The organism is Rhodanobacter sp. C06, from assembly GCF_002001105.1.
GTDB lineage: Bacteria > Pseudomonadota > Gammaproteobacteria > Xanthomonadales > Rhodanobacteraceae > Rhodanobacter_A.
This window is the reverse complement of the sequence record NZ_MUNP01000021.1, coordinates 1-57,671: the sequence shown is the minus strand read 5'-3', so window position 1 is coordinate 57,671 and position 57,671 is coordinate 1. Positions and strand designations below refer to the sequence as shown.

At 69.1% G+C, this 57,671-nt stretch carries 43 protein-coding genes, 1 pseudogene and 1 riboswitch (1 of these 45 running past the window's edge); of the genes and pseudogenes, 30 read left to right on the top strand and 14 right to left on the bottom strand.

The genetic code is table 11. From position 1 onward, the window contains the following. From B0E52_RS01055 to B0E52_RS01020, 8 genes are all read left to right on the top strand, one after another. Positions 1–1,337 carry the end of a phosphoenolpyruvate carboxylase gene (locus B0E52_RS01055; protein ID WP_077480884.1) on the top strand. The gene continues 1,516 nt to the left of window position 1, outside the view, so 1,337 of the gene's 2,853 nt are visible here — the last part of the coding sequence; its start codon lies beyond the left edge, outside the window; the stop codon is at positions 1,335–1,337. A gap of 286 nt (positions 1,338–1,623) precedes the next feature. Further along, positions 1,624–2,877, top strand: coding sequence for an HlyD family efflux transporter periplasmic adaptor subunit (locus B0E52_RS01050; protein ID WP_077480882.1), 1,254 nt, complete (start codon positions 1,624–1,626; stop codon positions 2,875–2,877). A gap of 115 nt (positions 2,878–2,992) precedes the next feature. Next, the gene (locus B0E52_RS01045) at positions 2,993–3,757 is read left to right on the top strand and encodes an ABC transporter ATP-binding protein (protein WP_077480880.1); all 765 of its coding nucleotides are present in this window, start codon (positions 2,993–2,995) and stop codon (positions 3,755–3,757) included. Then, complete coding sequence (locus B0E52_RS01040; RefSeq protein WP_077480878.1) at positions 3,754–6,255, top strand: ADOP family duplicated permease; 2,502 nt, start codon at positions 3,754–3,756, stop codon at positions 6,253–6,255. The genes B0E52_RS01045 and B0E52_RS01040 overlap by 4 nt, the downstream gene beginning before the upstream one ends. 33 nt (positions 6,256–6,288) lie before the next feature. Then, positions 6,289–8,730, top strand: coding sequence for an ADOP family duplicated permease (locus B0E52_RS01035; RefSeq protein ID WP_077480876.1), 2,442 nt, complete (start codon positions 6,289–6,291; stop codon positions 8,728–8,730). Beyond that, positions 8,730–11,150 carry an ADOP family duplicated permease gene (locus B0E52_RS01030; protein WP_254426661.1) on the top strand — a complete coding sequence of 807 codons (2,421 nt, stop codon included), beginning with the start codon at positions 8,730–8,732 and terminating at the stop codon, positions 11,148–11,150. The genes B0E52_RS01035 and B0E52_RS01030 overlap by 1 nt, the downstream gene beginning before the upstream one ends. A 28-nt stretch (positions 11,151–11,178) precedes the next feature. Further along, a complete protein-coding gene (locus B0E52_RS01025) occupies positions 11,179–12,573 on the top strand; it encodes a sigma-54 dependent transcriptional regulator (protein ID WP_254426660.1) in 1,395 nt (464 codons plus the stop codon). After that, positions 12,563–13,945, top strand: coding sequence for an ATP-binding protein (locus tag B0E52_RS01020; protein ID WP_254426659.1), 1,383 nt, complete (start codon positions 12,563–12,565; stop codon positions 13,943–13,945). The genes B0E52_RS01025 and B0E52_RS01020 overlap by 11 nt, the downstream gene beginning before the upstream one ends. On the opposite strand, the gene B0E52_RS01015 is transcribed toward B0E52_RS01020, so the two are convergent. From B0E52_RS01015 to B0E52_RS01005, 3 genes are read right to left on the bottom strand one after another with little or no spacing between them, the layout of a single operon-like run. Beyond that, positions 13,916–14,197: a GIY-YIG nuclease family protein gene (locus tag B0E52_RS01015; RefSeq protein WP_077480870.1), complete on the bottom strand. Its 282-nt coding sequence runs from the start codon at positions 14,195–14,197 to the stop codon at positions 13,916–13,918. The genes B0E52_RS01020 and B0E52_RS01015 overlap by 30 nt on opposite strands. 4 nt (positions 14,198–14,201) lie before the next feature. Next, a complete protein-coding gene (locus B0E52_RS01010; protein WP_077480868.1) occupies positions 14,202–14,831 on the bottom strand; it encodes a glutathione S-transferase family protein in 630 nt (209 codons plus the stop codon). 42 nt (positions 14,832–14,873) lie between these two features. Continuing rightward, entirely contained in the window at positions 14,874–16,745 is a 1,872-nt protein-coding gene (locus tag B0E52_RS01005) for an ATP-binding cassette domain-containing protein (RefSeq protein WP_077480866.1), read from the bottom strand. A gap of 217 nt (positions 16,746–16,962) precedes the next feature. Between B0E52_RS01005 and B0E52_RS01000 the strand changes: the two genes are divergently transcribed. The 4 genes from B0E52_RS01000 (at position 16,963) to B0E52_RS00990 (ending at position 22,431) form a co-directional block, all read left to right on the top strand. Further along, positions 16,963–18,081: a D-alanyl-D-alanine carboxypeptidase family protein gene (locus tag B0E52_RS01000; RefSeq protein WP_077480864.1), complete on the top strand. Its 1,119-nt coding sequence runs from the start codon at positions 16,963–16,965 to the stop codon at positions 18,079–18,081. A 172-nt stretch (positions 18,082–18,253) separates the two neighbouring features. Further along, the gene (locus tag B0E52_RS00995) at positions 18,254–21,151 is read left to right on the top strand and encodes a protein kinase (protein ID WP_077480862.1); all 2,898 of its coding nucleotides are present in this window, start codon (positions 18,254–18,256) and stop codon (positions 21,149–21,151) included. Positions 21,152–21,198: 47 nt separating this feature from the next. Then, on the top strand, positions 21,199–21,351 hold the full coding sequence (locus B0E52_RS18490) for a hypothetical protein (protein ID WP_168174104.1): 153 nt from the start codon (positions 21,199–21,201) through the stop codon (positions 21,349–21,351). A gap of 39 nt (positions 21,352–21,390) precedes the next feature. Further along, positions 21,391–22,431, top strand: a complete 1,041-nt coding sequence (locus B0E52_RS00990; protein ID WP_217316648.1) for a nucleotidyltransferase domain-containing protein — start codon at positions 21,391–21,393, stop codon at positions 22,429–22,431. Between the two features lie 118 nt (positions 22,432–22,549). Here B0E52_RS00990 and metK read toward each other — a convergent pair whose 3' ends face one another. Further along, positions 22,550–23,749, bottom strand: coding sequence for a methionine adenosyltransferase (gene metK, locus B0E52_RS00985; protein ID WP_077480858.1), 1,200 nt, complete (start codon positions 23,747–23,749; stop codon positions 22,550–22,552). A gap of 166 nt (positions 23,750–23,915) precedes the next feature. Then, positions 23,916–26,222, bottom strand: a complete 2,307-nt coding sequence (gene metE, locus B0E52_RS00980) for a 5-methyltetrahydropteroyltriglutamate--homocysteine S-methyltransferase (protein ID WP_077480856.1) — start codon at positions 26,220–26,222, stop codon at positions 23,916–23,918. Positions 26,223–26,409: 187 nt separating this feature from the next. Continuing rightward, a riboswitch (cobalamin riboswitch) is annotated at positions 26,410–26,630 on the bottom strand. Between the two features lie 187 nt (positions 26,631–26,817). Here metE and B0E52_RS00975 point away from each other — a divergent pair. Together B0E52_RS00975 and B0E52_RS00970 are read left to right on the top strand one after the other, a co-directional pair. Beyond that, positions 26,818–28,521 (top strand): annotated as a pseudogene (locus tag B0E52_RS00975) (GNAT family N-acyltransferase). Beyond that, entirely contained in the window at positions 28,518–29,342 is an 825-nt protein-coding gene (locus B0E52_RS00970) for a UDP-2,3-diacylglucosamine diphosphatase (protein WP_077480854.1), read from the top strand. The pseudogene B0E52_RS00975 and the gene B0E52_RS00970 overlap by 4 nt, the downstream one beginning before the upstream one ends. Before the next feature lie 56 nt (positions 29,343–29,398). On the opposite strand, the gene dusB is transcribed toward B0E52_RS00970, so the two are convergent. Beyond that, a complete protein-coding gene (dusB, locus tag B0E52_RS00965; protein WP_077480852.1) occupies positions 29,399–30,385 on the bottom strand; it encodes a tRNA dihydrouridine synthase DusB in 987 nt (328 codons plus the stop codon). A gap of 300 nt (positions 30,386–30,685) precedes the next feature. Here dusB and B0E52_RS00960 point away from each other — a divergent pair, with 300 nt between their 5' ends. After that, the gene (locus tag B0E52_RS00960) at positions 30,686–32,464 is read left to right on the top strand and encodes a GGDEF domain-containing protein (RefSeq protein WP_077480850.1); all 1,779 of its coding nucleotides are present in this window, start codon (positions 30,686–30,688) and stop codon (positions 32,462–32,464) included. A gap of 11 nt (positions 32,465–32,475) precedes the next feature. Here the strand turns inward: B0E52_RS00960 and B0E52_RS00955 are convergent, their stop codons facing one another. Beyond that, the gene (locus tag B0E52_RS00955) at positions 32,476–33,762 is read right to left on the bottom strand and encodes a nucleoside permease (RefSeq protein WP_077480848.1); all 1,287 of its coding nucleotides are present in this window, start codon (positions 33,760–33,762) and stop codon (positions 32,476–32,478) included. Between the two features lie 155 nt (positions 33,763–33,917). Between B0E52_RS00955 and B0E52_RS00950 the strand changes: the two genes are divergently transcribed. After that, positions 33,918–34,547, top strand: a complete 630-nt coding sequence (locus B0E52_RS00950) for a homoserine/threonine efflux transporter (RefSeq protein WP_077480846.1) — start codon at positions 33,918–33,920, stop codon at positions 34,545–34,547. A 299-nt stretch (positions 34,548–34,846) separates the two neighbouring features. Here the strand turns inward: B0E52_RS00950 and B0E52_RS00945 are convergent, their stop codons facing one another. The 5 genes from B0E52_RS00945 to B0E52_RS00925 all read right to left on the bottom strand — a co-directional run bounded on the left by B0E52_RS00945 (position 34,847) and on the right by B0E52_RS00925 (position 39,106). Continuing rightward, complete coding sequence (locus tag B0E52_RS00945) at positions 34,847–36,127, bottom strand: HDOD domain-containing protein (RefSeq protein WP_077480844.1); 1,281 nt, start codon at positions 36,125–36,127, stop codon at positions 34,847–34,849. Between the two features lie 97 nt (positions 36,128–36,224). After that, on the bottom strand, positions 36,225–36,671 hold the full coding sequence (locus tag B0E52_RS00940; protein WP_077480842.1) for a flagellar protein FlgN: 447 nt from the start codon (positions 36,669–36,671) through the stop codon (positions 36,225–36,227). Further along, complete coding sequence (gene flgM / locus B0E52_RS00935) at positions 36,668–36,991, bottom strand: flagellar biosynthesis anti-sigma factor FlgM (protein ID WP_077480840.1); 324 nt, start codon at positions 36,989–36,991, stop codon at positions 36,668–36,670. Before flgM ends, B0E52_RS00940 begins: the two co-directional genes overlap by 4 nt. A gap of 100 nt (positions 36,992–37,091) precedes the next feature. Then, positions 37,092–37,805, bottom strand: coding sequence for a flagellar basal body P-ring formation chaperone FlgA (gene flgA / locus B0E52_RS00930; protein WP_077480838.1), 714 nt, complete (start codon positions 37,803–37,805; stop codon positions 37,092–37,094). After that, positions 37,802–39,106, bottom strand: coding sequence for a methyl-accepting chemotaxis protein (locus B0E52_RS00925; protein ID WP_077480836.1), 1,305 nt, complete (start codon positions 39,104–39,106; stop codon positions 37,802–37,804). Before B0E52_RS00925 ends, flgA begins: the two co-directional genes overlap by 4 nt. 194 nt (positions 39,107–39,300) lie before the next feature. On the opposite strand from B0E52_RS00925, the gene B0E52_RS00920 reads away from it, so the two are divergent. The 14 genes from B0E52_RS00920 (at position 39,301) to B0E52_RS00855 (ending at position 52,458) form a co-directional block, all read left to right on the top strand. Continuing rightward, entirely contained in the window at positions 39,301–40,233 is a 933-nt protein-coding gene (locus B0E52_RS00920) for a chemotaxis protein (protein WP_077480834.1), read from the top strand. A 154-nt stretch (positions 40,234–40,387) separates the two neighbouring features. After that, a complete protein-coding gene (gene flgB, locus B0E52_RS00915) occupies positions 40,388–40,795 on the top strand; it encodes a flagellar basal body rod protein FlgB (protein WP_077480832.1) in 408 nt (135 codons plus the stop codon). Next, positions 40,795–41,220, top strand: coding sequence for a flagellar basal body rod protein FlgC (gene flgC / locus B0E52_RS00910; RefSeq protein WP_077480830.1), 426 nt, complete (start codon positions 40,795–40,797; stop codon positions 41,218–41,220). Before flgB ends, flgC begins: the two co-directional genes overlap by 1 nt. A 10-nt stretch (positions 41,221–41,230) precedes the next feature. Continuing rightward, complete coding sequence (locus tag B0E52_RS00905) at positions 41,231–41,908, top strand: flagellar hook capping FlgD N-terminal domain-containing protein (protein ID WP_077480828.1); 678 nt, start codon at positions 41,231–41,233, stop codon at positions 41,906–41,908. 35 nt (positions 41,909–41,943) lie between these two features. Then, entirely contained in the window at positions 41,944–43,164 is a 1,221-nt protein-coding gene (gene flgE, locus B0E52_RS00900; protein WP_077480826.1) for a flagellar hook protein FlgE, read from the top strand. Positions 43,165–43,177: 13 nt separating this feature from the next. Beyond that, the gene (flgF, locus tag B0E52_RS00895) at positions 43,178–43,918 is read left to right on the top strand and encodes a flagellar basal-body rod protein FlgF (protein ID WP_077480824.1); all 741 of its coding nucleotides are present in this window, start codon (positions 43,178–43,180) and stop codon (positions 43,916–43,918) included. Between the two features lie 27 nt (positions 43,919–43,945). Continuing rightward, complete coding sequence (gene flgG / locus B0E52_RS00890; protein WP_077480822.1) at positions 43,946–44,731, top strand: flagellar basal-body rod protein FlgG; 786 nt, start codon at positions 43,946–43,948, stop codon at positions 44,729–44,731. A gap of 11 nt (positions 44,732–44,742) precedes the next feature. After that, positions 44,743–45,417 carry a flagellar basal body L-ring protein FlgH gene (gene flgH / locus B0E52_RS00885; protein WP_254426658.1) on the top strand — a complete coding sequence of 225 codons (675 nt, stop codon included), beginning with the start codon at positions 44,743–44,745 and terminating at the stop codon, positions 45,415–45,417. Between the two features lie 233 nt (positions 45,418–45,650). After that, on the top strand, positions 45,651–46,742 hold the full coding sequence (locus B0E52_RS00880) for a flagellar basal body P-ring protein FlgI (RefSeq protein ID WP_077480930.1): 1,092 nt from the start codon (positions 45,651–45,653) through the stop codon (positions 46,740–46,742). Positions 46,743–46,744: 2 nt separating this feature from the next. Then, a complete protein-coding gene (gene flgJ / locus B0E52_RS00875) occupies positions 46,745–47,776 on the top strand; it encodes a flagellar assembly peptidoglycan hydrolase FlgJ (protein ID WP_077480820.1) in 1,032 nt (343 codons plus the stop codon). A 22-nt stretch (positions 47,777–47,798) separates the two neighbouring features. Then, positions 47,799–49,691, top strand: a complete 1,893-nt coding sequence (gene flgK, locus B0E52_RS00870) for a flagellar hook-associated protein FlgK (RefSeq protein ID WP_077480818.1) — start codon at positions 47,799–47,801, stop codon at positions 49,689–49,691. Between the two features lie 14 nt (positions 49,692–49,705). Further along, positions 49,706–50,923: a flagellar hook-associated protein FlgL gene (gene flgL, locus B0E52_RS00865; protein ID WP_254426657.1), complete on the top strand. Its 1,218-nt coding sequence runs from the start codon at positions 49,706–49,708 to the stop codon at positions 50,921–50,923. Positions 50,924–50,987: 64 nt separating this feature from the next. Continuing rightward, the gene (locus B0E52_RS00860) at positions 50,988–51,671 is read left to right on the top strand and encodes an acetyltransferase (RefSeq protein ID WP_254426663.1); all 684 of its coding nucleotides are present in this window, start codon (positions 50,988–50,990) and stop codon (positions 51,669–51,671) included. A 100-nt stretch (positions 51,672–51,771) separates the two neighbouring features. Then, complete coding sequence (locus tag B0E52_RS00855) at positions 51,772–52,458, top strand: class I SAM-dependent methyltransferase (protein ID WP_077480814.1); 687 nt, start codon at positions 51,772–51,774, stop codon at positions 52,456–52,458. Positions 52,459–52,512: 54 nt separating this feature from the next. On the opposite strand, the gene B0E52_RS00850 is transcribed toward B0E52_RS00855, so the two are convergent. Both B0E52_RS00850 and B0E52_RS00845 read right to left on the bottom strand, forming a co-directional pair. Then, positions 52,513–56,052 (bottom strand): glycosyltransferase, encoded by a 3,540-nt coding sequence (locus tag B0E52_RS00850; protein ID WP_168174103.1) that lies wholly within the window; start codon positions 56,050–56,052, stop codon positions 52,513–52,515. After that, the gene (locus tag B0E52_RS00845) at positions 56,049–57,245 is read right to left on the bottom strand and encodes a DegT/DnrJ/EryC1/StrS family aminotransferase (protein WP_217316647.1); all 1,197 of its coding nucleotides are present in this window, start codon (positions 57,243–57,245) and stop codon (positions 56,049–56,051) included. The genes B0E52_RS00850 and B0E52_RS00845 overlap by 4 nt, the downstream gene beginning before the upstream one ends. Positions 57,246–57,671 lie beyond the last annotated feature (426 nt).

Below are 57,671 nucleotides of genomic sequence, written 5' to 3'. Positions count from 1 at the left end.
GGCATGGCGGCCTGCTGTCTCCCTCTCCCCTCCGGGGAGAGGGTCGGGGTGAGGGGACACCTTCGCCGCAATCTGTCGACGTTGCGGCCACCACCACCAGCGCTTCCGCAAGCACCCGCCCCTCATCTGACCCTTCGGGCCACCTTCTCCCCAACGGGGAGAAGGGAAATACAGTGGTTCCACTGGACGTCGCCCCGCTGTTCGAAACCATCGACGATCTCACGAATGCACCGGCCACGCTGCGCGCCTTGCTGGCCGATCCGTTGTATCGCGGCCACCTGGCCGCCCGCGGCGACCGCCAGTGGGTGATGCTGGGCTACTCCGACAGCGGCAAGGACGGCGGCACGCTGGCTTCGCGCTGGAGCCTGCAGCGCGCCCAGGTGGAACTGCTGGACGTGGCGCGCGAGCACGGCATCGCGCTGGCCTTCTTCCACGGCCGCGGCGGTTCGGCCAGTCGCGGCGGCGCGCGCATCACGCCGGCACTGTTGTCGTCGCCGCGCGGTTCGGTGGCGGGTGTGCTGCGCGTCACCGAGCAGGGCGAGGTGATCCATCGCAAGTACGGCATCCGCGCGTTGGCCCTGCGCAACCTGGAGCAGACCGTGGGCGCGGTGCTGCGCGCCAGCCTGCGCCCGCGCGAGGAGGATCAACGCGAAACGCAGTGGCGCGAACGCATGCACGCACTGTCCGCGCGCAGCCGGCAGGCCTACCGCGCGCTGGTCCAGCGCGAAGGTTTCGTGGACTACTTCCGCAGCGCCACGCCGATCGACGTGATCGAGCGCATGGCACTGGGCTCGCGCCCCTCGCGCCGGCGCAGTATGCGCGGCGTGGAAGACCTGCGCGCGATCCCCTGGGTGTTCGCCTGGACGCAGTGCCGCTCCATCATCACCGGCTGGTACGGCCTGGGCAGCGCGTTGGAATGGGGCGTGGCCGAGTACGGCGAAGAAGCCATGGCTGGGATGGCGCGCGACTGGCCGTTCTTCGCCAACGCGCTGGACGACGTGGAGATGCTGCTGGCCAAGTGCGACCTCGCCATCGCCGAGGCCTTCTCGCGGCTGGCCGGCGAACTGCACGAACCGTTCTTCGCGCTGATCCGCGCCGAGTTCGAGCGCAGCCGTACCTGGGTGCTCAAGCTCAAGGGCGCGGATGAACTGCTGCGGGGCGATCCGCGCCTCGCCGCCTCGATCCGCCTGCGCAATCCCTACATCGATCCGATGAGCCTGCTGCAGGTGGACCTGCTCGGCCGCTGGCGCGCCGGCGATCGGCAGGACGACGCCTTGCTGCAGGCGCTGGTGGCTTGCGTGAACGGTGTGGCGCAGGGCTTGCAGAATACGGGCTGACGACACCCCCGCAGGGCGTGCAATAGCCGGCGTGCGTAGGAGCGGCTTCAGCCGCGATGCCCTTCGGCTTTCCCGGAGGCGGAACAGGCGCCAGGAGCATCGCGGCTGAAGCCGCTCCTACCGCGCCCGAGTCCGTGCCAGGGAGCGGTGTCCGCAGGCGGATGATGCCGTCCGCATCCGGACAGATGGCCAGGCATGCGCCCAGCCGCGGGCGCGCCGAATTGGCGATGCCATGCGGTTTTGGGTGTTGGGCGCAGGGTGGCACGCGGCTTGCCATGCATGGCGCATGGATATCGCAAACCCGATCTATGGCATCCGCAAGCGCCGTCGACTGAAACTGGCGGTGAGCGGCGGCGTGCTGGCCGTGGCCGCGCTGGCGGTGCTGGTATGGCGGCTGGGCCCGGCCTTGCCTGTGGCGGATCGCTCCAGCCTGTGGATCGATGCCGTGCAGCAGGGCGACATGCTGCGCGAGGTGCGCGCCACCGGCACCCTGGTGCCGCGCGAGATCCGCTGGCTGGCCGCCGCCACGCCGGCCACCGTGGAAAAGGTCCTGGTGTGGCCCGGCACGAGCGTGCAGCCCGACACTGTGCTGATGCGCCTGTCCGATCCGGCGACCGAGGACGCGTTGCGCAACGCGCAGGCGCAGCTGGCCGCTGCGCAGGCGCAGGTGGCCGCCAAGCGCGCGGAGCTCGAATCGCAACTGCTCGACCAGCGCAGTGCGCTGGCGCAGGCGCAGTCCGACTACGCATCGGCCAAGGTCAAGGCCGACGCCGACGCCGTCGCCGCGAAGGAGCACCTGATTCCACGCGTGCAATTCGAGCAAGGCCAGATCGCACTGGCGCAATTGAAGGAACGCAGTGGCATCGAGCGGCAGCGCGTAACTGCGTTCGCTGCCAGCATGAAGGCGCAGATCGACGCGGTGCAGGCTGCGCTGATGCAGCAGCAGAGCAACCTGCAACTGCGCCAGCGCCAGGCCGACGCGCTCGAGGTGAAGGCCGGCATCGCCGGCGTGCTGCAGGAAGTGGCGGTGCAGGAAGGCGCCCAGGTCGCCGCCGGCGCCAACCTCGCGCGCGTGGCCAGGCCCGACGTGCTTATCGCACGGCTGCAGGTGCCCGAGGTGCAGGCCAAGGACGTGGCGCTGGGCATGCCGGTGAGCGTGGACACCCATAACGGACTGATCGACGGCAAGGTGGAGCGCATCGACCCGGCCGTGCGCAACGGCAGCGTGCAGGTGGACGTGAACCTCGCCGGCAAGCTGCCGGAGGGTGCGCGGCCCGACCTCTCCGTCGATGGCCGCATCCTGATCGCCCAGTTGCACGACGTGCTCTCGGTGGGCCGCCCCGCGCTGGCCAAGGCCGACGGCGACCTCAGCCTGTTCCGCCTCGATCCCGGCGGCGACACCGCGAGCCGCGTGCCGGTGCGCATCGGCGCCGCCTCGGTTGATCGCGTGGAGATCCTGCGTGGATTGAAAGCCGGCGACCGGGTGATCCTTTCCGACACCAGCCAATGGGACAAATACGATCGCATCAAGCTGCGATAACCCCGTAGGAGCGGCTTCAGCCGCGATTCGTCGCGCCAGTCGCGGCTGAAGCCGCTCCTGCGAAAGCAAAGCCATCGCGCACAGGGTGCGCTCCTACACATCTTCTGGAGCTTTTATGACCAACCCCGCCAACGTCATCACCCTCAAGGACCTGCGCAAGGTGTTCCAGACCGACGAGGTGGAAACCCACGCGCTCAGCGAGGTGCATCTCGGCATCGCGCGCGGCGAATACGTCTCCATCTCCGGCCCGTCCGGATGCGGCAAGACCACGCTGCTGTCCATCCTCGGCCTGCTCGACACCGCCAGCAGCGGCAGCTACGTGCTGAACGGCCACGACGTCGCTGCGCTCAACGCCGCGCAGCGCGCGCGCATCCGCAACGCCGAGATCGGCTTCATCTTCCAGGCCTTCAACCTGATCGGCGACCTCACCGTGCAGGAGAACGTGGAGCTGCCGCTCACCTATCGCGGCGGCATCGACGCCGCCGAGCGCCGCGCGCGCGTGCAGGAAGCGCTGGAACGCGTGGGCATGGCGCACCGCATGCGCCACTACCCCGCGCAGCTCTCCGGCGGCCAGCAGCAGCGCGTGGCGGTGGCGCGCGCGCTGGTGGGCAGGCCCGCGATCCTGCTCGCCGACGAACCCACCGGCAACCTCGACTCGCGCAACGGCGAGGCGGTGATGGCCCTGCTCGACGAACTGCACAAGGGCGGCGCCACCATCTGCATGGTCACCCACGACGCGCGCTACGCCGAACTCGCCCAGCGCAAGGTGCGCCTGTTCGACGGCCGCGTGGTGGACGAGGAGACCTACGACCGCCTGCGCCGCGAGGACGAGTCGCGCCTCGACGCGCTGATCGGCCAGCGCATCGAGGTGGGTGCGTGAACGCCGCGCCGGCCACAATCTGGCTCGCCGAGATCTGGCAGGCATGGCGCGCCAGCCTGCGCCGGCCCGGCTTCCTGCTGCTGGCGAGCGTGGTGCTGGCGCTGGGCATAGCCGCCAGCGCAGCGATATTCGTGCTGGTCGACCACGTGCTCCTGCGGCCCTTGCCATATGCCGCGCCGGAACGACTGATTGCGCTGGGCCCGGCGAGACAAGGGCAACTGCTCGACAGCGTATCGCCCCAGCAGTACCAGCACATGGCCTCGATCAAGGGAATCAGCTCGATGGGCCTCATCAAGGATGAGCCGACGGCGTTCAATGTGTCCGGCGACGGCACGCCGGAGCAGGTGTACGCCCTCCTGGCCGATCGGGGCCTGCTGCCCACGCTCGGCGTGAGGATGCAGCTGGGGCGCGACTTCTCGCAGCAGGAGGACAGTCCAAACGGCCCCAGGGCGGTGATCCTCACCGCCGGCTACTGGCTGCGGCGCTTTGGCGGCGCACCAACGGTGATCGGCCAGCGCTTGAGCGTCGAAGGCGTGCCGCACACCATCGTCGGCGTCCTGCCCGCCAGTTTCGACCAGTTCGGCGACGGCGACATCATGTTGCCGCTGGCGTTGCCCCCGCGCACCTACGACGACGGCACCAACTTCATCGCGATCGCGCGGCTGGCGCCCGACAATGGTGCCGCGGCGGTGGACGCGCAGGTGGATGCCGCGATGCATGCCATGTACGCGAGACTCGCCGATGACGAGGCTGAATACTGGAAGCACGTGCACTTCGGCAGCGTGCCGTTGCAGGCTGCGCTGCACCAGGACCAGCGTCCGGTCATGTTGCTGTTCCTGGCCAGCGCCCTGTGCGTGCTGGTGATCGCGCTGGTCAACCTTGGCAACCTGATGTTGCTGCGCAGCCTGTCGCGTGGCCACGATGCCGTCGTACGCCAGGCCCTTGGTGCTCCAGCATGGCGCCTTGCCTTGCCCGCCTGCGCCGAGGGTGCGCTGGTGGGCGCGGGCGGCGCCATCGCCGGCCTGGGGCTGGCCGCGGCGGGCTTGGCCGTGTTCGGCCATTACGCTCCGGCCAGTTGGACGCAGGGGGAGGCCCTGCGCATGCCGGCAGGCGTGGTCTGGCTGGCACTGGCCATCGCCATGTCGGGCGCGCTGCTGGCGGCGGCGTTCGGTGCATGGCGCGGACTGGCTGCGGTTTCCGTGCAGGAGGCCATGCATGAAGGGGGCCGCAGCCAGGGTCGCCACAGCGGCCGGCTGGGGCGGGGCCTGGTGGTGGCGCAAATGGGCTTGGCGACCTGCCTGATGTGCGGTGCCGGCCTGTTTCTGCATGCGCTCTATGCCGCGGCGCGCACGCCGCTGGGATTCGCCAGCGACCACATTCTCACCTTCGACCTGGCGCCGGTGCGGGCCGACAACCCGGACATCGCCTCCACGCAGACGCTGGTGCGGCGACTGGTGATGCGCCTGCATGCGCTACCTGGCGTCGATCAGGTGGCCGTCACCAATGGCTTGCCGGCGGGCGGGTTCGCCCAGCAGTTCAACATGGGTGGCGTCCATGCGCCGGGGCAGGGTTACTTCGATCCCAATCCGCAGATCCGCGGCGTCACGGCCGATTACTTCTCCACGTTCCGCATTCCCGTGGGTGCCGGGCGATCCTTCGACGCGAGCGATACGGCCGGCAGCGAGCCGGTGGCCATCGTGAACTGGACGCTGGCCGAGCGCGAGTACGGCGGCCATGCGCTGGGCAAGGAGGTCGTCGTCAACGACTACAGCGGCTACGCGGTGGGCAAGGTGATGGCCAGCGACCCGGCCTCGCGTCCGGTGACCGCACGCATCGTCGGCGTGGTCGGCGATACGCGGCAATACGGCCCGCTGGACGACCGGCAGCGTTCGTTCCTCTACCTGCCGTTTGCACAGATGCCGGAACACATCCTGCGGGTGTTCCGCTCGTTCCAGCCGCTGCGCTTCGCGCTGCGCGTGCAAGGCAATCCGGACAGCTATCGCCAGGCCGTCCATGCCGCCGTTGCCGAGGTGGCGCCGGAGCAACCGATCGCCAATCTGGCGACGATGGACCAGATCGTGCGCGCCACCACCGACGACACGCGCCGCATCCTGTTCCTGGTCGGGACATTCGCGCTGTTGGCGCTTGGCTTGGCAGCTGCCGGGATGTATGCCGTGATGACGGTGGCGGTAGCGACTCGGCAGCGCGAACTCGGCGTGCGCATGGCGCTCGGTGCGTCGCCGTCCGGGTTGGTGCGCCTGGTGCTGCAGGCTGGCGGTCGGCAGCTCGCGGTCGGCCTGCTGCTGGGCCTGGCCATCACGCTCGCGTTGTCGCGGATGCTGGGCGCCGTGCTGCAGGAGATTGGCCGCGGCGTCCTCGATCCGTTCGTATGGGTTGGCGTGTGCGTCGTGCTCGCCGCCGCCGGCCTGCTCGCCTGCCTGCTGCCGGCGCTGCGTGCGGCGCGGGTGGCGCCGATGCGCGCCCTGCGCGGGGAATAGGACGATGGAAGCGACGACTCACGAGGTTCGCGCATGAACATCTGGCTCACCGAGATCTGGCGCTCATGGCGCGCCAGCCTGCGCCGACCCGGTTTCCTGCTGCTGGCATCGGGCGTGCTGGCGCTGGGCATCGGCGCCAGCGTGGCGGTGGCCACGCTGATCCAGGACAGCTTGTGGCGGCCCTTGCCGGTGCCGCAGCCGTCGCAGTTGGTGGTGCTGGGCCAGATCCGCGACACCAGCCTAGTGGGCAGCATCTCACCGCACGAATACCAGTACCTGGACAAGCTCGACGGCGTGGCGTCGCTGGGGCTGTGGTGGCCGGGTTCGACGGTGAATGTCGCCGGCGCAGGCGTGCCGGTTCAGGTGCCGCTGATTCGCATGGACAGAGGGCTCCTGCCTACGCTGGGCTTGCAGCCGGTGCTGGGGCGCAACTTCGATGCGCAGGAGGATCGTCCACACGGGCCGCCCGCGGCCATCCTCGGCTACGGATTCTGGCAGCGCAGCTACGGCGGCGACATGCATGTGATCGGCCGCAGCCTGCAGGTGGAAGGCGTGCCGCACACCATCGTCGGCGTGCTGCCGGCCGCCTTCAACACGGTGCTGGGGCCGGGCGACGTGATGTTGCCGACAGCGTTGCCGGAAGGCAGCCATGATTACAGCCACAACGGCACCGTGGCGCTCGCGCGACTGGCGCCCGGCGCCGACATCGCCGCGGTGTCGGCACAGGTCGATGCGCGCGAGCGCACGATGTATCGCGACATGGCCATGGGCGGCAACTGGAAGAAGCCGCGCTTCGGCGCCGAGAACATGGCATCCATTCTGCGGCAGGGTGCGCGGCCGATGTTGCTGCTGTTCATGGCCAGCGCGCTGTTGGTGCTGCTTATTGCGCAGGTGAACTTGACCAACCTGATGTTGCTGCGCGCGTTGGCGCGCAACCACGACGCCGCGGTGCTTAGTGCATTGGGCGCGCCGTGGCTGCGGTTGATGCTGCCGGCGCTGGGCGAGGGCTTGCTGGTGGGAGGAGGCGGCGCGCTGCTGGGCATGCTGCTGGCGACGATCGGACTCGCCCTGCTGCAAGGTTTCATTCCCGCCGAATGGCTGTGGGGCGGGCGCCTGCATGTGGGCGTGACGGCATGGCTGCTGGCCTTCGCGGAGGGCCTGCTTGGCGCGTTGCTGGCGGCTGGGCTGGCGCCGTGGCGCAGCCGCAGCGCGACCACGGTGGATGAATTGCGCGAGGGCGGGCGCAGCGGCATCGGCCTGCGCAGCGGTCGGGTCGGCCGTGTGCTGGTAGTGGCGCAGGTGGCGTTGGCGGCGGTGCTGCTGTGCGCGGCCGGCGTGTTCATGCACGGGCTCTACGACGCGTCGCGGCTGCAGCTGGGCTTTGACGACAGCAATGTGCTCACCTTCGATTTGGCACCGGTGCAGGCGGATTACCCCGACGTGGCCTCGGTGTGGAGTGTTTCGCAGCGGCTGGTGCAACGGCTCAAGGCAATCCCCGGTGTTACCGATGTCGTAGTGACGACCAACCTGCCCGCCAGCGACGGCATGGTGGGTCAGCTGCAAACCTCCCTGCACACACCGGACCTGCGGGAATTCGCGTCCCAGTACCACGGCATTGGGGATGGTTTTTTCCGCTTGTTCTCCATCCCGTTGCTGAAAGGGCGGGACTTCACACGTGACGACACAGGAGGAAGCGAGCGGGTGGCCATCGCTAGCCAAGACTTGGCCGACAAGTACTACGCCGGTCATGCGGTGGGCAAGCGTATCGAGATGACGGGTGTCGACGACAAACCAATTTCGCTGCGCATCGTCGGCGTGGTGGGCGCCACCTACCAGAAGGGGCCGCTACAGCCGATGCAGCCGGTGTTGTATGTCCCGCTGGCGCAGATGCCCGATCCGGTGATGGCATTGGTTCGCCGACTGGAGCCGCTGCGCTTCGCGCTGCGCGGCCACGGCAACCCGATGGACTGGCAGGCTGGCGTGCGCGCGGCGCTGGCCGAGATCGCACCCGAGCAGCCCATCGCCAACCTGCGCACGATGCAGCACATCGTGCAGCAGACCACGGCGAGCGCGCGGCTCAGCCTGTGGCTGATCGGCCTGTTTGCCGCGCTGGCGCTGCTGCTCGCCGCGGCCGGCCTGTATGCGGTGATGGCCGTGGCGGTGGCCGCGCGCGAGCGCGAGTTCGGCGTGCGCATGGCACTGGGCGCCGCGCCGTGGCGACTGTTGCAACTGGTGATGCGCGGCGGTCTCGGCCAGATCGCGCTGGGGCTGGCGATCGGCGTGGCGACTGCGCTGACCGCCTCGCACGCCATGGCCGTGCTGCTGATGACCCTGCTCGGCCGCAGCAACGCCTTCGACCCGACGGTGGTGTTCGGCGTCTGCGTGGTACTCGCCGTCGCTGGTCTGCTCGCCTGCCTGCTGCCGGCCCTGCGTGCGGCGCGCGTGGCGCCGATGCGCGCCTTGAGGGGGGAGTGATGATGATCGTGCGCGAGTTGCGTCAGGCGTGGCGGCGGCTGATGCGGCGGCCAGGGTATGCCTTGTTGTCGGTGGGCATGCTGGGCGTGGGGCTGGGCGTGGTGCTGTTCCTGTTCGGCCTGGTCAACACGATGATCCTGCGGCCGATGCCGTTTCCGCAGGCGAATCGGCTGGTGGCGATCGGCGAGCAGTCGTTCGACGGTAACGGCATCGGCGACATCGACAGCGACCAGTACCTGCAGTTGCAGGGGCATCTGCGCAGCGTGGATGCGCTGGGCGCCTATGCCACCACCGGCTTCAACCTGGACAGCGGCGGCGGCGCGAATTTTTCGCGCGGCGCCCTGCTCACCGCCTCGATGATGGATTTGTTGGGCGTGAAGCCCATCCTCGGCCGCGGCTTCATCGCCTCCGACGAGGTGCCGGGCGGGGCGCCCGTGGTGCTGCTGAGCGAGACGCTGTGGCGGCACGATTTCCATGCCGATCCGCATATCGTGGGGCGCGCGGTGCAAGTGGACGGCGAGCTGGCCACGGTGATCGGCGTGCTGTCCGCGGATTTCGGTTTTCCGCAGGCCAGCCAGTTGTGGATGCCGCTTCGGCTGCAGCAGCGGCAGTATCTCGACATCCAGGGCGTGGCCCGGTTGCTGCCGTCCGTCGACCTGGCGCAGGCGCGCGCGGAACTCGCCGCCAGGGCGGATGCGATGCAGCTCGCCCTGCCGATGGACCAGCGCGGGCGGTCGCTGACAATCAAGCCGCTGGCCCTGAGCTTCATTCCCGAGAACGTCCGTGGCTGGGTGTGGATGATGTTTGGTGCCACCGCGCTGGTACTGCTGCTGGCCTGCGTCAACGTGGCCAACCTGCAACTGGTGCAGACCCTGAGCCGGCGCCGCGAACTGGCCCTGCGCAGTGCGCTGGGAGGCGGTCGCGCACGCCTGATGGCGGGCGTGCTGGCGGAAAGCCTGCTGCTCAGCGTGGCGGCGCTGGCGGTGGCCGTGCCGATCATGCAGTTCGGCAATCGCTGGTTGATTGACGTGTTCGTCGCCCGTGACAATCCGCCGGACATGTTCCTGCGCTTCGGCATCGATGGCCGGGTGCTGCTGTTCGGTTTCGGCGTGGCCGTGCTGTGTACCGCGCTGGCCGGGCTGGTACCCGCCTGGCGTGCCGCGCGGGCCGACCTGCAGGACGCGCTGCGCGACGGCAGCAAGGGCTCCGGCAGCGGTTTCGCCCAGGTGGCGAAGGTGCTGGTGGTGGCCGAGGTGGTGCTGACCGTGGTGTTGCTGGTGGGCGCGGGCACGTTCGTGCGGGCGCTGGGCAGCCTGATGGCGGCGCGCTCGGTGGGCGCCATGCATGCCGCGCAGGTGCTCACCGCGGACGTGGCCTTGCCCTCCGCACGCTATGCGGACGATGCGCAGCGCATCCGCTTCTTCGATACCGTGGTCGAACGCCTGCGCAGCGATCCCGCGGTGATCGACGCCTCCGCCTCGGACACCATTCCAAGCGCCACATTGGGTAGCCACGAGGACGTGTCGCTGCCGAGTCAGCCGCAACCGTCGGATGGCTGGCCGCGGGTGCAGATGGGCATCGTCGATCCGCATTTCCTCGCCACTTATGGCGTGCGCCTGCGTGCGGGGCGCTTCTTCGATACGCGTGATCGCGCGGACAGCACGCCGGTGGCCGTGGTCGATGCCAAGCTGGCCGAGGCGATGTGGCCGCATGGTGATGCGCTGGGCCGCAAGCTGGTGTTGTGGCCGGGCCGCATGCACGCCCGCACGCTGACCGTCGTCGGCGTGATCGAGCCGTTGCAACTGGACAGCGCGCTGGAAAGGCCGCTGCCCGGCCTGCTGCTGCCGCTGGAGCAATCCGCGGACCAGGGGCCGCTGCGCCGGGGCATGGGGCTGGCGGTGCGCACGCATGCCGACGCGGAAACTTATGGGCGGCAACTGACCGCCGTGGTGCGCGGGGTGGACCCGCAGGCGGCCGTCCACGCGGTGTATAGCCAGGCAAGGGCGATGGCGATATCGCGCGTCAAGATGCTGGTGCTGACCGAGGTGTTCGCGGTGCTGGGGGTGGTCGCGCTGCTGCTGGCCGGTGCAGGCCTGTACGGCGTGCTGGCGTTCTCGGTGGCGCAGCGCACGCGCGAGTTGGGCATCCGCCGCGCGATCGGCGCCGGGCATGGCGCCATCGCGCGCGATGTGGCGCGGCAGCTGACGTGGCAGCTCGGTCTGGGACTCGGCATCGGCCTGCTGCTGGCGGTGCCGGGATCGGGTGTGCTGGCCGACCCGGGTCTGCACACGCGCGCACATGATCCGGCGGTGTTCGTACCTGTGTTGTTGTTGGTGATCGGCGTGTCTGTGCTGGCCGCGCTGGTGCCGCTGCTGCGCGCGCTGCGCGTCGATCCGGCCATCGCCTTGCGCTACGAGTGATCGCTAAACTTCAGGAATGAGCGAAGGCATGGCACGCGAACCGACACCCACCATCCTGATCGCCGACGACCAGGCCGACGTGCGCGAGGCGCTGCGCCTGCTGTTGAAGGCCGAAGGCATCGCAAGCCACGGCGTGGCCGATCCGGCGGCGGCGCTGGAGGCGGCGCGCCGGCGCGAGTTCGCCTGCGCGCTGATCGATTGCAACTACTCGCGCGACACCACCTCGGGCGAGGAGGGGCTGGACCTGCTGGAAAAGCTGCGCCAGCTCGCGCCCGAACTGCCGGTGGTGGCGATGACCGCGTGGGGCAACGTGCCGCTCACCGTGGAGGCGATGCGCCGCGGCGCCGCCGATTTCATCGAGAAGCCGTGGGACAACGCGCGCTTGGTCAGCGTGCTGCGCGCGCAGATCGCGCTGGCCGAAGGCGCGCGCCGCGAGCGCCGGCTCGCGGCGGAAAATGCGCTCTTGCGCGGCGAGGCGGGCGAGGATTTCATCGCCGAATCGCCGGCGATGCGCCGCGTGCTGGCGCTGGTCGAGCGCGTCGCCGGCAGCGACGCCAACGTGCTGGTGCTGGGCGAGAACGGCACCGGCAAGGGCGTGGTCGCGCAACTGCTGCACCGGCGCTCGCCGCGCGCCGCGCAGTCGCTGGTCAAGGTGAACATGGGCGGCATCGCCGAGAGCGTGTTCGAGTCGGAGATGTTCGGCCACGTGCGCGGCGCCTACACCGACGCCAAGAGCGAACGCATCGGCCGCTTCGAACTGGCCGATGGCGGCACGCTGTTCCTCGACGAGGTGGGCAACGTGCCGGCCGCGCAGCAGCCGAAACTGCTGCGCGTGCTCGAGGACGGCGAGTTCGAACGACTGGGTTCCTCGCGCACGCTGAAGGTCGACGTGCGCTTGGTCTCGGCCACCAATGCGGACCTGCAGGCCGAGGTGGCCGCGGGCCGCTTCCGCAAGGATCTGCTGTATCGCCTCAACACGCTGGAAGTGCGCCTGCCGCCGCTGCGCGAGCGGGCGGAGGACATCCTGCCACTGGCGCGCAGCTTCCTCGCACGCAACGCGCAGCGCTACGGCCGCGACGGGCTGCGGCTGGCACCCTCGGCGGAACGCGCGCTCACGGCGTGGCGCTGGCCCGGCAACGTGCGCGAGTTGCAGCACCTGATGGAACGCGCCGCGCTGCTGGCCGAGCATGACGAAGTCGGCGCGGCCACGCTGGCGTTCGGCGAAGCCGCCGCGATGCCGGCCGCGACGGACCTCGACGGCATGACGCTGGAACAGGCCGAGGCGCATCTGGTGCAGCGCGCGGTGGAGCGCGCGGACGGCAACCTGCAGCGCGCCGCCGATGCGCTGGGCATCACCCGCCAGTCGCTGTATCGGCGGCTGGAGAAGCACGACCTGCGCGACGCGAGCGGCGATGCCGACTGAACCTTCCGCATCGCGCGCCGGCCGCATGCCGCGCTTCGAGCGGCGCGTGCTGCTGGGCAGCCTGTTGGTGGCGACACCGGGGCTGCTCGCCGCGTTTGTGCTCGCCTGGGCGCCGTGGGATGCGTCGCTGCGCTGGACCGGTGTCGCCGTCGCCATCGTCGCCACGCTGCTGCTCGCGCGCTGGCAGTATCGGCGCGTGGTGTTTCCGCTGTACACGCTGTCCGGTCTGCTCGAGGCGCTGCGCCAGGGTGACTACAGCCTGCGCGGCGTGCAGGGCGGCGTGCTGGGCGACGCGATCTACGACATCAACGCACTGGCCGAGCGCCTGCAGCGCGAGCGGCTGGAGTTCGAGGAGTCGTCCTACCTGCTCGGCAAGACCCTGGCGGCGCTGGACAGCGCGGTGTTCGTGTTCGACGAGGGCCAGCGGCTGCGCCTGCTCAACCCCGCCGCGCAGCGCCTGCTGGATGCCGAGCGCCATCGCCTGTTCGGTCTTTCCGCGGCGGAGCTTGGCCTCGCCGCGCTGCTGGAGGGACCGTCGGCACGCCTGCTCACGCATGCATTCCCGGGGCGCAATGGGCGCTTCGACATCCGCCACGCGGCGCTGCGCAGCGGCGGCCGCGGCGGCCAGTTGCTGGTGGTCAACGACGTGGGCCGCGTGCTGCGCGAGGAGGAACGCGCGGCGTGGCAGCGCCTGCTGCGCGTGCTGGGCCACGAGGTCAACAACTCGCTGGCGCCGATCCAGTCGATGGCCGGCACGCTGGCCACGCTGGCTTCGCGCGATCCCTTGCCCGACGACTGGCGCGAGGATTTCCGCGGTGGCCTGGAACTGATCGGCCACCGCGCCGAGGCGCTGGGCCGGTTTCTCTCCAGCTACAGCAGGCTGGCGCGCCTGCCGCCGCCGCAGCCGCGGGCGGTGGAGCTGTCCGCGCTGGTGGCCAAGCTGGCGAAGCTGGAGCAGCGGCTGACGGTCGCCGTCGAGGCTGGCGAGTCGCTGACGGTCGCGGCCGATCCCGACCAGCTCGAACAAGCGCTGATCAACCTGCTGCGCAACGCGGTGGAGGCTGCGTTGCCCGACGGCGGCGTGCGCCTGCGCTGGCGGCGCGACGATGGACGCGCGCTGATCGAGGTGGAGGACGACGGTCCCGGTCCGCCGCCCAGCGACAACCTGTTCGTGCCGTTCTTCACCACCAAGCCCGGCGGCTCCGGTATCGGCCTCGCGCTGGCACGGCAGATCGCCGAGGCGCACGAAGGCGGCGTCAGCCTGTGCGGCCGCGACGATGCGAGCGGTGTGCTCGCCACCTTGTGGCTGCCCTTGCCGCCGCCACAGCCCGCTGGCGGGTCCCTACGGGAGATGCGGATCGTGGGCGAGTAGCGCGAGGATGCGTTGGTCGCGGGGCAGCTTTTTCCAGGCGATTTCCAGGCGCAAGGCTTCGCTGCGGCTGGCGACCCATACCCAACCAAGCAATTGACGCGGCGGATTGGAGCGGGTGAAGCGGGCGCCCTTGCCGTTGAGGTGTTTGGCGTAGCGTTGCTCGGGATCGCGCGCGATCCCGGTGTAGACGCGGCCGTCGGTGCATTCGAGCAGGTAGACCGCCCAGGCATCGGTGCTGGGCGCGTCGCTCATGGGCTCAGGCCCATTCGACCAGGCCTTCTTCCGTGCACATGCGCGGCCATGTGGGCCGCGCCTTGAGCCGCGCGGCGAGCGCAGCGACATGCGGCCATTCGGTGGCGGGCCTGGGCATGTTGCGCGACCAGCGCATCAGCATCAGGGCGTAGAGGTCGACCACACCGTAGCGTTCGCCCAGCAGGTACGGGCCGTGCGCGGCGAGGTGGGCGTCGATATGCAACCAGCATTTCTCGATGCCGGCGCGCGCGTTCTGCCGGATCGTCTCGCCACCTTCGGCAAGATGGTCGTTCGGGTAGAACCACTGGCGGAACAGCGGCTGCAGCGAGTTGGCGAGGTAGAACATCCATTGCAGGTAGTCGGCGCGTTGCGCGCTGCCCGGCGCCGGTGCCAGCGCGGCGTCGGGGTGGCGCTCGGCCAGCAGCATCGCCAGTGCGGCGGCTTCGCCGTGCGGTTGGCCGTCGACGACCAGGGTGGGTACCACGCCGCGCGGGTTGATCGCGAGATAGGCCGCGCTGCGCTGTTCGCCCTTCTCGATGTCGATGCGCTTGAGCTCGAACGGCGCGCCGATTTCCAGCAGGGCCAGGTGCACGACGAGGTTGGCCGAGCCGGGTGCGTAGTAGAGCGTGTACATGGCGGGTGTCCCTGGGAGATATCCCGCCGATGATACGCGCGCCTAGCCGTCCAGTTCCGCCCAGCGCGCGTAGGCGGTTTCCAGTTCGGCTTGCAGCTTCGCCAGCGCCTCGTTCGCCTTGACGATGGCGACGCTGTCTTGCTGGAAGAACGCCGGATCGTTCATGGCCTTGCCGCGCGCGGCGATGTCGGCTTCGAGCTGTTCGATGCGCGCAGGGAGTTGCTCGAGTTCGCGCTGGTCCTTGAAACTGAGCTTGCGCTTGGGTGCCGCGGCGGGCGGCGCCGGCACCTCGCGGACCAGGCCCGGCTTCGCTGCCGCCGCGGCAACCGCGGCCGCTGCCGCCGGCCGCTGCCGCAACCAGTCGCTGTAGCCGCCCACGTACTCGCCGATCTGGCCGCGGCCTTCCAGCACCAGGGTGCTGGACACCACATTGTCGAGGAAGGCGCGGTCGTGCGAGACCAGCAGCAAGGTGCCCTGGTAGTCGGTGAGCAGTTCCTCCAGCAGTTCCAGCGTCTCCACGTCGAGGTCGTTGGTCGGTTCGTCCATGACCAGCAAGTTGGACGGCTGCGCGAACAGCTTGGCCAGCAGCAGGCGGTTGCGCTCGCCGCCGGAGAGCCGGGTGATCGGCGCGCGGGCGCGCTCGGGCGAGAACAGGAAGTCCTGCAGGTAGCCGATGATGTGCTTGCGCTGGCCGTTGAGTTCGATGAACTCGCGACCTTCGGCCACGTTGTCCAGCGCGTTCAGGTTGTCGTTGAGCTGCAGCCGGTGCTGGTCGAAGTAGGCGACCTGGATGCCGGTGCCCCGTTCCGCCGTGCCGCGTTGTGGCTGCAGCTCGCCCAGCATGATCTTCAGCAAGGTGCTCTTGCCGGCGCCGTTCGGGCCGATGATGCCGATGCGATCGCCGCGCATCACCGTGGTGGTGAGGTCGTCGATCAGCGCGCGGCCGTCGTAGGCCTGGTGCACGCGGTCGAGGTCGATCACCTTCTTGCCGGAAGCCTGTGCATTGGCTGCGGTCATCCTCACGTTGCCACCCAGCTCGCGCCGTTGCGCGCGCTCCACGCGCAGCGCCTTCAGCGCGCGCACGCGGCCCTCGTTGCGCGTGCGCCGGGCCTTGATGCCCTGGCGTATCCACACTTCCTCCTGTGCCAGCTTCTTGTCGAACAGCGCGTTGGCCTGCGCCTCGGCGTGCAGGCGCTCCTCGCGGCGACGCAGGTAGTTGGCGTAGTCGCCGGGCCAGTCGGTGAGCTGGCCGCGGTCGATCTCCACGATGCGCGTGGCCAGCGCCTGCAGGAAGCTGCGGTCGTGGGTGACGAAGATCAGCGAGCCGTCGAAGGATTTCAGGAAGCCTTCCAGCCAGCCAATCGCCTCGATGTCGAGATGGTTGGTGGGCTCGTCCAGCAGCAGCACGTCGGGTTTGCGCACCAGCGCCTGCGCCAGCAGCACGCGGCGCTTCATACCGCCGGAGAGCGCGGCGAAATCGGTGTCGGCGGGCAGCTCCAGCTTGGTCAGCACTTCGTCGACGCGACGGTCCAGATCCCAGCCGTGCTGTGCCTCGATCTGATGCTGCACGTCGCCGAGCGCATCGAAATCTCCCTCGTGCAGCAGATGGTGATAGCGCGCCAGCAGGTGGCCGAGATCGCCCAGGCCCTCGGACACCACATCGAACACCGTGCCGGCAGTGCCGTGCGGCACCTCCTGCGCCATGCGCGCGACCACGATGCCGTTCTGCACGCGCACCTCGCCATCGTCGGCTTTCAGCTCGCCGGCGATCAGCTTCATCAGGGTGGATTTGCCTTCGCCGTTGCGACCGACGATGCACACGCGCTCGTTGCGATCGATCGACAGATCGACGTGTTCGAGCAGGAGGGGGCCGCCGATGCTGTAGTCGACGCGTTGCAATTGGATCAGAGACATCCGCCCATTCTAGCGGGCCTTGCCGCCCGGGCGGGTTGTCGGTGGCGGCGAACCGTCCGGAACAATTCATTGTGGAACATCGACTTAACGAATTTATTTCAAGTCTTGCCTATGGAATTTGCTGCGGCCATGCGTTAAGGTCGCGCCCACGTGGGGTAAGTTTGCAGTTTGTTTGCGAGGTGTTCGGGTGGCCATCGAGTCGATGAGGCTGGGGCGGATGCTGGATCGTCTGCGGGCGATGCTGTTGCTGGGGCTGCTGTGCGGCCTCGGCGGATTCGCCTGCGCGGCGCATGCCGGCTACGCGGCCATCGTGGTCGACGGCAGCAACGGCCAGATCCTGGAACAGGTCAACGCCGACCACCGCGACTATCCCGCCTCGCTGACCAAGATGATGACGCTCTACCTCACCTTCCAGGAGTTGAAGAGCGGCAAGCTGCAACTCGACCAGTCGATGGCGGTATCCGCCTGGGCGGCGGGCAAGTCGCCCACCAAGCTGGGCCTGCGCGCCGGCCAGACCATCTCGGTGCAGGACTGCGTGCTCGGCATGATCACCAAGTCGGCGAACGACGCCGCCACCGTGATGGCCGAAGGCATCGGCGGCAGCGAGGATCACTTCGCCGAGATGATGAACGCGCAGGCCGCGCTGCTCGGCATGAGCGACACGCATTTCGCGAACGCCTCGGGCCTGCCCGATCCGAACAACACCTCCACCGCGCACGACCTGGTGAAGTTGGCGATGGCGCTGTACCGCGACTTCCCGCAGTACGCGCATTTCTTCGCCACCCAGGAGTTCGTGTTCCGCGGGCACATCGTGCGCGGCCACAACCACCTGATGTATCGCTACGCGGGCATGGACGGGCTGAAGACCGGCTTCACCGACGCTTCCGGCTTCAACCTGGCCTCCACCGCCGTGCGCGACGGCCATCGCCTGTTCGCCGTGGTGCTGGGCAGTCGCACCGCCGGCGGGCGCGACAAGCTGATGGCGCGCCTGCTGGACGACGGTTTCAAGGGTGAGCAGACGCCGCCGATCCTGGTCGCCGAAGCCGGCGGCGTGCGCCCGGGCAGCCGCGCCGCCCGCATCCTGGAGGCGATCTCGCCGATCCAGACCGCCGAGGCGGATACCGTGCCGGTCTCGGAACGCCGGCCGGGACCGGTCCGCAAGGCGCGCCATGGCAAGTCGGTGGCCGTGGCCAGCTGCGGCTCGCGCGGCAGCGCCGCCTGCCGGCGCGCTCCCGTGCACCGCGCACGCCGTGCCGCGACGCGTCTGGCCGCCCACCATCCGCGGACCAAGAAGCAGCCGGTCGTGGTCGCCTCGCGCCGCGATAGCGACGGCTAAGCCTCTCTTCGCCCCACTCTTCCTTTTCCGGTCGCGCGCCGGGTTGCGCGCGGCTTGAGCCGTGCCGGCTTCGCCCGGTCGCGGCCCGATGGCTTATCCTGTAGCGCTGAACGCGCGGCACGGCAGCTGCACATGCATGCACGGACCGGGCGGCGCACACACAGGGGCAACCATGACCGGTCAGCTGACCGACCGCTATCTGCGGGCCAAGCGCATCGTCGCGAGCGTGCTGGAAATCGGCGCGACCGACCGCGATGCCGCGATCGCGCGCGAATGCGGCGACGACGAGGCGCTGGCGCGCGAAGTGCGCTGGATGATTGCCGCGATCGAGCGCAGCCACACCGCCACGCTGCCGCTGCTGCCGGGCGACACGGTCGACCTGAGCGGCCTCGACACGCAGACATCCGCGCCGCGCCGCTACCGGCTGGTGCGCCGCGTGGGCGAGGGCGGCATGGGTGTGGTCTACCTGGCCGAGCGTGCCGACGCCGGTTTCGTGCAGCAGGTGGCGCTGAAGGTGCTGGGCGCCGGCGCCGTGGGTTCGCCCACGCTGCTGGAACGCTTCGTGCGCGAGCGGCAGCTGCTGGCGCGGCTGGAGCATCCCGGCATCGCGCGCCTGCTCGACGGCGGCGTGCTCGCCGACGGCCAGCCCTTCCTGGCGATGGAATACGTCGAGGGCGAGCGCATCGATGCGTGGTGCGAGCGGCACGGGCTCGGCCTTCGCGAGCGCATCGCGCTGTTCCTCAAGGTCTGTGCCGCGGTGGAGTACGCGCACCGCAGCTTGGTGATCCACCGCGACCTCAAGCCCGCCAACATCCTGGTCGATGCGCAGGGCCAGCCCAAACTGCTGGACTTCGGCATCGCCCGCCTGATCGACGCGCAGGCCGTCGAGGGCGCGCTCACCGAAACCGGCCAGCACGCGCTGACCCTGGCCTACGCCAGCCCCGAGCAGATCGAGCAGCAGCCGCTGACCACCGCGGTGGACGTCTACGGCCTGGGCATGGTGCTGTACCAGCTGGTGGCGGGGCGGCGCCCCTGGCAGCACATCACCACGCCGCACCAGCTCAGCAATGCGATCGTCGCCGGCGAGATCGTACCGCCCAGCCGCAGCGTGCCGTCGCCGCAGGCGAACGGCGGCGAGGCGCCGCGCCGTCCGGTGCCGGCCGATATCGACGCGATCGCGCTGAAGGCGCTGCGCCGCCGGGCCAGCGAGCGCTACACCACCGTCGGCGCACTCGCCGCCGACCTGCGCAACTGGCTGGAACAGCGACCGGTGCTGGCGCGGCGCGGCCGCCGCCTGTACCGCCTGCGTCGCTTCCTGCAGCGCAACCGCTGGCCGCTGACCGCCGCCGCCGCGCTGCTGCTCAGTGTGTTCGCCGGCCTTGCCACCTCGCTCTACTCGCTGCACCAGGCGCGCGTGCAGCAACGGCTGGCCGAGCGGCGCGAACAGCAGCTGGAACGCATGGTGCAGTTCCAGCAGACCATGTACGACAGCGTGGACATCGGCGCGATGGGGCACGCCCTCGTCGCCTCCACGCAGCAGCAGGTCGACGCGGCGCTCGCGCCGGCCGCATCGAGCGCCGCTCCGCCCGCCGCCGGTACCTTGACCAAGGCCTTCGCCAGCGTGCAGGCCACCGACATCGCACGCGAGGCGATGGACGACTACGTGATCGGCCACACGCTGGCAGGCCTCGACCGCGCCTTCCCCGATGCGCCGTTGCTGGATGCGGGCCTGCGCCAGTCGCTGGCGCGGGCGCTGCTCGGCATCGGCAGCTACACGCACGCCGCCGACGAGTTGCGCAAGGTGCTCGCCGTGCGCGCGAAGTGGTTGCCTGCCGGCGACCGCGACCAGCTTTCCGTGCGCGTGGATCTGGCGCAGGCGCTGGAGAAGCAGGGGCGTACCACCGACGCGGCAGCCATGTATGCCCAGGCCGAGAAACTGGCGCAGTCCGAGCCATCCACCGATGCGCTGCGGATCGCGGCCGAAGCCGGCGCGGCGCGCATGCTGGTCGAACAGGGGCATCTGCAACAGGCGTTGCAGCGGCAGGATGCGCTCTACGCCGAGCTGAAACCGCGCCTGCCCGCCACCGATTCCGGCCTGATGCAGTTGCAGCGCGACCTGGTGATGACGCTGATCGGGCTGGGCCAGCGCGACCGCGCGCTGCAGCTGGCCGAGCCGCTGGTGGCGCTGGACCAGCGCACGCTGGGGCCGGACAACCCGCAGACCCTCGACGCCATGCTGGTCCAGGCCCGGCTGTTGCACTACCGCTACGAGTACGAGCGCTCGCTCGCGCTCGCGCGCCAGGTCGCGGCCATCCGTACGCAGCGCCTGGGCGCGGATCACCCGGATACGCTGGCCGCCGCATACATGGTGGCAATGGATGAGGTTTACCTCGCGCAGGATCCCAAGGCCTTCGCCGCGGCTGCCACGGACCTGCAACGGGTGATCGTCGTGCGCCGCCGCGAACTGGGCGGCGACCATCCCGACACCATCGCCGCCGAGACCGTGATGGTGCGGCTGCTGGCCAAGCAGGGCAGCTACGCCAAGGCGCCAGTCGAGCAGCGCGCGTACTACGCACAGGCGATCGCGCTGGAGCGGCAGATCCTCGCGGCCCACGAGCGCCAGCTCGGCACCGACCATCCCAAGACCCTGATGGCGCACGGCAGCCTCGCCAGCCTGCTGGACGACGCTGGCGAGTACGCGCAGGCGCTGGCCGAGGCGAAGCTGTGCCTGGCCGGCCAGCTGCGCGTGCTGGGGCCGCAGCATCCACTGATCTCCGCCACGCGCACCCTGATCGGCGACATCGAGGACGACGCCCACCACTGGGCCGCCTCGCGCGACGCCTACCGACAGGCGCTGCGACAGCGCGAGCAACTGCTGGGCCTGCGCGACGCGCATACCATCGAGAGCGCCTCGCGCCTGTACTCGGTGCTGGAGGAACTGCACGACAGCGCCGAGGCGACCAAGGTACGCCAGCGCTACATGGACCCGGTGATCGCGATGGACCCGAAGACGCTCAATGCCTCCATGCGCAGCGTGCGCGACGAGGCGATGCGGATGCTGAAGCAGTAACGGATCGCGATGGCATTCAATGGACGCCGGGCGCTGAGCGAGCGGGGATGATCCTCGCCGCGCCGCGCAACATCGACGCCGTGCCGAAAGCGCTGCTCCAGGCCAGCAGGAATACCGGCCACCTCGTGCTGGACTCCGAACCCGTGCACGCAGGCGTGCCGGCCAAGGCGTTGACCCACATATTGGGTTGGTTATACTAGCTCAACGAAAAAACTAGTATAACCGTCATGGACCACTACATGCCGCTGTCGTTGTCCGCGCAAACCGCCTATGCCCAGCTGCTGGACGCGGCCCAGGCGGTGGAGCTGGCGCGCTCCGTGGCCAACCTGCGCGGTTCGTTTGCCAGCAAGACGGTGAAGGGCGGCGTCTACCGGTACTTCCAGTACACCGAGTTGTCCGGGCGCCTGCGCCAGTTCTACGTGGGGCCGGATTCGCCGCAGGTGCGCGAGTTGATCGCACAGCATGGCGAGGGCCGGCCGATGGCTGCGCTGGAACCGTTGGCGCGTTCGGCCATCGCGCTGGGTTGCGCGCCGGTGCTGGTGCCGCACTTCAGGGTGATCCGCCGGCTGTCGGACTACGGCTTTTTCCGTGCTGGTGGGGTGCTGGTGGGCACGCACGCGTTCCTCGCGTTCGGCAACATGCTGGGCGTGAGCTGGGGCGATGCCTCGCGCACGCAGGACGTCGATTTCGCCCATGCCGGCAAGCAGTTGGCGATCGCGCTGCCATCGAACATCGAGATCGACACGCCGGCAGCCATCGATTCGCTGAAGATGGGCTTCCTGCCGCTGGGCAGTTCCGACGGCAAGCACGGGGGCACCTGGCTGAGTCCGCGCGACCCGGACTTCCAGCTGGATTTCATCACGCCGCAGCACCGCGGTGGCGTGCCGTACCGGCATGCGCAGTTGGGCATCACGTTGCAGCCATTGAAGTTCATGGAGTACCTGCTGCAGGACGTGCAGCAGGCGGTGTTGTTCTGCGCCGACGGCGCGGTGGTGGTCAACGTGCCACATCCGCTGCGCTACGCCATGCACAAGCTGATCGTGGCGGGCGAGCGTGGAGCGACGCGTGCGGCGAAATCGAACAAGGATCTGCGCCAGAGCGCCGCCTTGCTGGCGCATTACCGGCAGGGTTCCGGTTGGGAGGCACGCGAGGCGTGGGGCGACCTGGTATCGCGCGGACCAGGGTGGAAGACGCGTGCGCTGCGCGGACTGAGCGCCGTCGAAAAACTCGCACCGGAGCTGGGCGTGCAGGATTGGCTGGATTCTGCCGGCAAGCGTTGAGGCGATTCGGGCCGGCACGCCAAGCCTCAAGAAAAACGGGCCGCATCATGCGGCCCGTTTCGGTGTCGCCCTTCGACTTTGCGCCTGCGGCGCTACGCTCAGGGCGAACGGTAGTGGCTTACTTCAGCTTGGCGGCCTTGCGCAGCGCCTCGGCCTTGTCGGTCTTTTCCCACGAGAACGCGGTGTAGGACTTGCCGTTCTTGTCCTTGATCTCGACCGGGCTGCGGCCGAAATGGCCGTAGCTGGCGGTCTGCTGGTACATCGGGTGGATGAGATCCAGCATCTGCAGGATGCCGTACGGGCGCAGGTCGAAGTGCGCGCGGATCAGCTTCTCGATCTTGTCGTCGCTGATCTTGCCGGTGCCGAAGGTGGTGACCGAGATCGAGGTGGGATGGGCCACGCCGATCGCGTAGCTCACCTGCACCTCGCAGCGGTCGGCGATGCCGGCGGCCACGATGTTCTTGGCCACGTAGCGCGCGGCGTAGGCGGCCGAGCGGTCGACCTTGGACGGATCCTTGCCGGAGAACGCGCCGCCGCCGTGGCGGGCCCAGCCGCCGTAGGTGTCGACGATGATCTTGCGGCCGGTGAGGCCGCAGTCGCCCACCGGGCCGCCGATCTCGAACTTGCCGGTCGGGTTGATGTGGAACTTGGTGCCCTTGTGCAGCAGCTTGGCGGGCAGCACGGGCTTGATGATGTGCTCGCGCACGGCCTCGATCAGATCCTTCTGCTTCACGCCCGGATCGTGCTGGGTGCTGAGCACCACGGCGTCGATCGCGGTGGCCACGCCGTTGTCGTAGCGCAGGGTGACCTGGCTCTTCGCGTCCGGGCGCAGCCACGGCAGCGGCGAGTTCTTCTTCTTGCGGACCTTGGCCTGCTGCTCGACGAGGCGATGCGAATAATGGATCGCCGCCGGCATCATGTCCTTGGTTTCGTTGGTGGCGTAGCCGAACATCAGGCCCTGGTCGCCGGCGCCCTGTTCCTCGGGCTTCTTGCGGTCCACGCCCTGGTTGATGTCGGGCGACTGCTTGCCGATCAGGTTCAGCACGCCGCAGGTGGCGCCGTCGAAGCCGACGTCGCTGGAGTCGTAGCCGATGTCGAGGATCACCTTGCGGGTGATCGCTTCCAGATCGATCCACGCGCTGGTGGTGATCTCGCCGGCGACGATGGCCACGCCGGTCTTGACCATGGTTTCGCAGGCCACGCGGGCACGCGGATCCTGCGCGAGGATCGCGTCGAGCACGGCGTCGGAGATCTGGTCGGCGACCTTGTCCGGATGGCCTTCGGAGACCGATTCGGAAGTGAACAGATGGCTGGACATCGCGGTTTATATCCTCGTGTACGGATAAAGAGATAAAAGAGGGCGGCATCATACAACGCCGCCCCCGGTTTTGCAGCCCGCGGAAATTCTGGCGGGCCGCCGGTTAGCTGCGTGTTCAGACGTCTGGATGGCCAGCGGCCCTGCTGCGGCGCCGCCGGCCACCCGTTCAGACGGCGGCAGTGGCCGCCGCCGCGGCCAGCTCTGCACGCAACCGACGGGCGCAATCCACCATGCCGCGCAGCGCGGCTTCCACCTCGGGCCAGCCGCGAGTCTTCAGGCCGCAGTCCGGATTGATCCAGAGCTGGCCGGGCTGCAGCACTTCCAGTGCCTTGCGCAGCAGGCCGAGCATCTCCTCCTGCGTGGGCACGCGCGGCGAATGGATGTCGTACACGCCCGGACCGATGCCGTTGGGGTAGCGGAAGCGCGCGAAGGCGTCCAGCAATTCCATGCGCGAGCGGCTGGTCTCGATCGAGATCACGTCGGCATCCATCGCGGCCACGGCCTCGATGATGTCGTTGAACTCGGAGTAGCACATGTGGGTGTGGATCTGGGTGGCGTCGCGCACGCCGCCGGCCGCGATGCGGAAGCTTTCCACCGCCCAGGCGAGGTAGCCCTGCCAGTCGGCGCGGCGCAACGGCAGGCCTTCGCGCAGCGCGGGCTCGTCGATCTGGATCACCTTGATGCCGACGGCTTCCAGGTCGTGCACCTCGTCGCGCAGCGCCAGCGCGATCTGCCGGCATACGGTTTCGCGCGGCAGGTCGTCGCGCACGAACGACCACTGCAGCATGGTGACCGGGCCGGTGAGCATGCCCTTCATCGGCCGCTCGGTGAGCGATTGGGCGTAGGTCGACCAGCGCACCGTCATCGGCGCGGGCCGCGCCACGTCGCCCCAGATCACCGGCGGCTTCACGCAGCGCGAGCCGTAGCTCTGCACCCAGCCCAGCCGGGTGAACAGGTAGCCGTCCAGCTGCTCGCCGAAGTACTCCACCATGTCGTTGCGCTCGGGCTCGCCGTGCACCAGCACGTTCAGGCCGATGTCTTCCTGGAAGCGCACCACGCGCTCGACTTCGGCCTCCAGCAGCGCCTCGTAGGCGGCATCGTCCAGCCTGCCGCCGCGGTGCGCGGCGCGCGCTTGGCGCAACTCGTCGGTCTGCGGGAACGAGCCGATGGTGGTAGTGGGCAGCAGCGGCAAGGCCAGGGCCTCCGCCTGCGTGACGCGGCGCGTGGCGTAGGGCGAGCGGCGCAGCGTCGTCTGCGGGCTGAGTTCGTGCAGGCGGGCACGCACGGCGGGATTGCACACGCCGGATTGTTGCGCCTGCCGGTCGAGCAGGGCCTGCTGCGCCTGCAGCGCGGCTTCGGCTTCCGCGTGGCCGGCCAGTGCGTCGGCATAGACGCGCAAATCCTCCAGTTTCTGCCGCGCGAACGCCATCGTGGCGCGGCGTGCCGGCTCCAGTGCGGTTTCCGCGGCGAGGTCGATCGGCACGTGCAGCAGCGAGCATGACGGCGCCAGCCACAGCCGGTCGTCGCCCAGTCGCGCCTGTGCCTGGCGCAGCAGCGGAAGCACGCGGGCGGGGCGGCTGCGCCATACGTTGCGGCCATCGACCACGCCGCAGCTGAGTACGCGGCCTTCGGGCAACGCATCGAGCACGTCGCCGAGCTGCTGCGGCGTGCGCGCCAGGTCGATGTGCAGGCCGTTCACCGGCAGGCTCGCGGCGAGCGCGAGGTTGTCGCCCAGCGCGCCGAAGTAGCTGGCGAGCAGGATCTTCGGCCCGTTCGCCGTGGCCAGCGCCGCGTAGGCACGGCGATAGGCGGCGTGGTCGTCGCTGTCCTGGTCGAGCACGAGGCAGGGTTCATCCAGTTGTACCCAGTCGGCGCCAGCCGCAGCCAGCTGGCGCAGCAGTTCGGCATAGGCGGGCAGCAAGGCATCGAGCAGGGCCAGCCGGTCGCTGCCATCCACGGCCTTGGACAGCAGCAGGAAGGACACCGGCCCCAGCAGCACCGGTCGCGCGTGGTGGCCCAGCGCCTTCGCCTCCAGGAATTCCGCCAGCGGTTTGTCGCCGGCGAGGGCGAAACGCTGGCCGGCGTGCAGCTCCGGCACCAGGTAGTGGTAGTTGGTGTCGAACCACTTGGTCATTTCCAGCGCGTGCAGGTCGTGGCCGCCGCGCTTGTGGCCGCGGGCCATCGCGAAATAGCCGTTCAGACGGCTTTCGGCGAACACCGGGCGGTAGCGGTCCGGAATCGCGTCGAACAGCACGGCGGTGTCGAGCACGTGGTCGTACAGGCTGAAGTCGTTGCAGGGCACGACGTCGGCGCCGGCGTCGCGGGCCAGTTGCCAGTGCCGTGCGCGCAGCGCGCGGGCGGCGTCGCGCAGGGCTTCGGCGGGCGCTTCGCCGCGCCAGTGCGCTTCCAATGCGCGTTTCAGTTCGCGCTTGAGGCCGATGCGCGGAAAGCCGAGATGGGTAACGAGTGACATGGATGATTCCTCTTGCATGTAGGGCAAAGAGGAACGAAGGGTGGTTGGGCGCAATCGCCCAAGCCGTTGACCTTCGCCCCCGCGGGCGAACCGGCGGCGCGGGCAGGCGAAGCCAGCGCGGGCCGTGGGGGCGGCAGCGCGCGGGCTCCGGCCCTCCCCACGGAGATGCCAGGTCGTGCGGAAGCGGCGTGCCGCTTCCGGCCGAGGCAGGTATTCGGGCTCGTGGACGTGACCGGCAAAGTGTCGGCCGCCTACTGTCCGTCGCTTCCCGGGCGTGTTGCACCCAGTGCCGGTGACGGAGGTCGTTTCCACATACCGCTGCGGGGCAGCGCCGGATTCGCACCGGCTTCCCTTGAGATATCTCTTCATTCGCATGAAGAGATAGTTACCTTGAGCGTTGTGAAAATTAGCCGTACAGACGGCCAAAGTCAATGCGAGGCCTTGCTGCGTCCAGGCGCGTCCGGCGCGATCCGCGTGCGCCATGGCTGCGCGGCCGCCCCGCCGGCGGCGCTGTCACGTCGCTGACGCGCAGGCGCAACGCCGGCGTCCCGGTGGCCGCGCAATCTTGCGACGGGCCAAGCCGAGGGTTGTCGGGATGCAAGCGATCGAGCAGCGTCTGCAGCAACGCTATCCGCACTGGTTCCGCGGCCGGTGCGGGCACCTGGCCGTGCCGCTGCTGCACGGGCTGGCGCGCTGGTCGGGCTTCGACGGCATCGACGCCTTCTGCGCCGGGCACGGCCACCTGCGCGGCTTCGCCTTCGTCGAGGCGGCCATGCGGTGACTGGAGATGCGTTACGACGTCGACGTGGACGCGCTGGCGCGCATACCTGCACACGGACCGTTGCTGATCGTGGCCAACCATCCGTGCGGCGCGCTCGACGCACTGACGCTGCTGGACATGGTGGGGCGGGTGCGGCGCGACGTGCGCATCGTCGCCAACGAGGTGCTGGCGCTGGTGGAACCGCTGGCGGAACTGCTGCTGCCGGTGCGCGTGTTCGGCGGCCGCGCTGGCGCGGCCAGCCTGCGCCGGGTGGAGCGTGCATTGCGCGACGGCGAATGCGTGATCGTGTTCCCCGCCGGCGAAGTCTCGCGGCTGGGTTTGCGCGGCGTGCGCGACACGCACTGGCGCTCCGGCTTCCTGCGTTTCGCGCGGCGCGCGTCGGCGCCGGTGTTGCCGGTGCGCATCGACGCGCGCAATTCAGCACTGTTCTACGGAATCTCCGCACTGTGCCGCCCGGCATCGACCGTGCTGCTGGCGCGCGAGATGCTCGCTCGTCGGCGCCGGCCGGTGCGCCTGCATGTGGGCGAGCTCGCGGCGATCGCGGGCGACGAGAGCGATCGCGATGCGCTACGGCGCATCCGCCGGACACTGCACACGCTCGGTCGCGTCAGAACGGTGGCCGTAGCCGGTCAGGCGCCGCTGGCGACGCCCGTCGATGCGGACGCGCTGGCGGAAGCGGTGGCCGCCACCGAGTTGCTCGGTGCCACCGGCGACGGCAAGCAGATCCGCCTGGCGCGGGCCGCCGGTTCGCCGCTGCTGCAGGAGATCGGCCGGCTACGCGAGCTGACCTTCCGCGAGGTGGGCGAAGGCACCGGCCGTAGCCGCGATCTCGACGCCTACGACGCGCACTACGACCACATCCTGGTGTGGGACGCGCAGGCCACGCGCATCGCCGGCGCCTACCGCGTGATGCGAGGCGCCGAGACGCTGGCGCGCAGCGGGCTGGCCGGGCTGTACACGGCCTCGCTGTTCCGTTACGCGGACACGGCCGTGCCACGGCTGGCGGCGGGGCTGGAACTGGGGCGCAGCTTCGTGGTGCCGGACTACTGGGGCAGCCGCAGCCTCGACTACCTGTGGCAAGGCATCGGCGCCTACCTGCAGCGCTATCCGGGCGTGCGCTACCTCTATGGCGCGGTGTCGATCAGCGCCGCGCTGCCGCGCGCGGCCAGCGAGCAGATCGTGGCCTATTACCGGCGCTACCACGGCAGCGCGCAGCCGCTGGCCAGCGCTCGCCGGCCGTTTGCGTTCGAACAGGCGGAGCCATCGTTCGACGGACTCGACGGTGCCGCCGCGCACGAGGCGCTGAAGCTGGCGCTGGACCGGCTCGGGGCCTCGGTGCCGATGCTCTACAAGCAGTACACCGAGTTGTGCGAGCCCGGCGGCGCGCGCTTCCTCGCCTTCGGCGTGGACCCGGACTTCAGCGGCTCCATCGACGGACTGATCGAGGTGGACCTGGAGCAGGTACGGCCACGCAAGCGCCAGCGCTACCTGGAGCGCCGGCAGGACGCGATGGCATGAAGCGCCCGACCGCCCCGTCCGAGCGGCGGCTGCGGACGGTGTTCCTGTCCGACGTGCACCTGGGCGCCAGGCATTGCCACGCGTCGGAGCTGGCGGACTTCCTGGGCGGCCTGCGCTGCGAGCAGCTCTACCTGGTGGGCGACATCGTCGACCTGTGGTGGATCGCGCGCTGGCGCACCTGCTGGGGCGGCGCGCACGCGCGGGTGATCGAGGCGCTGCATGCCTTGCACCGGCGCGGCACGGCGATCACCTACGTGCCGGGCAATCACGACCGGCCGCTGCGGCGGCTGTGCGGCCTGGCGCTGCCCGGGGTGCAGGTGCGACGGCGCGCGGTGCACGTCACCGCCGACGGTCGTCGCCTGCTGGTCGTCCACGGCGACGACTACGACAACATCACCCAGTTCGGCGGCTTGCAGGAACGCCTCGGCGACTGGATCTACTACCGCATCCTGGGCTGCAACCAGTGGCTGAACTGGTCGCGACGCCGGCTGGGGCTGCGCTACTGGTCGTTGTCGGCGTTCGTGAAGCGGCAGAGCGGCGCCGCCGAGCGCTACATCGCGCGCTTCGTGCAGGCCGGGCTGGACGATGCCGCGCGGCGTCGGCTCGACGGCATCGTCTGCGGCCACATCCACCGCGCCGCCCTGCTGCATCGCGACGGCCTGGTCTACGCCAACGACGGCGACTGGGTGGAAAGCCTCACCGCGCTGGTCGAGGAGATGGACGGCCGTTTGTGCCTGCTGTCGCATCGCGGCGAGCTACTGGCGGAATTGCCGCCGCGGACGGGCCATGCCGCGGCAGCACCGCGCATGCTGGCCGCCTGAGCGCGACGCGCACGCGCGTGGCCGACGACGGCATCCGCCACCGGCCGGCGCCCTACTCACGCCGCCAGTGCCACCCCGGCCGCCAGCGCGTCGAAGTAGTCGCGGGTGAGGCGCAGTTGTTCGTACGCGCTCTCGGCGCGGTTCACCACGTGGCGAAAGGCGGCGTTTTCCGGGCGGTCCTTCGCGTACCAGCCCAGGTGCTTGCGCGCGATGCGCAAGCCGGACAGCTCGCCGTAGAACGCGTAGAGGTGTTCGAGGTGGCCGATAAGTATCGTGGCGACCTCGGCTGGCGTGGGCTCGGGCAGCTTTTCGCCGCTGGTCAGGTAGTGCGCGATCTCGCGGAAGATCCACGGCCGGCCCTGCGCGCCGCGGCCGATCATCAGCGCATCCGCGCCGGTGGCGGCCAGCACGTGCCGCGCCTGCTCCGGTGTGGTGACGTCGCCGTTGGCGAATACCGGGATGCGCACGCTGGCCTTCACAGCGGCGATGGTTTCGTACTCGGCCTCGCCCTCGTACTTGTCGGCGCGGGTGCGGCCGTGCAGCGCCAGCGCGGCGATGCCTGCGTCCTCGGCGAGGCGGGCGATGCTCAACGCGTTCTTGTGCTCGCGATCCCAGCCGGTGCGGAACTTCAGCGTCACCGGCACGTCCACCGCGTCCACCACCGCCTTGCAGATGCGCGCCACCAGCGGCTCGTCCTGCAGCAGGGCGGAGCCGGACCACACGTTGCAGACCTTCTTCGCCGGGCAGCCCATGTTGATGTCGATGATCTGTGCGCCGTTGGCGGCGTTGCAGCGCGCCGCCTCGGCCAGCATCGCCGGGTCGTAGCCGGCGATCTGCACGCTCACCGGCTCGGGCTCACCGGCATGGTCCATGCGGCGCAGCGACTTGGTGGTGTGCCACAGCCGCGGATCGGCCGTGGTCATCTCCGACACGGCCAGCCCCGCGCCCAGCCGCTTGCACAGCAGGCGGAACGGCTTGTCGGTGACGCCGGCCATGGGGGCCAACGCCAGCGGCGGGTCGATGCGGTAAGGGCCGATCTGCATCCGAGCATTGTATAAGAGCCTGTTCAATGTCTCCGCATGACCCGCGCCGCAAGCTGTTTGCACGCAGGCATGTCGACAAACAATCCCGGCCCTTCGGGCTGTCTTGCCATGGGCGCCATGCGGCAGCATGCGGCTTGACCTGCCAGCCAGGCAGGCGCTGCGCCGCGCGCCACCACCCGAAGGCCACGGCAAGGCAACGCGGGCCACGCTGAGACATTGAGCACGCTCCAGTGAGTGTGACGAGCGTCCGGAAAAGCTATGATCGCGACCGAGAGGCACTTGACAGGGAATGGGCTTTAGATGCGACGGGGGGCGTGGCTGGGTCTGCTGCTGGCGCTGACGGCGACGCCTGTCGTCGCCGTGCCGATGAACGCGTTCCGCGAAAGCGCGGTGACCGATCCGCATGGCCTGATCGCCTTCGTGCGCCAGCAACTCGACCAGGCCGGCACCGGCCTCCTTCCCGCACGCGAACGCGAACTGCTGTGGGGCATGGGCACGGCCGCGATCAACAGCAACGACGATGCGGCGCTGGCCGAGGCCACGCTGCGGCTCGACGGCCTGGCCACGGCGGCGCACGACCCGGTGGCCGCTGCCGCCGCGGGCTTCCTGCGCGCGCGCCATGACATCGCCAACGGCCTCGGCGACGGGATGGGAGAGGCGTTGCGAGCGGCGGACAAGGTGCTGGGGGAGAGCGATCCGGAAACCATGGCCTGGGCGCGCTTCCAGCTCTGCGACGCCTATGCGCTCGACGAAAAGCCGGCCAAGGCCCTGCCGCTGTGCCGGGAGGCGGTGGCGGCCTACCGCGCGCTGGGCGACGACTTCGGTATCGGCGACGCGGAAAACGACGTGGGCATCGCCCTGGCCACGCTGAACCGGGTCGACGATGCGGCCGCCGCCTACGAACGTTCGCGCCAGTACTACGCCAAGGCCAAGGCGAGGCAACTGGTGGTGATGGTGGGCGACAACCTGGCCCAGATGTACCTGAAGCAGGGGCGCGCGCGCGAGGCGCTGGCCTTGTCCGAGGCTTCGTTGAAGCAGGAGCTGGCCGCGGGGCGGGTCAGCGACGCACTGGGCTCCAGCACCAACATCGCCCAGGCCGAGGCGGCGCTGGGCCATCATCGCCAGGCGTACGCGCGGATACGCGAGGCCGTGGCGCTGGCGCGCAAGGCAGGCATCAACGGCCAGCTGATCGACATGCTGAGGGTGGAGAGCCGGTTGGCCGAGCGGGCCGGCGACCTGCGCCAGGCCTTGGCCGATGAGCGCGAGGCGACGCGAATCGCCAGTGCCTTCGACACGCCGGCGCTGCGCGCGATCGAGGTCGAGCTGGAGCAGCGCTACGCCGCGCGCGAGAAGGAGCTGCGCATCAGCGAGCTGGAGCACGCCAACGAGCTGAAGGACCTGCAACTCAAGGCGGCGGAGGCCGAAGCGGCACGCCGGCGCGAGCAGCAGCGGCGCCAGCGCCTGGTCAGCGTGACGATCGCGCTGCTGGCGGGGGCCTTGCTGCTGATCGTCGGTCTGCTCGTGCTGTTGCTGCGTTCGCAGCGCCGGCACGCCGCCGAGCTGCAGGCGCAGACCTTGCGCGATCCGCTCACCGGCATGGCGAACCGGCGCGCGTTCCAGCAGCGCGCCACTGAGCTGCTGGGTCGTCCACGCGAGGCGCACGCGCCGCCGCACGTGCTGCTGCTGATCGACATCGACCATTTCAAGAGCATCAACGACAGCATCGGCCACCCGCAAGGCGACCGCGTGCTGCGGGTCCTCACCGACTACCTGCGCAGCGCCGTGTCCGATGCGTGTTTCGTGGCGCGCATCGGCGGGGAGGAATTCGCCGTGTTGTGCCCGCAGGCGGGCCTGACGGCCGGCATGCGCCTGGCGGAAACCCTGCGCGCGGGAACCGCTGCGCTGGAGTTGCCGAAGGATCTGCTGGTGACTCGGCTGACGATCAGCATCGGCGTGGCGCAATTCGACGGCGTGCGCTGCCACGACTTGTCGAGCTGGATGCGCGCCGCCGACCTGGCGCTGTACTCGGCCAAGTCCGGCGGCCGCGACCAGGTGGTGGCGAGCAAGCTGGCGGGCTGATCAGAGCATCCCTAGTGAGTGGGCACCACGCGGCCGGCCGCAGCCGGGTCGTGCCGGTGCTTGAACAGCGGCACGAACAGCAGTGCCATCACCAGCGCGTAGCCGGCGAAGGCCAGCCAGATGCCATGCCAGTCCTTGCAGATCAGCACGCTGTCGTCGCAGGCGTGGTTGGTGAAGAAGTGGTCGATCACGAAGCCGGCGGCCAGGCTGCCCAGCACCGCGCCGACACCGTTCGTCATCAGCATGAACAGGCCTTGCGCGCTGGCGCGGATCTTCGGGTCGGCCTGGCCCTCGACGAACAGCGAGCCGGAGATGTTGAAGAAGTCGAACGCCATGCCGTAGACGATGCACGACAACACGATCATCCACAGCCCGCCGAGCGGCTCCGGGTTGCCGAACGCGAACAGGCCGAAGCGCAGCACCCACGCCAGCATGCTCATCGTCATCACCGCCTTGATGCCGAAGCGCTTCAGGAAGAACGGGATGGTGAGGATGAATGCGGTTTCGGAGAACTGCGAGATCGAGATGATGATGGTGGAGTACTTCACCGTCAGCAGGTTCGCGTACTCGGGCACCTTCACGAAGTCGCTGAGGAAGGCGTCGCCGTAGGCGTTGGTCAGCTGCAGCGCCGCACCCAGCAACATGGCGAAGACGAAGAACACCGCCATGTTGCGGTTCTTGAACAGCACGAACGAGGTGAGGCCGAGCCGGTCCACCAGCGTGCGGCTGTGCGCGGCATCGAGTTTGGGCGGGCACTTCGGCAGGGTGAAGGCGTACAGGCCCAGCAGCAGCGAAGCGCCCGCGGCCACGTGGAACTGCGCGGGCGAGGCCTTGAAGCCCAGCAGGCTGGTGGTCCAGGTGGCGGCGATGAAGCCGATCGTGCCCCACACGCGGATCGGCGGATAGGTGGCGACCACGTCGAGGCCATCCTGCTTCAGCGCGTTGAACGCCACCGTGATCGCCAGCGAGATCGTGGGCATGTAGAAGCACATGTTCAGCAGCATCACCCAGAACATCTGCTGCGGGTCGCTGACGTGCGGGATCGCGAACAGCACCACCGCGCCGGCAATCTGGAACAACCCGTACAGCTGCTCGGCGTTGATCCACTTGTCCGCCACGATGCCGGCCAGCGAGGGCATGAACAGCGAGGCGATGCCCATGGTCGAGAAGATCGCGCCGAAGCTGGTGCCCGACCAGTGCTGGGTCTGGAACCACCACGTGCCGATGGTCAGCAGCCACGCCCCCCAGATGTAGTACTGCAGGAAATTCAGGACGGTGAGGCGGAGCTTGAGGCTCATGGCAGGTGCATCCCCTGGGTGGCCGGGGACGATCCCTTGGCCATGCTGCTTGGTTCGGGGCAGGGTAGAGGAATTTCCGGGAAGCCGGCAAGGCGCGCCGCACAGCCGCCGGAGGCTACACTGCGCCTCCCGCCACCGCATCCGCAGCGTGCCGCATGAGCCTGTTCCTCACCATCGCCGTGGTGCAGCTGATCGCCCTGATGAGCCCCGGCCCGGATTTCTTCTACGTCTCGCAGACCGCGGTGAGCCATTCGCGCCGCGAGGCGCTGGCCGGCGTGGCGGGCATCACGCTGGGCGTGGCAGTGTGGGCCGCGCTGGCGCTGCTTGGCCTGCAGCTGTTGCTGCATCGGCTGCTGTGGCTGGAACGCGCGATCGCCGTGTGCGGCGGCGCCTACTTGTGCTGGATGGGTTTGAAGATGCTGCGTGGCGCGCTGAAGGCGCCTGCCGGCGGTGCGCCGGTGCATGCGGTGAAACTGGCAGACGGTGCATGGCGCGCCATGCGCAACGGCCTGTTCACCAACCTCGCCAATCCCAAGGTGGTGGTGTATTTCGGCAGCATCTTCTCTGCCTTCGTGGGCGACGGGCAGAGTGCCTGGGCACGCTGGGGGTTGTGGTCGATGGTGGTGGCCGAGACCTTGCTGTGGTTCACCCTGGTGGCCGGCGTGTTCGCGCTGCCGGCGATGCGCCGCGGCTACCTGCGCCTGCGCCGCTGGATCGACGGCTGCGCCGGCGCGGTGTTCATGCTGTTCGGCTTGCACCTGATCTTCGCCAGACGCGCGGCCTGAGGCTGGCCGCGAAGCCGCCGTCGACGCCATGCCGGCTCTCGTGAGAAGGGCGAACGCGCGGCTCCGCTAATGCAACCCAGATTTTGCTCGTCATCCCAGCGAGGCACTCTTCAACAGCGGGAGGGCTGGTCAAGCAGGAGACGCTTCACAACAGCGAAGCTGGTCATCCAGTGGCTTTCAAGCCATTGAACACAAAGACACTGGATGACCAGCTTCGCTGTTGAAGAGCGCCTCGCAGGAATCGGCCGCTGCGGTGGCCGGAGCACTCACGGTCGCCCGCATGAGCTTGGCAACCGGGCTTACTGCATGCTCTTCTCGTTCGCGCTGGCGTAGACCTGATCGGCCCATTGGGTGGCGTTGAGGTAGATCGTGGCCAGTCGCTGGATGCGCTGCGGGGGCACCTGCGCGCTGGTCAGCTCGTTCGCCTCCCAGGCGAGGATCTGCTGCAGGATTGCGCCGAACGGGCCGCTGCGGCCGGTCAGCGCGTCGCTAATCTCGGGTGCCAGTCGCAGTTGCGGCAGCAGGAATTCCATCGGCGCGCACATCAAGGTGTCCAGCAGCGAGAACAGGCCGACGGTGAACGCCATCTCGGCACTCCCGTGGGGCATGCCCTGGGCCAGTTCCTCGCACATGTGTGCGCGGATCAGCGCGGCGCGCAACAGCTCCGGTGGACGATCGTCCATGCTGCACATCGCCATGGTGTCGACCCAGTTGCGCATGCGGGTGACGCCGAAGAAGATCGCGGCCTGCTGCACGGATTTCAGCTGCCGCGGCAACGCGAAGTAGGCCGAATTGACGCAGCTCAGCAGCTTGTAGCTGAGCACCGCGTCGTCGCGCACGATGTTGCCCAGCTCGACCGGACCCGGGTTGCTTTCGTGCAGCACGCCCAGCAGGCGCAGCATGCTGAGGCGGTTCGCGGTCAGCACGGGGACGGCCATCGGCTGCGGCACCAGCAGATAGCGTCCCTGCACCGCCTCCATCGGCAGGGTCAGGCAGTGTTCGTAGGTGGGATGGTCGTTGACCTGGCCGGCGACCACGTGCAGTCCGCGCGCGTGCAGGTGCGCGGCGCGTTGCGCCAGCACTTCCGGCGCCAGCTGGCTGGCGTCGAGCCGGACCAGTTGCACCATCTGCAGCAGGGCTTCGAACGGGAGGCCGTGGTCGAGATCCTGATCGCCCACGTCCAGCATGAACTGGCAGCCGCGCTGTGCCATCAGCTGCAGGCGCTTCATCAGTGCCGCGTCGTCGGCCACATGCGGTTGCAGCACCACGCCCAGGCGCGGCTGGTGCAGCAGCACGTCGGCGTCTTCCGGCAGCAGTTCGGCCGGCAGGTTGAGGAACGCGCGGTTGCCGCGCACCAGGCGGGTCAGCGCACCGTCGGTGATCATCCCCAGCACGCTCTGCAGCAGGGTCGTTTCGTCGCCGCTTTCGCGATGGAACAGGATCTCGTAGGCAAACAGCTCGCGCTCGCGATTGAGCAGCGGCACGCGCATCACCGGCAGCGGCGGGGTGACGCCTTCGTAGACTGGGGATTTGCTGGTGACGGCGGCAGCGGATACGGCGGGCGTGGGGGAAGGGCTCATGATCGATCCGGCATCACGTTGGACGATAAAGCGTGCCGCGAACGGTGGCGCGCTGTGGTTGCCACCGTGGATGCGGGTGGCGTAGTGCTCAATTCGCTCAGGCCGCCGCCAGCGGACGCGAACGTGCACCGGCATGCAGTTCGCCGCTGCGGTCGTACAGCCCGCTGTCGCTGTCCGCCCCGGTCAGCACCGCGAGCGCCTGGCGCACCAGCTGCAGGCGCTGGCCGACGATGCCGCCGTTGCGCTGGTTGAGCCGGTGGCAGTGCTGCAGCGACTGCACGATCGCGGTCCAGTCCGGATCCGGCCCTGCCGGAGCCTGCGGCTGCTCGCGCGCCAGCAGGCGGCGCTCCGCGTCCAGTTGTTCCAGCTGCTGCATCAGCGCTTGCTTGCGCGCGCCGGCCCGGTCGAGCGCCTCGATGTCGCCGCCGTCCAGCGCCGCGCGCTCGGCCTCGAGCACCTGCGCGAGCTGCTCCAGCCCCTGGCGCATCTCGCCCTGCACGTCGGCGAGGGCCTGGGTGAATTCCTGCCGCAGCGGCGGGCTCATGCCTTGTCCGTGCCGCCGAGCTGTCGCTCCATGGCGAGCATGCGGTCGGCGATGCGTCCAGCGTCGATCTTGTAGCTGCCGTCGGCCAGCGCCTGGCGCACGCGTTCCACCCGCTGCGAGTCGACCGGGGTCGCGTCGGTGCGCGCGGCCTGCTGCAACGCCTTGGCCGAATCGGTCAGCTTGAGCTGATCGTCGGCCTTGGCCGCGGGCGCGCCGGCACCGGCGGCGCTGGCGGAGGATTCCGGCGCCGGGCTGTTGCCCGGCTGGCCGGCGGCCTGCGGAAGTTTCGGCAAGCCGTTGTTGGAAATGGTCGTATTCATGCGTCCGTTCTCGCTGCGGAGTGGCCCTGTGAATGTTGCATCGGCCCGATGTTCGGAAACTTTAGGGGTTGGGAATGGGGGGTGGAAGGCATCGGCGAGCTCAGGGGAGGGCCAGCACCACGCCGGGAGCATGGACCATGGCGTCGACCACCTTGCCCGAGCTCTCGTTGCGCACCCGCAGGCGGGCGCCGTTGTCGCCGCTGCCCAGCGCCACGCCGTCGGCGCGCACCACGATGTCGCCCAGCCGGGCCACCACCTGCACGCGGTCGCCCGCCCGCACCATGCGCCGGCCGCCCAGTGCGGAGGGGGTGAGCACGCTGTCTTCGGGCAAGGCGCGGGCGAGGGTGCGCCCGGCCACTTGGTCGAGGTTGTCGAGGTAACCGTAGCCGAGCCGGGTCACGTCGCGCTCCTCGGCGCGCACGTCCGCGGGACGCAGGCCGTCGCCACGCAGCAGCGGCCGACTGGTCACCAGCACGGGGCGGAACAACTGCAACTGCACGGGCACGCGCACGGTCCAGCCGCTGCCCTGCGGGCAATGCACGGGCACGCTCAGACGTGGCGCGGGGCGGACAGCGTCGACCAGCACGGCGCGCAGCGGCGCCGCGCAGGGCGCCAGCCGCAGGCGCGGATCGAGCGGCAGGGCCTGGGCCACGACGCGGCTGCCCGGCAGATCGAAACGGGCGTGCACGGCCTGTTCGGCGGCGGCGCGCACGGCATCGGGCGACGGCAGTGCGGCGAGGCTGCTGCCAGGCCACGCCAGGCCGAACCATGCCATGGCAAGGCATCGGCCGACGCTGGCGCGGCTCAGGTTCATGCGTCCGCCAACAGGCTGTCGAGTTGCCCCAGCAGGGCATCACGGGCGGATTCGAGTTGTCGCGACAGCACCGCGGCCTGCTCGGCCTCGCCGTCGCACAGCAGCGCGATGAAGCGGCCGCCCTGCTCGCACAGCTGCATGCCGGCGTCGGCGAGACCGGCGCTGGCCGGGTGCGTCGGTTGCAGCGCGCCCAGCCGCTCGACGCTGCGGCGGATCGCGTGGGTATCGAACCAGCGACGATCGAGCGCCGCCGGTTCGAGCAGGGCCAGTTCGGCCGCTTGGCGCAGGTTGAGGGAGGCCTCGCGCACGGTCAGGCTGAGGCTGCCCGGATCCTTGCCGCTGAGGCCCTCCAGCCAGTCCAGGCCCAGCCGGTGGGCGAGCAACGCGGCGCGCTGCAGCGCATCGGACTGGCGCCGCGCCTCGCCGGCGCGGCGCTGCAGGGCGCCGAGCGCGGCCTGCACGCTGGTGGCGCGCGCATGCTGGGCATCGTGGTTCTGTTGCAGCCGTTGCACCCGCTCGCCGGCCGCGCGCAGCGCCTGGCTGCCTGCATCGAGGGTAGTGCCCGACTGCGACGCGCCGGCTTGGGCCCGTTCCAGCTGCTGCAGGCTGTGCTGCACGTCGCTGTCCAGTTGCGTGGAGAAGTCGCCGATCGAACCGGTGACGCTTTCGATCTCGGCAGTGGTCAGGGCGGTCTTTTCCGCCAGTTGCTTGACCTCGTCGGCGACCACGGCGAAGCCGCGGCCGGCCTCACCGGCGCGCGCGGCCTCGATGGCGGCGTTCAGCGCCACCAGATTGGTCTGGTGGGCGATCTCCTGCACGGTGGCGGTAAGCCTGCGGATCTGTTCCACCTGCTCGGCGAGCTTGCTCTGGTTGCGGTTCATCGCCGCCAGCGCGCTGCGCAACAGGCGCAACTGGCCGTCGAGTTCGCTGACATTGCCGCTGCCGGCCCGGCTGGCTTGGCCGGCCTGGTCCAGTTCGGCGCCCACCTGCTGCAGCGCCGTCGAGATACCGGCGCTGCCATCCGTCAAGCGATCGACGCTGCCGCGGCCGTCGGCGGCGGCTTGGTCGAGCGCGGCCTGCTCGCGCGCGAGCTGCTGCACCGCGGCCAGCACCAGGCCCTGCTGCTCCACGGCTTGCAGCGCCACCGCCGCCGGCGGGCGGCTGGCGATACGCGCCAGCAGCGGTGCCAGCGCCCGTGCCGCGCGCGGGTGCGCGTGCCGCAGCGCGGCCAGCCGTGCCTCGTCGCCAGCGACGGCGGCTTCCACCAGGAGGGCAAGGTGCCGATTCCAGATCAGACTCATGGGACGAACATCACCTATGTCGAGTGTGTGGTGGGAGCTTGCAGGGGACTGCATCGTCCAAAACCGTCGCGGCTTGAGAAAGCAATCCGCATGCCACCCGCGGCGATCGGGGCGTGCGCTCAAGCGCGGCGCCGCGCGGTCGATAGCGAACGCGTACGGCTGCCAAGGCGGCGGGCGATTCGCGAGGAGTCCGCATGGGCGGCACGCTGCTGGAAAAGGTGGAGCAACATACCCGGTTGGCCGGCCACAACCGCGTGGCCATGCTGCTGTTCCGGCTCGGCGATGCGCAGCTGTTCGGCATCAACGTGTTCAAGGTGCGCGAGGTGATGCGCCGGCCGCCGCTGGAGCGCATGCCGGGCGTGCATGCTTTGCTGGCGGGCAGTTGCGACTACCGCGGGCAGACCATCCCGGTGATCGACCTCGCCGCCGCGCTCGGCTATCCGCCGCTGCGCGACGAGGCATCGGCACACCTGATGGTCACCGAGTTCAGCCGCTCGGTGCAGGGCTTCCTGGTCGCCGACCTGCAGCGCATGGTGCAGTGCGACGGCGACAAGCTGGAGGCGCCGTCCGCCACGCTGGGCTTCGGTGCGCGCGTCAATGCGGTGACCCGCGTCGACGGCGCGCTGCTGGCGGTGGTGGACGTGGAGCAGGTGCTGGCCGGCATCGACGCGGCGCCGGCCGAGCTGTCGCTGCAGATGCAGCGCCTCGCCGACGCACACATGCTGGCGCCGCGGCGGGTGATGGTGGTGGACGATTCGCTGATCGCCCGCCGCCGCCTGGTCGAGCTGTTCAAGCAGATGAACATCGAGTGCGTGTTGGCGCAGGACGGTCGCGAGGCGCTCGAGCGCCTGCACGAACTGGCGGCCGCCGATCCGGCCGAAGGCGTCAAGCTGGTGGTCTCCGACATCGAGATGCCGCGCCTGGACGGCTATGCGCTGACCCGGGCGATCCGCGAGGCGCCGGCGCTGTGCCGGCTGAAGGTGGTGCTGCACAGCTCGCTCAGCGGCATCTTCAACGAGGCGATGGTGAAGGAGGTCAAGGCCGACGCCTTCGTCGCCAAGTTCCAGCCCGATCTGCTGGCGCACGCGGTGCTGGAACTGCTGCCGGCGGAAGCGCTGGCCGACTGACGCGCGCGCCGCGTCAACAAACCGACTCCGCCCCGGCGTCGCCCGCGCGACGCCAAGGCGCGAACCCTGCCAGGCCAGTCGTGGCAAGGGTTCCGGCGTGGTGGCATGCAACTTGCCTCCGGCTCCATGCGGCAACCGCCCGCGGAGCAGACCGATGAATCCCGTCCCGCAAAACCTGTTCGGCATCCATACCCAGGCGCTGGATCTGTGGCAGCGCCGCGCCGACGTGCTGGCCAACAACCTGGCCAATGCCGACACGCCCGGCTACCTCGCCCGCGACATCGATTTCCGCAAGGCGCTGGCCGCGGCCGGCGGCGGCAGCGGCGGTGCCTTGCCGCTGGAAGCGCCCAGCGCCGGACAGATCGGCAGCGGGCCGGGCACGGGTCCGGCGGCGCTGGCCTACCGCGTGCCGACGCAGCCCAGCATGGACGGCAACACCGTCGACGCGCAGGTCGAGCAGGCCGACTTCGCCGCCAACAGCGTGCACTACCAGGCCAGCCTTTCCTTCATCACCGCGCAGATCCGCATGCTGCGCACCGCCATCTCCGGAGGGCAGAGCTGATGTCGCTCTATTCCATCTTCAACGTGGCCGGCTCCGGCATGGCCGCGCAGTCGCTGCGGCTCAACACCGTGGCCAGCAACCTGGCCAACGCCGAGAGCGTGTCCGGCACGCCGGAAGGCGCCTACCGTGCGCGCGAGCCGCTGTTCGCCACCGTGCACGCGCAGCAGCAGTCCGGCGGCAAGGATGCCGGCACCGCGCAGGGCGTGCAGGTGCTCGGCATCACCGAGAGCCAGGCCGCGATCCCGCAACGCTACGAGCCGGGCAATCCCTTGGCCAATGCGGATGGCTACGTCTACGCCAGCAACGTCAACCCGGTGGACGAACTGGTCAACATGATTTCGGCGTCGCGTTCGTACCAGAACAACGTCGAGGTGATGAACAGCGCCAAGCAACTGATGCTCAAGACCCTGACCCTCGGCCAGTGAGCCCGCAACCATGACCACCAGCGTGAACAACAACCCCGGCGCCGCCGGCACCGGCAGCGCCGCCGGCGCGGCCACCGCCGCGCTCGGCAATTCCATGAACCAGGCCGATTTCCTGAAGCTGCTCACCACGCAGTTGCAGTCGCAGGACCCGACCAATCCGATGGACAACTCGCAGTTCGTCTCGCAGCTGGCGCAGTTCAGCCAGCTGGCCTCGATGCAGGACCTCAACACCAGCGTCAACAGCCTCTCCGGCCAGCTCACCAGTTCGCTGCAGTCCTCGCAGGTGCTCGGTTCGGTCGGCCTGGTGGGGCGCCACGTGCTGGTGCCGTCGGCGAACCTGAGTTACGCCGGCAGCGCGATGGACGGCGCGGTGGGCGTCACCGGCGCCACCGCCAATGTGCAGGTCGCGATCAAGGACGGTGCCGGCAAGGTGGTGCGCACGCTCGACCTCGGCGCCCAGGCCGCCGGCCTCGCCCGCTTCAACTGGGACGGCATGGACGACAGCGGCGCGCCCGTGCCGTCGGGCGACTACAGCGTGACCGCCGCCGACGTCGGCGGCAACGCGCTCTCCACCTACGTCGACGGCACGGTCAGTGGCGTGGGCTACGGCGGCAGCAGTGTGGGCACCTACGTGCAGGTGAGCGGCGTGGGCGGCGTGCCGCTCAGCGCGATCGCGCAGATCAACTGATCGGCGGCAACAACCCTTCCAGCGAGGAACGATTCATGGCACTCAACCAGGCTCTCAGCGGCATCAACGCCGCGCAGTCCGATCTCAACGTGATCGCCAACAACATCGCCAACGCCAACACCGCCGGCTTCAAGGGGTCGCGCGCGGAGTTCGCGGACATCTACGCGGTCACCGGCATCAACCTCAGCGCCACCGCGGTGGGCAGCGGCACGCGGCTGACCAGCGTGGCGCAGCAGTTCGCCCAGGGCGACATCCAGACCACCGGCAACAGCCTCGACCTCGCGATCAGCGGCAACGGTTTCTTCGTGGTCAACACCGGCAACGGCTACGCCTACACCCGCGCCGGCGCGTTCCACCAGGACCCTGCCGGCAACGTGGTCACCCAGGACAACAACGCGCTGCAGGTCTATCCCTACAGCACCACCAGCAACAGCTTCGACACCAGCACGCTGACCAACCTGAACCTGGTCACCGCGCAGAGCTCGGCCAAGCCCACCGCCACGGCGGTGGTGTCGTCGAACCTGCCGGCGGACGCCACCGTGCCGCCGCTGGCCTTCGACCCGACCAACCCGGCCACCTTCAACCAGTCGAGCACGTTCACCGTGTACGACAGCCTGGGTTCCTCGCACCAAGCCACCGCGTACTACGTGAAGACCGGCACCAACACCTGGAACGTGGACCTTTACGTAGACGGCAACAACGCCGGCACGCAGCCGCTGACGTTCGACAGCAGCGGCGCGTTGACCACGCCGGCCAACGGCATCGTCGGCTTCAACCCGGTGACCTATGGCAACGGCGCGAACCCGCAGACGCTGTCGATCAACTTCGGCAAGACCACCCAGTACGGCACCGGCTACGCCGCCGGCACGATCAGCCAGGACGGCTACACCGCCGGTGCGCTGTCCTCGATCGACATCGACAGCGCGGGCATCGTCACCGCGAACTACTCCAACGGCCAGAGCAGCAAGATCGGCCAGCTGGCGATGGCGAACTTCCAGAACGTGCAGGGCCTGCGCCAGCTCGGCAGCGCCAGCTGGATGTCCAGCACCGATTCCGGCACCGCGGTGATGGGCACGGCCGCCAGCGGCCAGTACGGCACGATCCAGTCCGGCGCGCTGGAGGAGTCCAACACCTCCGACACCACCCAGCAGCTGGTCGACATGATCCAGGCGCAGCGCAACTACCAGGCCAACGCGCAGGTGCTGTCCACCGACAACACGCTGGCCAGCACGTTGTTCAACGCCGTCTCGCGCTAAGCGGTAGATCGCCATGGACCGTTCCGTCTACCTCGCCATGACCGGAGCCACGCAGATCATGCAGGCCCAGGACGTGGTGAGCCACAACCTGGCCAACGCCACCACCACCGGCTTCAAGAGCGAGCTGGACGCGTTCGGCAGCCTGCCGGTGCAGGGTCCGGGCAGCCCCACCCGGATCAACGCGGTGGCGCAGAGCCTCGGCCGCGACGACAGCCAGGGCGCGCTGCAGCAGACCGGCCGCGCGCTGGACGTGGCGGTGCGCGGCCCGGGCTGGATCGCGGTGCAGGCGCCGAACGGCAGCGAGGCCTACACGCGCGCCGGCAACCTGCAGCTCACCGCCGACGGCACGCTCACCGACGCCGCCGGCAATCCGGTGCTCGGGAACGGCGGTCCGATCAGCATTCCCGACAGCGCGCAGATCGTGATCGGCAACGACGGCACGATCTCCAGCGTGCCGCTGGGACAGGGCCCGAACACGCTCACCCAGATCGACCGCATCAAGCTGGTCAACCCCGATCCGGCGCAGCTTGCCAAGGGTGCGGACGGCTTGCTGCACCTGCCCGGCGGCGCCAGCGCCGACACCGATCCCGGCGTGCAGCTGGCGTCGCAGGCGCTGGAAGCCAGCAACGTCAATCCCTCGACCGAGCTGGTGCGGATGATCGGGTTGTCGCGCCAGTACGAGATGCAGGTGCGCTCGATCAAGACCGCCGAAGACAACGCCGACGCCAGCCTCAAGCTGCTGCAGGCGAACTGAACACTACACCGCTAGCGGAGCCCTTCCATGTTCTCCTCCCTCTGGATCGCCAAGACCGGCCTCGACGCGCAGCAGACGCGCCTCGATGCCATCTCCAACAACCTGGCCAACGCCAGCACCACCGGCTTCAAGGCCTCGCGCCCGGCGTTCCAGGACCTGATGTACCAGAACCTGGGTCAGCCCGGCGCACAGACCACCGAGCAGACGCAGTCGCCCTCGGGCCTGCTGATGGGCACCGGCGTGCGCGTGGTGGCGAACGAGAAACTGTTCACCCAGGGCGCGATCAGCCAGACCGGCAACTCGCTGGACGTGGCGATCCAGGGCCGGGGCTTCCTGCAGGTGAGCATGCCCGACGGCACCACCGCCTACACCCGCGACGGCTCGCTGCACACCGATGCCAACGGCCAGATCGTCACCGCCGACGGCTACGCGATCGAGCCGGCGATCACCCTGCCGCAGGGCGTGCAGAGCATCACCATCGGCAACGACGGCACGATCAGCGCCACCGTGCCGGGACAGGCCGCGCCGGTGCAGGTGGGCTCGCTGCAACTGGCCGATTTCGTCAACCCCGCGGGCCTGCAGTCGATGGGCCAGAACCTGTACCTGGAAACCGCCTCCAGCGGCACGCCGCAGACCGGCCAGGCCGGGCTGAACGGCATGGGCACCTTGCTGCAGGGTTCGCTGGAATCCTCCAACGTCAACGTGGTCGAGGCGATGGTGGACATGATCCAGACCCAGCGCACCTACGAGATGAACTCCAAGGCGATCACCGCCGCGGACAACATGCTGCAGACCATCACCAACAAGACCTGAGGCCGACCGCCGTGCGCATCACCGCCGTTCTCCCACGCCTCGCCGCCGTGCTCGCGCTGGCCGCGCTGGCGGGTTGCGCCGTCGTGCAGCCGCAGCGCGACGACGCGCAATGGGCCGCCACCGCGCCGGTGGCGCCTGCCGCCGCACCGGTGGCCGACGGCGCGATCTACCACGACGCGCAGGGCATGGAGCTGTTCACCGACCCGCGCGCACACCGCGCGGGCGACATCCTCACCGTCGTGCTGGTGGAGAACACCCAGGCCGTGAAGAAGGCCAACACCAGCACCAGCAAGACCAACAAGGACAAGATCGGTGCGCCCTCGCTGCTCGGCCACACGTTCAACAAGGCCAGTGTCGGCATCGACAGCGACCACAGCTTCGACGGCGGCGGCTCCAGCAGCCAGAGCAACCAGCTCACCGGCAACATCACCGTCACCGTGGCGCAGCGCCTGCCCAACGGCAACCTGCTGGTGCGCGGCGAGAAGCTGCTCACCATCAACCAGGGCCAGGAACTGATCCGCATCACCGGCATCGTGCGCCCGCAGGACATCGGCCAGGACAACACCGTGCCGTCCACCCGCGTCGCCGACGCCAAGATTTCCTACACCGGCCGCGGCAGCCTCGCCGACGCCAACACCCAGGGCTGGCTGTCGCGCTTCTTCAACTCCAAGTGGATGCCCTTTTAAAAATGAACATCCATATGGCCACGACTATGACGGTTGCACCGAAGTCCGGCATCGCGAACCCGCACGGCACGTTCGCCCCCTCTCCCCTCCGGGGAGAGGGTTGGGGAGAGGGGACACGCTCGCGCGGCGCTGCTTTGGCTTCGCTCTTTGCTCGTTTCTCCAACCTCTTCCGCAAGCCCGGCCCCTCACCCCGGCCCTCTCCCCAAAGGGGAGAGGGAGAAAAATCCGCGGCGATCGGGTTTGCCATCGCACTCTTTGCCCTGCTCGCCACTCCCGCCCACGCCGACAAGATCCGCGATCTCGCATCGGTCGGCGGCGTGCGCTCCAACCAGCTGATCGGCTACGGCCTGGTAGTGGGCCTGGACGGTTCGGGCGACCAGACCACGCAGGCGCCGTTCACCACGCAGAGCCTGGAGAACATGCTGCAGCAGTTCGGCATCAACGTGCCGGCGAACGTTCGCCCGCAGCTGAAGAACGCGGCCGCGGTGACGATCACCGCCGAACTGCCGCCGTTCGCCAAGCCGGGCCAGACCATCGACGTCACCGTGGCCTCGATCGGCAACGCCAAGAGCATCCGCGGCGGCGAGCTCTTGATGTCGCCGCTGCGCGGCGCCGACGGCAACGTCTACGCGGTGGCGCAGGGCAGCGTGGTGGTGGGCGGCATCAGCGCGTCGGGCAAGAGCGGCTCCAGCGTGCAGAAGAACATCTCGGCTAGCGGGCGCATCCCGAACGGTGCCACGGTGGAGCGCAGCGTGGCGTCCGCATTCGCTTCCAGCGACGACTTGCGGCTGAACCTCAACACGCCGGACTTCACCACCGTCACGCGCATCGTCGGCACGATTAATCGCACCTACGGCGCGGGCACCGCGCGCGCGGTGGATGGCGGCACGGTGGAAGTGCGCGTGCCGCAGGACCCCACCCAGAAGGTGGCCTGGTTGGGCACGATCCAGGACCTGGACGTGACCCCGGGCGCGCCGCCCGCGCGCGTGGTGGTGAACTCGCGCACCGGCACCGTGGTGATCGGCTCGGACGTGCGCGTCTCGGCGGCCGCCGTGGCGCATGGCGCGATCCAGGTGACGATCGGCGAGCAGCCGCTGGTCAGCCAGCCGGCGCCATTCAGCAACGGCCAGACCACGGTGGTGCCGTCCAGCAACGTGCAGGTCAGCGAGGAGGGCGGCCACATGTTCAAGTTCGGCCCGGGCGTGAGCCTGGACACCATCGTGCGCGCGGTGAACCAGGTGGGCGCCTCGCCCAGCGACCTGATCTCGATCCTGCAGGCGCTGAAGCAGGCCGGCGCGCTGCACGCGGATCTCGTGGTGATCTAGTCGTGTCCGACGCCGCGCTGTCCGCCAATGCCTCGCTGAGCACCTGGACCGAACTGTCCGGGTTCGACCAGCTGCGCGCGCAGGCGCAGCGCGACGGCAAGGCGGCGCTGCCCGCGGTGGCGAAGCAGTTCGAGGCGCTGTTCACCCAGATGATGCTGAAGTCCATGCGCGCGGCCAGCGACAGCTTCGGCAACGCGCTGGGCGACAGCGATGCCGGCAAGGCTTACCGCGACCTGTTCGACCAGCAGCTCTCGGTGAGCCTGGCCCAGGGCGGCAAGGGGCTGGGCATCGCGCAGATGCTGATCCGCCAGCTGGGCGGCACGGCCACGCCGACGCCGGCTGGTACGGGCGCCGCGATCGTTACGCTGGGTGGCACCGGCGCGCCGGCGACAACCAGTGCCGCAGACGACCCCGACGGCATCGGCGATCCCACCCGGTTGCCGGCCACGCCCGACCAGTTCCAGCGCCGCCTCGCCAACGTGGTGGAAGCCGGGCGCGAGCTTGGCCGCAGCGCGATGAAGTGGCTGCCGCAGGACGCGCAGGAATTCGTGCGCGCGCTGGCGCCGTATGCCCAGGCCGCGGCGCAGAAGCTGGGGCTGTCGGTGCGCACCGTGCTGGCGCAGGCCGCGCTGGAAACGCAGTGGGGCAAGCACATGCCGCGCAACGCCGACGGCTCCACCAGCTTCAACCTGTTCGGCATCAAGGCCGGCGGCAGCTGGAACGGAAGCAAGGTCAGCGTGCCCACGTTGGAGTACGAGGACGGTGTGGCGGTGCGCCGGCACGCGCAGTTCCGCGCCTACGATTCGCCGGCGCAGTCGTTCAAGGACTACGCCAACCTGATCGCCTCCAATCCGCGCTATGCCGCTGCGCGCGGGCATGGCGACGACGTGCGCGGCTTCGCCAGTGCGCTGGTGCGCGGCGGCTACGCCACCGACCCGTCCTACGCCGAGAAGATCAGCGCGGTCGCCAGCAGCCCGCAGATGCGCGCGGCGCTGGCCGCGCTCAAGAATCCGGCCGGCGGGCCGAACGAATAAGCGACCCCAGGAATCCCGTCCCATGTCCAGCCTGCTCAACATCGGTGTTTCCGGCCTCAATGCCGCCCAGCTCGGCCTGAAGGTCACCGGCAACAACATCGCGAACGCCGGCACCGACGGCTACAGCCGCCAGAACACCGTGCAGGTGGACCAGGTTGGCCAGAACAACGGCCGCTACACCCTGGGCACCGGCGTGGACGTGATCGCGGTGCAGCGCGCCTACAGCCAGTACCTCACGCAGACGCTGTGGAGCACCAACAGCGCGCTGCAGGGCGCCACCACCAGCAACGACCTCGCCACCACGCTGAACGGCCTGTTGAAGAACAGCGGCAACCTGCAGAGCACGCTGGACAGCTTCTACGGCGGCTTCAACGCGGTGGCGAACGCGCCGGGCGATCCGTCCGCGCGCCAAGCGCTGCTGGGCAACGCGTCGACGCTGGCGATGGCGTTCAACACCTTCGGCCAGCAGCTCGACCAGCAGCGCACGCAGATCAACACGCAGATCGCCGACGCCGTCGGCAGCGCCAATTCGCTGGTCAAGCAGATCGCCGCGCTCAACACCAGCATCAGCCAGGCCGGCAACACCCAGCCCAACGACCTGCTCGACCAGCGCGACGGTCTGGTCAAGCAACTCGCCGGCATCACCGGTATCTCGGTCGCCGCGCAGCCCGACGGTACATTGAGCGTCTACAGCACCTCCGGCCAGGCGCTGGTCAGCGGCAGCTACGCCTACGGCTTCCAGGTCGGCAGCGACGCCTACGATGCCGGCAGCACCAGCGTGCTCGACACCAGCGGCCACGACATCAGTTCGCGCCTTTCCGGCGGCACCCTGGGTGCACTGTTGAACTATCGGCGCAACACGCTGGACCCGGCGCAGAACCAGCTGGGCCGTGCCGCGCTGGCGCTCGCGCAGGGCGTCAACGCGCAGCAGGCCAAGGGCCTGGACTTGAACGGCAACCAGGGCGGCCCACTGTTCAGCGTGCCCGCCCCGACCGTGGCGGGCGCGAGCGGCAACCAGGGCAGCGCCACAGTGGGCGCCAGCGTGAGCGACCTCGGCGCGCTCACCAACGACAACTACGTGCTCACCTACACCGGCAGCGCCAGCGCGCCCTCGGTCAACGGCTGGGCGCTGGCCACCAGCAGCGGACGCACGGTGACGATGACCGCGAACGCCGACGGCACGCTGTCGGCCGAAGGCCTCACCTTCAGCGTGTCCGCCGGCGCCCAGGTCGGCGACAGCTTCCAGATCCGGCCCACCCGCAACGCAGCCAGCGGCCTCGCGCTGGCCACCAGCGATCCTTCCGCGATCGCCGCGGCGGCGGCGCTGAAGGGTACGGCCGCCGGCACCAATACCGGCGACGCGACCGTGAGCGCGGTGAACGTGGGCGACAGCAGCAACGCGAACCTGTTCGCCGGCGCCACGGTGACGTTCGGCGCGGGCGGCAGCTACACCGGCACCGACGGCGCGGGCAACAGCACCACCGGCACGTACACCAGCGGCACGGCGATCCAGTTCGACGGCTGGAGCCTCAGCCTCGCCGGCACGCCCGCCAGCGGCGACAGCTTCAGCGTGGCGAAGAACAGCAGCGGCCTCAACGACAACAGCAACGCGCTGGACCTCGCCGGGCTCGCCAATACCGGTGTGCTCGACGGCGGCCGCACCTCGACGGTGGGGGCCTATGCGAACCTCACCAACCAGGTCGGCCTCGCCGGCAGCATGGCGAGCAACGATCTCACCACCCAGACCGGCCTCTACAACCAGGCCGCCAGTGCCCAGCAGAGCTCGGCCGGCGTCAACCTCGACGAGGAAGCGGCCGGACTGATCAAGTACCAGCAGGCCTACCAGGCCTCCGCGCAGGTGATCTCCACCGCGCAGACCCTGTTCACCAGCCTGATCTCCGCCATCCAGGCCTAAGTGGGAGCAAGCCCGTGATCCGCCTTTCCACCAGCTGGATGTACCAGCAGTCGCTGACCACCATGCTCGACCAGCAGGGCTCGCTCGCCGCCACGCAGAACCAGGTGAGCAGCGGCCAGCGCATCAACCTCGCTTCCGACGATCCGGCCGGTGCCACCCAGGCGGTCTCGCTCAACCACATCCTGGCCAGCACCGCTCAGTACTCCGCGAACATCGACGGCGCGAACGCGCGGCTCTCCACCGAGAGCAGCACGCTGAGCTCTTTCAACTCGCTGCTCGACCAGGCGCGCTCGATGGCGCTGCAAGGCATCAACGGCACGTTGTCGACCGCCGACCGCCAGGACATGGCCACCCAGCTCACCCAGATCCGCGCACAGCTGGTGCAGCTGGTCAACACCACCGATGCCAGTGGCAACGCGCTGTTCGCCGGCACCAGCACCACCAGCACGCCGTTCGTGCTCAACAGCGACGGCTCGGCGAGCTACACCGGCAACAGCGACAATCAGATGACCGCGATCGGCAGCGGCCTGCGCATCCCGAACAGCGACGAGGGCGCGGGCCTGTTCATGAACATCCCGGCCGGCAACGGCTCCTTCGTCGCCGCCGCGGCGCCCGGCAACACCGGCACCTTGCTGGTGGGCGCCACCAGCGTCACCGACAGCGGCGCCTGGAAGGCGGCCACCGCCGCCGGCCCGGTGAACTACCAGATCAGCTTCGACGCCACCGGCAACTGGACCGCCACCGACGCCAATCACGGCAATGCGGTAGTGGGCACCGGCAGTTACCAGGACGGCGGCAGCATCAGCTTCAACGGCATGACCGTCGCCCTGAGCGGCACGCCCGCCGCCGGCGACACGATGAGCGTGAAATCCGGCCAGACCCAGGACGTGTTCGGTACGTTGACCAACATGATCAACGCGCTGAACGACGGCAGCCAGAACAACACGCAGCTCAGCAACACGATGAGCCGGCAGATCGAATCGATCGATCGCGCGCAGGACCAGGTCTCCAGCACCCAGACCGACGTGGGCGGTCGCCTGAACCGGCTCACCCAGCAGAAGAGCACCTACAGCGACCTCACGCTGACCTACCAGACCACCCTCTCCGGCGTGCAGGACACCGACATGGCCAGTGCCATCAGCCAGCTGATGCTGCAGTCCACCGCCCTGCAGGCCTCGCAGCAGACGTTTGCGAAGGTGCAGGGGATGAGTTTGTTCGATTACCTGAAGTGATGCGCTGCGCGAGCCACGGCGGTTGCGATACGTTGGCCATCTCCCGAACGGCCACGGAGTGATCATGATGCCTTCCCATCCGTTGCACGACCCCACGCCGGATTTCGGACGCCTGTACATATTCGGCGCCGGCGGCTTTGGTCGGGAGGTGGCGTGGCTGGCGGAACAGGCCTGGGGCAAGCGGGTCGAGCTGCGCCTGGTCGTGGATCATCCGCGCCATCTGACGGCATCGGTCAACGGCATTCCGGTCTCGCTGCTGCCGGAGCTGCCGCCGCGCGACGACGCCCGTTTCGTCGTGGCGCTCGGCGATCCTTCGCAGCGGCGGAGTGCGGTGGCTGCCCTGATCGCCGCGGGGCATCGTCCGGCAACACTGGTTCATCCACGGGTCGAGGCCTCGCGCTTTGTCGAACTGGGCGCCGGTACCGTGGTCTGCGCGCGGTCGACGATCACCTGCAATGTTTCAACGGGCGAGCATGTGCAGATCAACCTGGCGTGCACGATCGGACACGACGTGATCCTGGGCGACTACGCCACCCTTTCCCCCGGGGTCAACGTGTCCGGATGCGTGCATGTCGGCCGCGACGTGTTCATCGGCACGAATGCCTGCATCATCAACGGCAAGCCGGACCGGCCGCTGTCCATCGGCGATGGTGCGGTGATCGCCGCCGGCGCCTGCGTGACCAGGGACGTTCCGGCGAACTCGCTGGTTGCCGGCGTGCCTGCCGTCGTGAAAGGCCAGCGGTCGTGACAATGCGTATCCGCGCCGCTTCGCCGATCTCGCGAGGCCGAAGCCTGGTCGCGACAAAGCCATGTCATTTCCCGTGCCTTGCGTAAGGAGCGTGTCCACCATGTCGTCAAGCATTCCCGCCGTCGATCTCCCCGGGCTCAAGAACCTTCTGGGCGAAGCGAGAGTCCAGAAAGGCGTCGACGACATATGGGGCATGGTCGGCGGCATCTTCGAGAAGGCGCAAAAAGAACTGCCGGCGCAGCACGCCATGCCGCGCAGGGAGCTGTCGTTCCATGAGCATGTGAAGCTGCTCGGATACCTCTGCCTGCTGATGGGGGAGATTCCGGGCGACATCGTCGAGATCGGGGTCTGGAAGGGGAAATCCCTGTGCTTCATGAGCCAGATATGCGGGCGGAAGCGGCGGATCTTCGGGATCGATCCGATGGAACTCGAGAAGCAGCCCGACGAGCTGGGCTACTACCACGGCAAGCTGTTCCCCGAAGCCACGCTGATTCGTGGCTATTCGGAGCTGGTGGCGGATCGCCTTTACGCCGAGGCGCCCAGGACCGTGCTTCTGCACATCGATGGCGGACACGCCGGTCGCAATGTCCTGCTCGATTTTCTCTTGTATGCGCCGAGCGTTGTGGCCGGCGGCTTTGTCGTGTTCGACGACTACGGCGACCACCGCTATTCGCCCGAAGTCGGTCCCGCGGTGGACCTGCTCAGGGTGGGTGGCTACTTCAACGATTTCCATGTACTGGGCATTGTTCCCGGGTACGAGAACAGCTACCTGCTGCAGCGGAAGTGATTTCCCCGGTCCAGCCGACTCGCCCGCCGTCCCGGCCGGCGAGGCAGGCGGCCATCACCGATCCGGCAGCCACGCATCGCGCCAGGCGACCAGGTTGTCGCCGGTGAGCATCCAGTCGCGCTGCACCGCGGCGCGCAGCGCGTCGCCCATCTTCGCAGTGGCCTCGAGGTCGCCGATGTGCATGCGGATCGCGTCCACCCATTCCTTGAAGCGGTTGCGCACGCGCGTCACCGGCAGCTCGCCGCGGTAGCAGACGATATCGCTGCACACCACCGGGAAGCCGCAGGCGCCGTATTCGAGCAGGCGCAGGTTGCTCTTGCAGGCGTTGAACAAGTTGTCCTCCAGCGGCGCCAGCGCGAGGTCGAGATCCAGCGCGGCCAAGGCTGCCGGGTACTGGCCAATCGGCACGCCGTCGTGGTGCTCGTGCACGTGCGGGCGCAGCTTCTCCGGGCACATGCCGAAGAACACCCATTCGACCTCGCCGGCCAGTTCGCGCACGACGTCGGCGATCAGTTCCAGGTCGCCGCGGTGGCTGCTGCCGCCGGCCCAGCCCACGCGCGGCCTGGCGCCCTTGCGGCGTTGGCTGGTCAGCTGGCCCCACCAATCCACCGGCAGGCGGTTCGGCACGACGCGGATGTCGTCGTGCATGTCCGCGAACTGCTCGGCCAGCGGCGCGGTGGAAACCACGAAGCGGTCGGTGAGCGCCACGGCCTTGCGCAGGGACTTCAGCACGTCCTTGGGCATCTGGTCGCGGTGCACGCTCTTCAGCGGCAGGTTGGGCAGGTAGTCGTCCAGTTCGTAGACCTTGAAGGCGCGGCTGAAGTCTCGGTAGCCGCGCATGGTCTCGAGCTGGCTGTCGGTGAGCTGGCGTTGCAGCACGATGGTGGACGGCGCGTAGCGCTCCATCCCGATCGGCTCCAGGTGCATCGGCGCGATCGCGCCTTCTGCCAACCCTTCCCGTTGCATGGCCCGGAACGGCTGCCGGATGCGGTAGTGGCCGGAGCCGTTGGCATCGGCAGCCACGCAGAACAGGCGCGGCAGCAGCGGCTGCTCGAAGGGCTGCCAGGCCTGCGGCCGCATCTGGTCGAGATCGAAGCCGTTGCCGGCCACGCTCAGGTTGCGGTTGTAGGCCGGGTCGCGTGCCAGCAGCGGCAGCCACTTGCGGTACATCGCTTGCCGCTCGCCCCTGAAGCGCTCGCGTTTGGCTTCCTTGGCGGTCTGGTCCACCTTGTTCTGGCTGACGTTGCCCTCGTGCATCAGGCGGGCATGCGGCGTCCACACCGTGAGGTAGCCGGCCTGGTGCACCTTCAGGCAGAGGTCGACATCGTTGTAGGAGACCTTGAAGTCCTGCTCGTCCAGCCCCCCGACTTCCTCGTACACCGACTTGCGGATCATCAGGCAGGCGGCGGTGACCGCGGTGTAGTTCTGGTCCACCTGCAGGCGATGCATGTAGCCGGGCGCGTCCATGGCCTCGCCGATGAAGGGATGGTCGGCCGGCCCGCGCAGGCCCAGCACCACGCCGGCGTGCTGGATGCGGCCGTCGGGGTAGTGCAGTTTGGCGCCGACGATGCCCACCTCGGGCCGCTGCGCGTGGTTGAGCAGCGCCTCGATCCAGTCCTCGTGCAGCACCGCCGTGTCGTTGTTGAGCAGGATCAGGTATTCGCCGCGGGCCTGCACGGCGGCGAAATTGTTGATCGCGGAGTAGTTGAACGGATGCGGCCAGCGCAGCACGCGCAGCTGGGGGTTGGCCAGCCGTTCGATGCCGTCCAGGTAGGCACAGGTAGCCGGGTCCTGGCTGTCGTTGTCCACGATCAGCAGTTCGTAGTTTTTGTAGCTGGTCTTGGCAAGCAGGCTGTCGATCAGGCCGTTGAGCATCGGCAGCTGGTCGCGGGTGGGGATGATGATCGAGACCGGCGGCTGGCGGTCGTGGAGATAGCGCACGCGGTTGACGCAGGTCGACGTGTCGGACGCGATCTCGTGGCGGATGCCCAGGCGGTCGAGATGGCCTGCCACGACCGCGGCAGCGTGCTCGCGCACCGGTGGCGACGCCAACCACTGCGCATAGGGCTGGCCGGCGCGGTACAGCACCTCGGCAAGATGCCCCACGGATTGCAGGCCATGCCGTTCGATGCTGCGGAACACGAAGTCGTAGTGGGCGAGCGGCCCGCGTTGCGCATCCAGCCCGCACAGTTCGAGCACGGCTTCCCTGCGCACGGCCAGGATGCGGCCCAGGTAGGGATAGCTGCGCAACATGTCCAGGTTCAGGTCGGGCTTGAGGATCGGCTGCCCGTAGCCATCGCCGACACGCGTGTCCTCGTCGACATAGCAGCAGGCGTGCTCCGGATGGGCGCCGGCGTTCTCGGCCAGCAGCAGCAGCGCGTGCGGCACCAGCTCGTCGCCGGCGAACAGCGGGAGCAGCCAATCCGCGTCGCTGGCGGCGGCCAGTTCATTGAAGCGCGCGACCCAGTCGCCATGCAGGGGCAGCAGGGCGGCGTCGCGGCAGGGCAGGTCGCCGCGGTCCGACAGCACGGTCACGCGCAGGTCGCGGTGCTGCTGACTGGCGAGGCTGTCGAGGCTGGCCTGGAAGTCGGCGGACGCGCCGCCGGTGTCGATGACGACGACTTCCACCGAACACGGGGTCTGCCGGCCATGGGCCAGCGCGGCGTGTTGGGGCGAAAGCCGCTGGGGTTGCAGCCAGTGGCGATAGGTCTCCTCGGGGGTGGCAGCGTGGAAGTTGATGGCCGGCTTCCGGCCATCCTCCAGCACCGAACTGCGGAAATAGTCGCCGTGGTGGATGGCGACGATTTCGTCCGTGTGGGCGTGGCGCACGCCCATGTCGAGCAGGCGCTCCCACAGATCCCAGTCGCCCGGACAAAAGTACTTCCAGCACCCGGGGTTGTAGCGGAAAGTCTTCAGCCCGGCGTGGTACAGGCTGCCGATGCGCGATATTTCGCTGAAGCGCGGCATGGCGCCGCCGACCACGCCCTGTTCGTTGCCGTTGTCGTCCAGGAAGCGGACGCGTCCGTGTGCCCACTCGGCGCGGTTTTCCCGTGCGGTGCGCAGCAGGCTCGAAAGATGATCGGGCAGGAATTCGTCGTCGTCGTCCAGATGGGCAATCCACGCGCCGCGGGCCATGCGCAGACCGAAGTTGACCGGCTTGATGCCGGCCACGTACCACATCGGACCCTTCGTCGACGGGTATTTCCCGCGTCGCCGCAAGTTGTGGAAACGTATGCGCGGGTCGTCCTGCGCGGCCTCGTGCAGGATCGCCGCCTGCGACGCTTCCATGCAGTCGCCGACGATCAGCAGCTCCCAGTTTGCGTGATCCTGGCGCTGCACGCTCGGCAGCGTGCGCTGCACGATCAGCTCGGCACGGTTGTACGTGGGAACGATGACCGAGACCAGCGGTTGTTCGCCGTAGGCCGCCGTGTAGTCGGGAGCACGGCGGATGCGTTCGAGGCGCACCGCATCGCCGGCGCGGAGCCGCGTCTTTTCCCGCAGGGCATGTTCGTCGAAGAATTGCTGCATCAGTCCGATGCGCTGTTGCAGTTTTTCGCAGTGCTGGTGCAGCAGGGCCGTTTCGGTGTGGCTCATGGATGGCATGTCCCGGCGGGTTGGCTGCTCGTCGGCCGGGTCGCGCCGGCCGCTTCGGCAAGCACGCTGGCCAGCGACTCGCAGACGCGGCGGATCTGCGTCGTCGTGATGTCGAGGTAGAACGGCAGGCCGAGCAGGCGCTCCGAAACCGAGTGCGCCACAGGCAGTGGTTCGGCGCCAAAGCTGGCGAAGGCAGGGTGGCGGTCGAGGGTGGGGCAGTACCACTGCCGCGTCTGGATGCCACGCGCCGCCAGTGCTTGCTGGATTTCCCGGGCGCGCACGCCGGATGGCAGCGCCACCACCAGGATCGGGTACACGCCACCCACCGCCTGTTCCTGCAGGACGACTCCCGGGCAGGATCGCTGCAGTTGCCGGAAGTAGCGCGCCTGCAGCGCGCGGCGCGAACGTTCGATGTCGGGCCATTGATCCAGCGAGGCCAGCGCGACGGCGGCGTGGTATTCGCTGAGCTTGCCGTTGCCGCCAGGGAAGAACACCTGGCTGCCGTGCTCGAGGTCGATGCCGAAATTGCTCAGCGTGCGTATCCGTGCAGCCATCGCGCGGTCGCGGGTGACGACGAAACCGCCCTCGCCGGCGGCGAGCGCTTTCGTGGCGTGCAGGCTGAAGGCCACGTGGCAGTGCTGCGCGGCGTGCTGGTTGCCGAAGGCGCCCGCGGCGTCGATGAGCACGGGGATGCCGGTGTCCTCGACGAAGCGATCCCACGCCGCGGTGTCTTGCGCGAGCCCGAACGTCGCCACGGGCATGACGGCGTCGATCCGCCGGGATGCGGCGATTCGCCGCGCGATTCCCGGCGTGAGCAGCCAGTTGCCGGCGTCGACGTCGGCGATCAGCGGCATGTGGCCGACGCGGATGACGGCGGTGGCGGTGGCGACGAAGGTGAGTGCCGGCAGCAGCACCTGTGCGCCAGCCGGAAGCTGCATGGCGCCCAGCGCCAGCTCGAGTGCGGCGGTACCGCTGGACAGGCTGACCACGGCGGGAGTGTCGCCAGGGTCGAGCTGCGTGGCCAGCCGCTGTTCCAGTTCGTTCGCGAGTGGACCGAAATTGGTGTACCAGCGCGCGGCATCGATGCGTCGAAGATACGGCAGCAACGCGTCGGCGTCCGGCAATTGCGCGCGCATCAACGGAATCGTCGAGGCGTGCCCGATTGCCTCGTCCTGCATGGTGGCCGCTTGCATGTGCCTGTGCCTCGCGATGGAAGTTCCGGCGCTCGCGACATCGACGGTTTTCCGTCGCGAAGCGGCCTTTCATCGGCTGGAGCAAGGTTGGTGCCAAGCCGCACGGTGATCTTGCAGACGCGCTGGCGCACCGGTTGGAGGTCCGTGCAACGCACGCCGCGTCGACGAGCCGCTTGGCCGATGCCCGCCGCAGGCAGGATCGAGGGCATATCCCGTGCCAACGCAAAGAAATTTCGGGAAGTGACTCAAGAAGCCCGCGCCACCGCCGAAACATCCCCTGAGGCGGTTGGCACTCCGGTCTAGCAGGCTGTTGAGAAACCTCCGCGCGCCGCCGCGGTCATAGACGTTCTCAATCACTGACCGCCCGATCCGATGCGCAGCCCCGACGTCCAGCAGCTTGGCATGTTCTCGTATGTATCGGTCGAA

Excerpts from the sequence above, each read along its gene's own strand:
- B0E52_RS00920 (WP_077480834.1), top strand. The coding sequence starts at position 39,301 with ATGGGCGGCACGCTGCTGGAAAAGGTGGAGCAACATACCCGGTTGGCC.
- B0E52_RS00845 (WP_217316647.1), bottom strand. The coding sequence starts at position 57,245 with ATGCAAGCGGCCACCATGCAGGACGAGGCAATCGGGCACGCCTCGACG.
- flgB (WP_077480832.1), top strand. The coding sequence starts at position 40,388 with ATGAATCCCGTCCCGCAAAACCTGTTCGGCATCCATACCCAGGCGCTG.
- B0E52_RS00905 (WP_077480828.1), top strand. The coding sequence starts at position 41,231 with ATGACCACCAGCGTGAACAACAACCCCGGCGCCGCCGGCACCGGCAGC.
- flgK (WP_077480818.1), top strand. The coding sequence starts at position 47,799 with ATGTCCAGCCTGCTCAACATCGGTGTTTCCGGCCTCAATGCCGCCCAG.
- B0E52_RS00955 (WP_077480848.1), bottom strand. The coding sequence starts at position 33,762 with ATGAGCCTCAAGCTCCGCCTCACCGTCCTGAATTTCCTGCAGTACTAC.
- B0E52_RS00990 (WP_217316648.1), top strand. The coding sequence starts at position 21,391 with ATGCCGCTGTCGTTGTCCGCGCAAACCGCCTATGCCCAGCTGCTGGAC.
- B0E52_RS01025 (WP_254426660.1), top strand. The coding sequence starts at position 11,179 with ATGGCACGCGAACCGACACCCACCATCCTGATCGCCGACGACCAGGCC.
- B0E52_RS01010 (WP_077480868.1), bottom strand. The coding sequence starts at position 14,831 with ATGTACACGCTCTACTACGCACCCGGCTCGGCCAACCTCGTCGTGCAC.
- B0E52_RS00950 (WP_077480846.1), top strand. The coding sequence starts at position 33,918 with ATGAGCCTGTTCCTCACCATCGCCGTGGTGCAGCTGATCGCCCTGATG.
- metK (WP_077480858.1), bottom strand. The coding sequence starts at position 23,749 with ATGTCCAGCCATCTGTTCACTTCCGAATCGGTCTCCGAAGGCCATCCG.
- flgM (WP_077480840.1), bottom strand. The coding sequence starts at position 36,991 with ATGAATACGACCATTTCCAACAACGGCTTGCCGAAACTTCCGCAGGCC.
- B0E52_RS00995 (WP_077480862.1), top strand. The coding sequence starts at position 18,254 with ATGACCGGTCAGCTGACCGACCGCTATCTGCGGGCCAAGCGCATCGTC.
- flgC (WP_077480830.1), top strand. The coding sequence starts at position 40,795 with ATGTCGCTCTATTCCATCTTCAACGTGGCCGGCTCCGGCATGGCCGCG.
- B0E52_RS01045 (WP_077480880.1), top strand. The coding sequence starts at position 2,993 with ATGACCAACCCCGCCAACGTCATCACCCTCAAGGACCTGCGCAAGGTG.
- B0E52_RS00970 (WP_077480854.1), top strand. The coding sequence starts at position 28,518 with ATGAAGCGCCCGACCGCCCCGTCCGAGCGGCGGCTGCGGACGGTGTTC.
- metE (WP_077480856.1), bottom strand. The coding sequence starts at position 26,222 with ATGTCACTCGTTACCCATCTCGGCTTTCCGCGCATCGGCCTCAAGCGC.
- B0E52_RS18490 (WP_168174104.1), top strand. The coding sequence starts at position 21,199 with ATGATCCTCGCCGCGCCGCGCAACATCGACGCCGTGCCGAAAGCGCTG.
- B0E52_RS00850 (WP_168174103.1), bottom strand. The coding sequence starts at position 56,052 with ATGAGCCACACCGAAACGGCCCTGCTGCACCAGCACTGCGAAAAACTG.
- B0E52_RS00960 (WP_077480850.1), top strand. The coding sequence starts at position 30,686 with ATGCGACGGGGGGCGTGGCTGGGTCTGCTGCTGGCGCTGACGGCGACG.
- B0E52_RS01030 (WP_254426661.1), top strand. The coding sequence starts at position 8,730 with ATGATGATCGTGCGCGAGTTGCGTCAGGCGTGGCGGCGGCTGATGCGG.
- B0E52_RS01020 (WP_254426659.1), top strand. The coding sequence starts at position 12,563 with ATGCCGACTGAACCTTCCGCATCGCGCGCCGGCCGCATGCCGCGCTTC.
- flgG (WP_077480822.1), top strand. The coding sequence starts at position 43,946 with ATGTTCTCCTCCCTCTGGATCGCCAAGACCGGCCTCGACGCGCAGCAG.
- B0E52_RS01050 (WP_077480882.1), top strand. The coding sequence starts at position 1,624 with ATGGATATCGCAAACCCGATCTATGGCATCCGCAAGCGCCGTCGACTG.
- flgE (WP_077480826.1), top strand. The coding sequence starts at position 41,944 with ATGGCACTCAACCAGGCTCTCAGCGGCATCAACGCCGCGCAGTCCGAT.
- B0E52_RS00945 (WP_077480844.1), bottom strand. The coding sequence starts at position 36,127 with ATGAGCCCTTCCCCCACGCCCGCCGTATCCGCTGCCGCCGTCACCAGC.
- dusB (WP_077480852.1), bottom strand. The coding sequence starts at position 30,385 with ATGCAGATCGGCCCTTACCGCATCGACCCGCCGCTGGCGTTGGCCCCC.
- flgA (WP_077480838.1), bottom strand. The coding sequence starts at position 37,805 with ATGAACCTGAGCCGCGCCAGCGTCGGCCGATGCCTTGCCATGGCATGG.
- B0E52_RS00860 (WP_254426663.1), top strand. The coding sequence starts at position 50,988 with ATGATGCCTTCCCATCCGTTGCACGACCCCACGCCGGATTTCGGACGC.
- flgF (WP_077480824.1), top strand. The coding sequence starts at position 43,178 with ATGGACCGTTCCGTCTACCTCGCCATGACCGGAGCCACGCAGATCATG.
- B0E52_RS01015 (WP_077480870.1), bottom strand. The coding sequence starts at position 14,197 with ATGAGCGACGCGCCCAGCACCGATGCCTGGGCGGTCTACCTGCTCGAA.
- B0E52_RS01000 (WP_077480864.1), top strand. The coding sequence starts at position 16,963 with ATGCTGGATCGTCTGCGGGCGATGCTGTTGCTGGGGCTGCTGTGCGGC.
- B0E52_RS00940 (WP_077480842.1), bottom strand. The coding sequence starts at position 36,671 with ATGAGCCCGCCGCTGCGGCAGGAATTCACCCAGGCCCTCGCCGACGTG.
- B0E52_RS01035 (WP_077480876.1), top strand. The coding sequence starts at position 6,289 with ATGAACATCTGGCTCACCGAGATCTGGCGCTCATGGCGCGCCAGCCTG.
- B0E52_RS00855 (WP_077480814.1), top strand. The coding sequence starts at position 51,772 with ATGTCGTCAAGCATTCCCGCCGTCGATCTCCCCGGGCTCAAGAACCTT.
- B0E52_RS01005 (WP_077480866.1), bottom strand. The coding sequence starts at position 16,745 with ATGTCTCTGATCCAATTGCAACGCGTCGACTACAGCATCGGCGGCCCC.
- B0E52_RS00925 (WP_077480836.1), bottom strand. The coding sequence starts at position 39,106 with ATGAGTCTGATCTGGAATCGGCACCTTGCCCTCCTGGTGGAAGCCGCC.